Origin of the sequence: Pseudomonas sp. NFACC25 (assembly GCF_900100935.1) — a bacterium.
GTDB lineage: Bacteria > Pseudomonadota > Gammaproteobacteria > Pseudomonadales > Pseudomonadaceae > Aquipseudomonas > Aquipseudomonas marginalis.
This window is the reverse complement of the sequence record NZ_FMUC01000006.1, coordinates 115,344-171,158: the sequence shown is the minus strand read 5'-3', so window position 1 is coordinate 171,158 and position 55,815 is coordinate 115,344. Positions and strand designations below refer to the sequence as shown.

Genomic DNA, 55,815 nt, shown 5'->3' with positions numbered 1-55,815 from the left:
TCGATCCGCGTATCGACTTCGCCAGCCGGGAGCATTGAGATGAAACTGTCCCCCCTCAATCGCCGCCGGTTCGAGCGGTTCAAGGCCAACAAGCGTGGCTGGTGGTCGCTGTGGCTGTTCCTGATCCTGTTCGGGCTGAGCCTGGGCGCGGAGCTGATCGCCAACGATAAGCCCCTGGCGGTGCACTACGACGGCGACTGGTATTTCCCGGCGCTCAAGCGCTACCCGGAAACCACCTTCGGCGGCGAATTCCCCCTGGAAGCCAACTACAAGAGCCCGTATATCCAGGAACTGCTCAAGGCCAAGGACGCCTGGACCCTGTGGGCGCCGATCCCATTCAGCTACCAGAGCATCAACTACGACCTGAAGGTACCGGCCCCCGCGCCGCCTTCGCGCGTCAACCTGCTGGGTACCGATGACCAGGGCCGCGATGTGCTCGCGCGGGTGATCTATGGCTTCCGTGTGTCGGTGCTGTTTGCCCTCACCCTGACCGTGCTCAGTTCGATCATCGGCGTGATCGCCGGCGCCTTGCAGGGTTTCTATGGCGGCTGGGTCGACCTGGCCGGGCAGCGTTTCCTGGAAATCTGGTCCGGCTTGCCGGTGCTCTACCTGCTGATCATCCTCGCCAGCTTCGTGCAGCCGAACTTCTGGTGGCTGCTGGGGATCATGCTGCTGTTTTCCTGGATGAGCCTGGTGGACGTGGTGCGCGCCGAGTTCCTGCGCGGGCGTAACCTCGAATACGTGCGTGCGGCGCGGGCACTGGGGATGCAGAACGGCGCGATCATGTTCCGCCATATCCTGCCCAATGCCATGGTCTCGACCATGACCTTCATGCCATTTATCCTCACCGGCGCCATCGGCACCCTGACCGCCCTGGACTTCCTCGGCTTTGGCCTCCCGGCCGGTTCGCCGTCCCTGGGCGAACTGGTGGCCCAGGGCAAATCCAACCTGCAGGCACCGTGGCTGGGCATGAGCGCGTTTGCCGTGCTGGCGATCATGTTGAGTTTGCTGGTGTTTATCGGCGAGTCCGCTCGCGATGCCTTCGACCCGAGGAAATGAGATGAATCAGGACAATCTGATCGAAATCCGCGACCTCTCCGTCGAGTTCGTCACGGGCGCGCATCACCACCGTGTGGTCAACAACGTCAGCTTCGATATCAAGCGCGGCGAAACCCTGGCCCTGGTTGGCGAAAGCGGCTCAGGCAAATCGGTGACCGCCCACTCGATCCTGCGCCTGCTGCCCTACCCGCTGGCCCGGCATCCGTCCGGCACCATCACCTATTCCGGCCAGGACCTGCTGACCCTGAAGGAAAAGACCCTGCGGCATATTCGCGGCAACCGCATCGCGATGATCTTCCAGGAGCCAATGACGTCGTTGAATCCGCTGCACTGCATCGAGAAGCAGATCAACGAAGTGCTCGGCCTGCACAAGGGCCTGACCGGCAAGGTCGCGACCCGGCGCACCCTGGAACTGCTGGAACTGGTGGGTATCCCCGAGCCGCACAAACGGCTCAAGGCCCTGCCCCATGAACTGTCGGGCGGCCAGCGCCAGCGGGTGATGATCGCCATGGCCCTGGCCAATGAGCCGGAGTTGTTGATCGCGGATGAACCGACCACGGCCCTCGACGTCACCGTGCAGTTGAAGATCCTGGAGTTGCTCAAGGAATTGCAGGCGCGTTTGGGCATGGCCTTGCTGTTGATCAGCCATGACTTGAACCTGGTGCGGCGCATTGCTCACCGCGTCTGCGTGATGCAGCAAGGCTGCATCGTCGAGCAGGCCGAGTGCGAGACGCTGTTCCAGTCGCCCCGACACCCTTACACCCAGGAACTGCTGGCGGCCGAGCCCAGCGGTGGCCCGGCCAGCAACGACGTCGGCCCGCCGTTGCTGGAAGTCGATGACCTGAAAGTCTGGTTCCCGATCAAGAAGGGCTTCTTGCGCAACACCGTCGATTACGTCAAGGCGGTGGACGGGATCAACTTCAGCCTGCCCCAGGGCCAGACCCTGGGCATCGTCGGCGAAAGCGGCTCGGGCAAATCCACCCTGGGCCTGGCGATCCTGCGCTTGATTGCCAGCAAGGGCGGGATTCGTTTCGAAGGCCAGCAGCTGGACACACTGACCCAGCAACAGGTACGCCCGTTGCGCCGGGAAATGCAGGTGGTGTTCCAGGACCCGTTCGGCAGCCTGAGCCCTCGCATGTGCGTCAGCGAGATCGTCGGCGAAGGCCTGCGCATCCACAGGATGGGCACGCCGGCCGAGCAGGAAGCGGCGATTATCGCGGCGCTCAAGGAGGTGGGCCTGGACCCTGAGTCCCGTCATCGCTACCCCCATGAGTTCTCCGGCGGCCAACGCCAACGCATCGCCATCGCCCGCGCACTGGTGCTCAAGCCGCGCCTGATCCTGCTGGACGAACCGACCTCGGCGCTGGATCGCACCGTGCAACGGCAAGTGGTGGAATTGCTGCGCAGCCTGCAGGCCAAGTACAACCTGACCTACCTGTTTATCAGCCATGACCTGGCGGTGGTGAAGGCGCTGAGTCACCAACTGATGGTGGTCAAGCAGGGGCAGGTGGTGGAGCAAGGCGATGCGCGAGCGATTTTCGCTGATCCGCAGCATGGGTATACGCGTCAACTGCTGGAAGCGGCCTTTCTGGTGCCCTGCCCGGAGCGCCTCTGAGCGATGAACACGCCCACCTCCTGCGTGGGCGTGCCTCGCCATTGGATCACCGTGGCCGCCTACTCGACCTACAGCAACTCGGGATGACGCAGGCTATCAAGCTCAGGTAAAAACCCCCGACCATGAAGTTCCGCTCAAGAGCGTTTTCTTGGGCAACCTTGAAACGGAACTTCATTCATGTACGAATTTGCCCCGCTGATTGCCGCTGCGGCGACCGAGCCACTGCCTGCCAGCCCCGTCTTGTTTGCCACCCAGGATGATCTGAAGCTGATCAACAGCCTGGTTGCACTGCTGTCACCCGCCGTACCGCACAATTGGACGCTGCTGGGGCCTCCCGCGTTGATCGCGGTCGACCGCAATTCCAGGCTTGGCCAATGGATGGTGCTGTTCGGCAAAGCTATCAACCAGAGCGTGTTCCTGGCATGGGCCGACGCGCAGCACCTGGAGTATCGAAGCATCAAGGTCATGGGAAGCTCCCTGCACGCCAATGTCATTCACGAGGACCAAATGACACCCAGGGCCTTTCATCTTCATGACGACCCAGGCTGGCTGGAAGTGTCCGCGCCGATCCTGGGCATCTCCGAGATCATTGATCCCAACCAGCTGGGCGTGCCCTATATCGACTTGCCAAACGGGCACAGTACGTTTGAATTGCCACTCGAGTTGACGCTGGCGTTCTACGGCTACACGTTGCCCAAAAACCAGATCCAGGCGCGGATGATTGTCGATGAGCTGCAGGCCTACCATGCCTTTCCAACGATGGGTGACAATGGCCGCGCGCAGTCGGCGACACGCCATGAAATGCACGCCCAGCACCTGGATTTGCTGCAACTGGCCGATAACCTCGAGCAATGCATGGCCAGCGCGGCAGCCACGGATGAACCCCATGACAGCTACCTCGCTTACCGCCAGCGCCTCACGCTGAGGTCTGACTCTTTCGTAGCGCACACCTTGAAAGAAGCCGCGCAATTACTGCAGAGCGTGATCAATTCGATCGAGTTCACGCAGACGTTCCCGACTGCGCTGGGTCCCGATGAATACTTTATTTATTCCGGCGAGGATCATTCCCTGCGGGCCTCATCCGCGCAGATCCAGGGGACCAGTATCAGCCTGCGTACACACCTGGGCGGTGCGCCAGTGGCGGGTCGGCTGATTCGCCTGGCGCAATATGCGTCGTTGCTGGGAGAACAGGTGGCCTCCAATAACAGCCTGAGCCTGGCGCAGCTCATGCACTTCTACGCCATCGAGGTCCCCCTCCAGGCCAGCGAGGTGCACGCCCTGATCGCGCGCCTGCGCCAGTCATCCGTGCCTGGGCAGCCGTACTGCAGTGAAGCGGCCCAGGATGCGCAATGGCTCAAGCGCAAACAAAACAGCCTGAGCGCCCTGAATAACTTCAATCGGCTGCAGACAGAGCTGGAGCGAGTCAGCGCTGGCAAACAACCCGATGAAAAGGTCGAGCTCGACGATACGGTCGAGCTGGACACTGACTCGATGTTCTACCAGTTGCTGGAGGAGAGCGCCGAAAAACTGCTGATGATGATCAAGCACAGATCATTTGTCGCCATTTGCGTGAAACGCGGTATCGACGACGAAAAGGCGCTGGTACTGCTGACTGAAGAGGGGTACGTGGGCGCGGACGACAGGGACGGCAGGCGCAGAAACCTCACGGACGATATCGTCTCCAGTCCAGCGCTCAAGCGCTGTCTCACGCCCTTGCAGGAGCTGGCCAAACAATTGGGTGGCGAGCTGCGCAGTGATATGAAGGCCACCCTCAAGCAGTTGATGAAGTTCCTGCGCATGCCCGAAGTGAAGACAGCGGAGCAGGCCCGGCAGGCGGCGCACTACCTGAGGGCCGTCAGGGCTGCGACACCACGGCTGGGCAACTACTGGCAGGGCCTGGGCCAGCCGCAGCCGTCATTGCTGACCTTATCCAGCACACAACGCCGACAGGTATACGAAGCGCAGCAGGCATTTGCACAGGCGCAGGGAGCGCCCCTGTTCAAGTGGCTCGGCGAACCTTGTTGGGCGGGCAAGAGTGCCCCCAGGATCCGTGCCGAAGCGGACATGCTGCTGAACCAGATGGTGCAGAGCCCGCGCAGCCAGCTATTGGTCGAGCGCCTGGACACCCTCGTCATCTGGTCCGATGCAGCACTGCATGGCACAACGCCGCAACAGCGCCGGCAGACGCTGCTGCTCAGCGCGCTGATCCTGAGCCTGGACGAACAGGCCGGCACACAACGCAACCTGGTCGGCGGGCTGGCCATCGACACCGATTACTACTGGGGTGACAACTGCGCACTGGTGCGCAGCAATCTGGAAGCCCTCCTGCGCCAGACCCTTCTGGAGGGTGCACCATTGGCCGCGCATTTGCTGCTCAGTGGCAGCGCGCCACAATTGCTCGTGCGCAACATCCCCGAAACCTTGCCTTACCTGTGTAACCAGAACTGGGTCGTGTTCAAGCAGTTCGTCGATTTCATCGAGCTGAAAACCCCTGGCGCCAGCCGGTACATGACACTTGAGAACATCATGACCCTGGTCCATAACCCTGCCACGACGCTCAACCGGGAATTCTGGGCGCTGCCTCCTACGGTCGATCCCGTCCTCGACTGGGCGCGTGCCAATGGCGTGGTGGATGCGACGGACACGGACCTGCCCTTTAAAGGCGAGCTCGCCGTGCGCACCTATGAGAAACAGAAGCGCACACTCAACGATGCCTTCGGATCGCTGCACACCCCCTATCCGGATCAGAAGGAGGCGGCATTGAGGTACCTGCGTGAGGTCTATCCGGATAACGCTCACCTGGACAAAACCGTGTTCATGCCGGCGCCCTTCCTTCCGCCCGGTATTCGCTATCCGCAAGTCAGCACCCAGGATATTTCCTTTTCCCTGGCCGAACTGTATCTGGCCGGTGAGTTAAAGCACATGGAACGCTGGAGGGCGATTCAGCCACAGGTACGTGTCAACAGGTTTTCGCCGCCCTTGAGAACGCTCAAGGACCACAACGCTGATGAAAACTTCCACGCCGCGCTCGAATCCATCCGTGAGAGTTATATCGTGTACATTGCCTACCTGCTGGCCTGCCTGCCGCTGCCCAGGCGTGTCAGCCTGGAGCAGGGAAACATCGCACTGTACCTGCTGCGCAAACCGTCCCCCGCTGCCCGGGACACGATGATCACCGCACATTTTGGATGCCTGTTGCGTGTTCGCTACCAGCGGGATCGCTACCTGCTGCAACTGCTGCCCAGGCAGATGCTGGTCACGCAGCTGGCCAACCCGCCATCCGGCTTGCTGAATGACCCGGTCGCCCCAGGCCCTGTTCAGTTGCAGATCGATTGGAGTGCTTATCTCACCGGTTCCGAACCCGTGGCGGGCGCCAGTTCGCAGGTCCTGCTCAATCCCCTGGACACCACCCTCATAACGGATACCCAGGGTGACCCCGCCCCCATACCGAAGTCCTGGCAATCGGCACGACTCGAAGCGATTGCCAGGATGGTCGTTGACCAGTGCCTGCTCAGTAACCACCGGGATCTGAGTGAGTCCACGCAGAACCTCAACAATGTGGAAAAGGTCCTGCTGATCAACAAACGCCGAAACGAGCGTTTGCACAATCTGAAACCCTATTAAGTCATCGGCTACCCAAACGCCAGGGTCTGTGCAACGATCCGTTTCTGATCTTGACTGCCCTGGAGTCGCGCCCATGACACCGTCCGCCCCTTTCCCCGCCGCACCGCGCTTCTGGCGCGACGAGCGCCTGCCGTTCATCGAAGCGCGCACCATCGCCGACGGGCGCAAGGTCACTTACACCCGTCACGCCCATGAGCATTTCTCCATCGGCGCGATCACCACCGGGCGCAGCTATTACCATTACGGCGCCGATACATTCCAGATCAGCGCCGGCACCGTGGTGTTGATGAACCCCGGCGATGTGCATGCCTGCAACCCTATCCACGACCAGCCCTGGTCCTATCACATGCTCTACCTCGATACGCCCTGGCTGACCGAATTACAGTACCAACTGGGCTTCAGCACCGACCAGGGTTATCGCGCTTTCAATACGCCGTATACCCGTGACCCGCTGCTGTACAGCGGCTTGCTGGCGTTGTACCGGATGCTGGTGAACGAGCAGGCCGAATTGCTGCAAAAGCAGAGCGCACTGGTGAGCTACTTCACTGAAGTCCAGCAGCGCCTGAACCCTTCACCCACACCGGTGCGCGAGGTCAACCACAAGCTGGAGCGAGCCGCCGAGTACATCCGTGCGCACTGCACCGAGGCGTTGAAACTCGAAGACATCTGCCAGGCGGCCGAACTGTCGCCGTCCTACCTGATCCGCGCCTTCAAGCAGTACTACGGGCTGACGCCCCACGCGTTCCTGGTCAACCAGCGCATCCAGTTTGCCCGCACCCAGCTGCGCAAGGGCGAGTTGATCGCCGACGTAGCACTTGCTGCGGGCTTTGCCGACCAGGCGCACTTCCAGCGCACCTTCAAGCAACATTTCGCCGCCACCCCCGGGCAATACCGCGAGGTGCTCAAGCCATCAGCAAATAACCCACACTGGCCACCAGCAACGCGGCCATCGAGCGGTTGAACAGGCGCACGCCGTGGGGATTGTCCAGGTAACGGCGTAGAAAGGTCCCGGCATAGGCCCAGCACGCCACCGACAGGTAGCAGATCACCAGGTAGAGACTGGCAAACAGCCAGACTTGCCGCCCATCGCCGTCGGCCACAAACAGGCCCATACCCGCCACACAGGCCAGCCAGGCCTTGGGGTTGAGCCATTGCATGATCGCGCCGTAGAGCATGGATGGCGCTGTCGCGCTGCCCTCTGCGTCGAGCTGGCCGTCATCCACCGCCAGTTTCCAGGCCATGTACAGCAGGAACGCCACCCCGCCCCACTGGATCAACTGGGTCAGGATGGGCCAGCGCACCAGCACCTCGTGCAGCCCCAGGCCGATCAGCACCAACAGCAAGGTAAAGCCAACGGCAGCGCCGAACACATGCTTCTGGCTGGCGACAAAACCGAAGCGCGCGCCTGAACTCAGGGCGACCACGTTGACCGGTCCCGGCGTGATGGACGTGGCCAGGGCGAAGGCGGCCATGGAAATGATCAAGCTCATTGCGGTTCCCTTTTTATGATGAGGCGTAAACAGGGTTCCACGGTATAAGGCCGGGTCAAATCGGTATTGAACAAAATCACCCTGGGGCGTGGACCACACAGTCTTCGACGCCACACACCCGCCCATCCTCAGCCAGGATCTGGACCTAGTGCAGTGGCTTGGGCAAAGGTGTGTGGATGCCGGCGTTCAACGCTGCGTTGGGATGCGAATTTCGCCATCCCGGCATTGGGTTTTCACACTGCGCGGGCAACCGGCGAAGGCCAGGTCCTTGGTCAGGCACACACGCACCTCCGACAGCACCTTGCCTTTGCAGATCACCGCCAGCCCATGGTTGCCCATGCGCGGGTTGCTTTCGCGAAACAGCGCCTCGATCTCGCGGGCCGGCAACGACGGCGGCGTGTTGAACGGTTGCAGTTGCGCAGGGATGGCAACCACGCCCAGCGCCGCATCGGTTTTCTCCAGGTATGCCAAGGGATCCAGCCCGCTGCAGGTGCCGTGCTTGGCCCATTCGTGGGTGAGCAGCGAGCGCGTCGGGAACAGCGCCGCGCCTTTGTCCATCTCTTCGCGGCTCAAGCGCGATTGCGGCGCGCAGGTCGCCGGCCACCCTCCCCGCGCGTATTGCGGCCACAAGCCGTGCAGCACAAAGCCGTAGCCCTTACCCGAACACTGCTCGTTGTCCGGGTGCGTCAGGCAGAAGGTCGGCGACCATGACAGCGACAACACATAAAAATCAAATTCCCCAGGCGTCCCTTGGCTACGCGGGGCCGCCATCGCCGTTGTGGCAAGTGCCAGCCACAGGATCATCCAGTATTTCATTGAGCTATTCCTTGGAAAATCATCCCGGCAGATTGGGATTTCGTTGCAGGACCTTGTCCAGGATCCGATCGGTCTTCAACGCCTCGATGGCCAGCGACGGATGCTCGGCTTCGCCGCGAATATGCGCGTTCATGGCCACTACGTGGTGCCATTGGATATGCGGGTGGCATGGCACTTCCAGCACCTCGTTGGTCTCGCCCTCCAGGTGCAGCGGCTGGTCTTCGAAGACCGAGAACTGGATGCGCCCACGGCTGCCGATCAACTCGACCCGGTCCTCACGGCGGTCGGCGACGAAGTTCCAGCAGCCCATGCCCAGCGCGCCCGAACTGAAGGTCCAGCAGGCCGTCACGGCGTCCTCGGCGGCATAGTGCCCGGCCTGTCGTGCCGTAAAGCCCGCGACCTCGACAATATCCCCGGCCAGGTACTGGAACAGGTCGAAACCGTGGCTGGCCAGATCGGCAAAGTAGCCACCACCGGCAATGCTCGGGTCGGTGCGCCAGTTGGCGGCGCTGGCGTCCTCGGCGGCCGGCGGTTTGCACAGGGTCCAGGTCAGCTGGCGTAACGTGCCGATGCGCCCGTCCTGCAGCCACGCGCGCACTTGCTGGAAGCGTGGCAGCGAGCGCCGGTAGTAGGAAACAAACAGGTGCAGCCCGGCGCGCTCGAAAGTGCGCTGCATCAGCGCGCTCTGTTCGGCGTTCAGCGCCATCGGCTTCTCGACGCAGCAATGCTTGCCGGCCGCCGCCACCATCAGGCTGTATTCCAGATGGCTGTCGGGCGGCGTGGCGATGTACACCGCGTCCACTTCGGGGTCGTTGATCAGTGCCTGGGCGTCGGTGTAGTAACGGGCAATCCCATGGCGCGATGCATAATCGCGCACCGCCTCCTCGCGCCGCCCCATCACGGCCACCAGCGCCGAACCTGGCGCTTTGTAGAAAGCGGGTCCACTCTTCAATTCAGTGACACTGCCACACCCGATCATGCCCCAACGTACGCTGCTCATCTGTTTTCCTCGTCCGTTTTCATCAATCGGGCAGTATCCACATCCCCACCGCGGCGCGCCATAACCACTTAGCATGACAATTGCATTACACTTTTATGACACTCATCCCGCTGCGGGGGCACAGACGATGAAAATACGCGCAACGGTCATTTGCGAACACGAGGGGCATATCCTCTTCGTGCGCAAGGCCAGGTCAAAATGGGCCTTGCCGGGCGGCAAGGTGGAACGGGACGAGCGCCCGGTCGGTGCGGCCGAACGGGAGCTGGAAGAAGAAACCGGATTGAACGTGGACGGGCTGCTGTACTTGCAGGAGCTGAAGGCCCGCGACACCGTGCACCATGTATTTGAAGCCTCGGTGGTGAATATCGCGGATGCGCGGCCGCTGAACGAGATCGTCGACTGCCAGTGGCACGCCTATGGCGCAGTGGACCAACTGGACACCACCGACGCCACGCGGCACATCGTCAAAGCCTTTCTCCGGCGTCTGTAATACAGCGCCCAACCTGCTATCCAGCCCCCTTCGTTAGACCAGGCCATTTGCTCTCTGCCGTTCGACAAAGGATCTGTCGAGCGGCAGCCGCTGTGTATGTCAAAGGCACCCACATGGCCTGGTGAAGGGCGGCAGGCGGAGGTATCAGTGGCGAGGGCGCTTCCCCTCACCGCTGGGGGCTAAGACTCAAAAACCGATCTGGGACGGGCCACTTCCTGCCGCCGGTTCTTCTCCCGGGCGTTTCACCCGCGTTTGCTCTGCCATGTCCTCCGGTTGTACGCCGCCGAAATTGGTGATCGCATCCAAAGAGTTGGGTTGAGCAGCAGTCTGCGCGGGACCTACGATGTTAGAGCTATCGATCATCGTTCTTTACCTTCTTGCTCTACCCAACGGAATGTCGGGTTTCTCTGAGCTCTACCTTCGTGGCACTTTGAGATTTCCAGTTCCATCAGCCTGCTCACGACCGAGGTTCTTTGCCTGCCAACTTTGCTTGGGCCTTTGCCTGCCCGCGCCTGTACAAGGCCTCCACCAGCTGCTGCCGTTCATCCTGGGGCAAGGTATTGGCGAACTGCGCCAGGGTACCGTCCACCAACGCCCGCAGCGCCATATCGGCCTCCCGTGCCTTGGCCAGTTCCGCTAGCAACGCCTCACGATCCAGGCTCGGCGCTTCCAATTGCTTGATCACCCCCAGCCGCGCCTCACGCCCGGCCATGATCAGCGGCTGGCTGTCGTCACGATTGCGGCGCAGCAGTTGGCGCAGTTCCCTGCGCCGCTCCGGCGGCAACTTGACCATCGCCTGGCGCAGGCCATGCTGGTTGACCACCGCTTCGGCGGGCCGGGCGTTGGCCATCCAATGGTAGAGACCGCCGCCCACCCCACCGATCAAAAATACGTTGAGCAGGATCGAGACAAACAACCACGGCTTCAGGGATCTGGTGGTCATTGTTCGGTTTCCTCGGCATTGACGCTGAAGACGACTTCCGCGTCGCCCTGATCAAAGACACTGGGCAGCACGTCGGAGGACAACATCGGCAGCGGCACGCTCATGGACGCCACCAGCATCCCGGTGACGATGCCGGCAATGCCCGCACCGACAAGGCCGGCGGGCGATAACCAGTTGGCATGGCGTGACCAGAATGAGCGTGGGGCGGATTGGCGTATCTGCCGGACCAACGCCGGGTCGGGGAAGGCCAGTTGATGGCTGTCCAACTGGCTGTCAAGCCAACGCGCCTGCTGCAAGGCTACACGGGCATGTACGTTGCCGTTGTCGAGCAACGCCTGGGCCGTTGCCCGTTCTGCCGCGGGCCAGCGACGCAGGTCCGCCCCATAGACGTCGGCCAGGTACACAAAGCGTTCGGGTGTCATGATTTTCCCCTTCCTGGGCGGGCAAGCCCGGGTGTATCGGCAAGTTGGCTGCGCAACTGGCGTCGGGCCCGCGACAGCAGGCTCTCCAGTGCCTCGACGCTGATATTCATCAGGGCCGCGGCGTCGATGTTCGACAGCTCCTGGTAGTACTGCAACACGATGGCTTCGCGCTGGCGTTCGGGCAAGGCCGCCAACGCGGCGGCCATGCGTGTACTGCGGTCCTGGGTCTCCAGCTGCTCTTCAGGCGATGGCGAGCTGTCTGCCACCTCCACCGCCGCCTCATCGCTCAGCGGGCGCTCCTTGCGTCGCCGCAAGCGGTCGTGGCACAGGTTCAGCGCGACCCGATGCAACCAGGTGTCGAAACGCGCCTCGCCACTGCGCCAGTGGGCGGCCTGGCGCCAGATGCGCAGGAAACTTTCCTGGGCCACGTCCTTGGCCTCGTCGGCGTCCCCCAGGATCCGACTGGCGAGCGCCAGCAAACGCGGGAGCTTGCGCATCACCATCTCGTTGACGGCGGCAGGTTCGTTATTGCCGATACGCGCCAGCAGCTCAACGTCCGGATCAGTGTCTTTCAATCGGGCAGTTCTCAGGGCCAAGGGTCAGGGTTCAGCGGATCCAATGCCCTTCGCGCCAGTACCAGTTCGGGCCATGGGCTTCCCAATGGCCAGGCTCCCAGCGCCCATGACGCATCACGGGCTGCCAGTGGCCCGGCACCCAGCCGTAACCGCGCCCTTCCCAACGCCAGTGGCCAGGGTCCCAGGCATAGCCGGGGCGCTCGGCCGGGATCATTTCCACGCGCTGCGGCGGCGGCGCCTGCTGGAGGATGATGTCGGTCTGGGCAAACGTCGGGGTGCTGACAAACGCGGCGAGGGCCAGCGGAGCAAGCAAGGCAAAACGCAATGTGGCCTGGGGTCTCATGGCAACTCCTCCATGCAACCCGCGAAAGTGCAGGTTGCTGATGGGTTGAACGGCGCGTGCGCAAAAATCCGTCGCGGGCTGCGCAGATTTTTCAGCAGGGGGCGAGACCAGTATTGCTCGGGGGCTGGCGGGGCTTGATGAAATGTTTGAAAGGAATGCGACGGATTTTCGCCAGTCGCCGCGTTGAAGGATCAACCCCGGTCAACCCAAGAGGAAACACCATGTACCGTCGACTTACCCTGCTGGTTGCCGCTGTGCTGATCGTCAGCCTCAGCGGCTGCGTGATCGTGCCGGAACACCGTCATTGCTGCTGGCGTTACTACGGCGCAGTGGATGCGCCCAGCCATGCTGTCATCGGCTAGCTGGCCGCCGCCATGCCCGTCACACGACCTCTCGTCTGCTGCCTCGGCAAGCGCTTGACTCCCACCGTCGATCACACGACGCTCTGGGCACTTAGCCATCACTCGAGCCGTCCACCATGAGCATTGCCCCTCCGAGCCAGCCCGACAGCGACGTATACCGGACACTGCTGGAGTCGACCAAGGCCATCCCGTGGCGTATCGACTGGCAGAGCATGACCTTCAGCTATATCGGCCCGCAGATCGAAACGCTGCTGGGCTGGACCCCGCAAAGCTGGGTCAGCGTCGACGACTGGGTCTCGCGCATGCACCCCGATGACCGCGAATACGTGGTGAATTTCTGCGTGTCGCAATCCCGTGCCGGGGTGGACCATGAAGCGGATTACCGGGCACTGACGGTGAACGGCGACTATGTATGGATCCGCGACGTGGTGCATGTGGTGCGCAAGGACGGTGAAGTCGAGGCGCTGATCGGCTTTATGTTCGATATCAGCGAACGCAAAAAAACCGAAGAACACCTGGTGCGCCTGCAAAAGCAACTCGAGGAATATTCCTACCAGGATGGCCTGACCGGCATCGCCAACCGACGCATGTTCGACACCGTGCTCGAGCGCGAATGGGCCAGCGCCCAGCGCAGCCAGTTGCCGCTGTCGTTGATCATCCTGGATATCGATTTTTTCAAGCAGTACAACGACCACTATGGCCACATCAAGGGCGACGAGTGCCTGCGCCAGGTCGCGCATACCCTGTCACTGGCCGCCAACCGGCCCCGGGACTTCATCGCCCGTATCGGCGGTGAGGAGTTTGTGTGGTTGCTGCCGGAAACCGACGCGGCATCGGCGAAACAGGTGGCACAGCGCTGCCTGCACCTGATCTGCCAGCAACAGATCGAACATGGCTTTTCAGCGGTGTCGAACCTGCTGACCCTGAGCCTGGGCGTAGGTACGCGCATCGTCAAACCCGACAGCCCGATGCTGGGTTTTGTCGAAGATGTCGACAAGTTGCTCTACCAGGCCAAACGCAATGGACGGATGCGTGCGGAGTTTGCAGAAGGTGAAGTTTGACGCCGGGGGTTAAATTCCAGGCAAAAAAAATCCCAAGTAGCTGATGGAAACTTGGGATTTAAAAATGCATAAACCGTGGGAGGTGAACGCCCGGCTATAATAACCAGTGTAAAAAGCTGTAACAAGAAAATTTTATATCCTTTCGTCGGATTAAAAGCATTGTAAGTCCTTCAATAACCACATGTTTTTTAAGGTGGCGAAGCATATAAGTGCCACTTTTTGGTGCAACTACTGTCGATATTTCCACTTATAAAAAAGGGTTATTAGTTAAGGCGGCGTAACACTCTTCGACCCGCTCTCCTCCAATTGCTGGCAGGTATCGCGAAGTTCGAGACCCGCGGAGGTGGCCACATTGGCGACCCGCTCAACCTGCCGGCAAAGTGCCAAACGCTCGGCCGCTTGTTCGCGCTGGCGATCCTCCTTGGCGTTGAGTTGCATGAAATAGCCCCCGAGCAACATCGCGACACACAGCACGCCAAGCGCAAAATAGCGCAGGCTGTTGGCTGAAGGGGGGGTTGCCGGGGTCACGGGCTTACCCTGCCCGGCTCTGTTTTGACAGCAAACCTGGAGCGCCTCGGGCAGCCCCGTCCCGGGACCGGCATCGCGGCGCGAATAAGCGTGTGCATACCTGTCTCCTCTACCAAGGGAGCAATTGTATGCAAATACAAACATCGGTTTGTCGTGGTTTTGTAAAGCCTGCACTCGATTACTTGCGTGCCACTTTGTAACGCACGCAATCCTGGTAGAAACTCTGGCGAATCGCTTCGGGCTTGAGCCGTGAACGACTGTCATAGGTCTGTTCGGTGATGCCCATGGCCATCATGCGCATCCAGGATTTACTGAACTTGATGGTCTGGATCTTCTGCCGCGCGGCGTACAGCGACACCCCCGACAGCTTGAGCTCCTGGGCCCTGGCGGCCGTGCCGGCGCCCCAACTGCACATGTACTTGTCACCCTCGCGCAGCTCCCGTGCCTGCACGGCAGCCGCGCCGCCGGCCAGGGAGCAGGCGATCAGCATGATTCCAACAGTGCGCATTTGCTTCCTCACCTAACCACCTGAAAATAAAAGCGATTCTGGCGAGAATTTTGTTACAAAGGGGCCATTAAATTGCCTTATCGTCGTGCCATCACCATTGGTAGGTCGCACTCGCCTGGACCGTGCGCTGCGAGCCGTACCAGCACCACGAGTAGGAATAGCACGACGCGACGTACTCTTTGTTCGCCAGGTTGGTGGCGTTCAGGGCCAGGCGCAGGTTGTCCTTGAGGTTGGCGATGTTCGGAATGTCGTAGTGCACCGCCGCATCGAACAGGGTGTAGCCCGGCACCTTCAGGGTGTTGGCGGTATCGCCCCAGGACGAACCGACATACCGCGCACCCGCGCCGGCGCCGAAGCCCTTGAGGTTGCCATCATGGAAGGTGTAGTCGGCCCACGCCGACGCCGTGTGGCGCGGTACCGCATAGGTGGTGGTGCCCTCGGCGTTGATGGCCGGGCCTACGCCGATATCGCTGATGGGGGCGTAACGCACGGTGTTATTGGACTTGCTGATGCGGTTATCCAGGTAGGCATAGGCCGCCGTGATGTCCAGGTTGTCATTAAGGCTGGCCTTGCCTTCCAGTTCAAAACCACGGGATTGCACTTCGCCGTCCTGGCTCTGGCAGCGACCGCTGCCGCACAGGTGGGTGGGGTCCGGGTCGGTGGTGAGGACGTTGGTCTGGCGCAGGTCGAAGATCGCCGCTGTGATAAAGCTGTTGCTGCCCGGCGGCTGGTACTTGATACCGATTTCATACTGCTTGCCTTCGGTCGGTTTGAATACCGATCCGCCGTAACCGGTGCCCGACTGCGGGTTGAACGACTCCGCATAGCTGGCATAGGGCGCCAGGCCGTTATCGAAGAGATAGACCAGGCCAATACGCCCGGTAAAGGCCTTGCTGTCCAGGGAGGACTGGCTCTTGGCCCCGGTGCGCAAGGTCTTGGTGGTGCTGTCGGTGCTGGCCCAGTCATAACGACCGCCGAGCAACAACACCCATTTGTCCCACTTCATCTGCTCTTGCAGATAGACGCCGGTCTGTTCGCTGCGCGACGTACCGTCGGTGGTGTACGCCGGTACCGGCACGGCCGCGCCATAGACCGGGTTGAAAATATCCAGGGTCGGCCCGGCGGTATACGTCCCTGAGCCCAACAGGGTGTCGGTGCTGGTGTTCTGGTAGTCGAGCCCCATCAGCAGGGTGTGTTGCAGTGGGCCCGTGTCGAATTTGGCCTGCACCTGGTTATCGAGGGTGTAGGCATCCATGTCGACGTCACTGGCAATGGTGGAACGTCGAATGGTGCGGTAATCCGCCATCAGGTAGTTGCTGTAGAGGCTGCGATAACGCCCTTCGCTGCGCAGGTAACGCGCGTTCTGGCGCACCGTCCACACATCGTTGACGTGATGCTCGAAGGCCCAGCCAATGGAGTAGTACTCGCGATCGCTTTTCTCGAAGTTCTTTTCGCCGTCGTAGAAGTCCACGTCGATGCTGCGCCCGGTCGGGCTGTGCAATACCGAGCCCCAGGCCGGCACCGAACCGTAGGACGCGCCCTTGGGGTCCTTCTGGAAATGCCCGAGCAAGGTCAGCGAGGTGTCTTCGTCCGGCCGCCAGGTAAACGCGCTGGACAACGATTGGCGACGGGTTTCGGTGTGTTCGACCTGGCCATCGGCATCGTCGAACAGCCCCGCCACGCGGTAGGAATACACGCCTTGATCGTCAATCGGCCCGCTCAAATCGAAGGTGGTGCGCTTTTTGTTAAAGGTGCCGTATTCGACGCCCACTTCATGGAACGGCGTATCCAGCGGGCGCTTGCTGACCATATTGATCACCCCGCTCGGCGTGCCCTGCCCGTACAGCACCGACGCCGGGCCGCGCAGCACTTCGACGCGCTCCAGGTCGAAGGCATCCTTTTGCGGCAAGGCATCACGGCTCGACGGCATGCGCAGGCCGTCGAGGTAAGTGGCCGGGGCAAACCCACGGATGGTCAATTGGTCGAGACGCGACGCCGTGGCACCGCGGGTTTCCGGGATGACCGCGGCGCTGTAGCGCAGGATCTGGTTGAGGCTCTCGGCGTTCTGCGCACGCATCTGGTCTTTGGTGACGATGGAAATCGACTGCGGGGTTTCGATCAGCGCGGTATCGGTCTTGGTGCCCGACAAACTGCGCGTAGCCACATAACCGGACACCGGCCCGGTAGGGCTTTCGGCCTGGTACGCGCCGCTGATGGTGGTGGCCTGCAGCTGCATGGCACCGCCGTTATCCGGGATGGCTTCCAGGCGGTAGCGGTCGGCCGAGAGCTTCAGCGCCTGCAGGCCGCTGCCGGCGAGCAACTGGGTCAGCGCCACGTCGGTGGCGTACTGCCCGCTCAAGCCGTTGCTGCGTTTGCCGCGTGCCAGGCTCGCATCAAACGCCAATACCAGGCCCGCCTGCTCGGCCAGGCTGTTGAGCGCCTGGCTCAAGTCACCGGCCGGAATCTGGAAGCTGCGTACAGCGCTGCGGCTTTCTTCGGCGAAGGCGGATTGGACGTTCAGCAACGGCACGGCGGCGAAAGCCAACGCCACTGACAGGGCCAGTGGGTGCAAGGGGCGAGCAAGGCGCGACATGGGAAATCCTGGGTAATAGAGGTTCTATTAACCATGACGGCCAGGTCGGGAAATCGGGCAAGGATGAGAGCAGTTTTTATTTGAGCGGCGTAGATCGGTGTGTTGTGTTTCCCTCATTAACCCCACGCCACCACCAACAACCCCACCCCCAACGCCAGGCACAACGGCGAATAGAACCACGTATCCCACCGCGCAAACCGTGACCCGCCGACTTTCTTGAAAAAACCCACCAACTCCGAATCCCCAATCGCGCGGGCAAACATCAGCAGGGCAATCGCGCTGATTCCCCATTGCAGCGCCGCATGGGAGACCGCCGAAAAGTACAGCCCGGCCCGCAGGCACACCAGCAGCGCAATGCCGACCAAGCCCATCGCCACCAGAAAGGTACCCAGCGCCGAGGGCCTGAATGCAAGGCGAGGCCCGCTGGCGAATTCGCCGGGCAGTTGGGGGATGGCGGCGAGGCTGCCGAGTTTGCCGCCGGCAGCCCAGTACAGGTGCACCATGCTGATGCAGGTAAAAATGCCGACGATCCATCGTGCGATGACAAAGCTCATGGCGGGCGCTCCCAGAAAAGGTGCGAGACAGGATAGTCGCCCTGGGATTTTTTGCAGGCATTTCGTCGGCGGCTGATGGTAAAGTGCCGCCCCATGAAACTCGCCCGCGCCGACCGCTCGCTCATTGCCTGGATGCTCTATTGCTGCGTCCTGTTCAATGTGTTCGCCTGCAGTATCGGTCACGGGCAGATGGTGGGGATGCAGCTCAATGGCATCGGCGGGCAGTTCTGTACCGTCGACCCGCGTACCCAGGCGCCCAAGCCGTCCAACTCCAGCGATGAGAACCTGCCGACGCTGGCCAAGGCGTTCGGTTGCCCGCTGTGCTCAACCGGCGGCATGGGCCCGGCGCTCAGTTCGAGCCTGAATGTGGCGGTGTTGCCACAACCCCATGCGCCACCGCCGGCCGTCGTACTGGCCGCTGATATCCCTGCCCGCTTCACCTGGCCCACGGCTAACCCGCGCGCGCCGCCCGCCTTCGCCTGATCCCTTTGCTTTCCCATCTGCACTGACCACCGGTTCCACACGGAATGACGGACGGCCGTGCGTTGTTTTCAAGCCAAGTTTTTCAGGATTCAACCATGAAACATCTACCCCTGTTGGCGGGCCTGTTCGGCTGCCTGCCTGTCTGCGCCTGGGCCCTCGAACTGGCTCCGACCACCATTGATGGCGAATCAACTGCCGAACCCGGCCTCACCCTGGATCAATCCAGCGGCGTGGCGTCGCGGCTGGGACTGAGCGTGCGGGAAACCCCAGCGTCGGTTGCCATCGCCAATCGCAACGACATCGAACGCCATGGCGCCAAGACGTTCCGCGATGCCGCCAACACCCTGCCCGGCGTCAACGCCAGCGCGCCGCCGGGTTTTGGCGGGTTTGTCTCTTACCGTGGGTTTACCAGCAGCCAGATCACCCAGATGTTTAACGGTATCAATGTCGCCACCGGCCTGGCCCGCCCCGTGGATGCCTGGATCTATGACCGCGTGGAACTGGTGGGCGGCCCCTCCTCCCTGATCAACGGCGCCGGCTCCGTCGGCGGCTCGCTCAACTATGTGACGAAGCTGGCCACCCCTGAGGAGCAGGCCGCCGAAGGTCAGCTCACCTATGGCAGCTACGACACCACCGGCATGGCATTCGGCGTCAATCACGCGCTGACCGAGCCCGGCGCCGAAGTGCAGCATTACGCGCGCCTGGATGTGAGCCGCAACACCAACCACAGCTACATCGACCGCGACCAGCGTGAGGCCTGGAGCCTGGCGTTTTCCCTGCTCAGCGACCTCACCCCCGACCTGTCCCATACCCTGGCCCTGGAATACCAGGATGAACAGGAAGACAGCCCTTACTGGGGCACGCCGGTGCTCAATCCCAAGGCCGGCGAGCTGAAGATCGACAAACACAACCGTTTCAACAACTACAACGTCGCCGACGGCCGCTACGAGCAGCGCACGATCTGGGCGCGCTCGATCATCGACTACCGGATCAACGACAGCACGACGCTGAAAAATACGCTCTACCACCTCGACAGCCAGCGTGATTACCGCAACCTCGAAACCTACCAATACAACGCCGGCAACAGTGCGGTAAACCGCTCGACCGCCTACCAGGTGCGCCACCAGGGCGAACAGCACGGCAGCCAGTTCGAACTGCGCCATGATGACCGTCTGTTCGGCCTGTCGACCACCTGGTCCGGCGGTTTTGAGTACAAGGTCAACAGCACCACCAACACGCCGCTGAATGTGCCGGGTAACAGCACCGTGGACCCGAACGGCTTCAACCCCGGGCACTTCTACGACATCCCGCGTACCCGGGAGAATTTTGGCAAGGACAAGACCAATGAGGTCACCACCAAGGCGCTGTTCGTGGAGAACCGCCTGGGCCTTACCGAAAAACTCTCGCTGCTGAGCGGCCTGCGTTACGACGCCATCGACCTGGATGTGACCAACCACCGCGCGATCACGGCCACCAACCCACGGCACTTCAAGCGCCATTGGGAACCGGTGACCGGTCGCGTCGGCCTGACTTACCAGTTCATCCCATCGGCCAATGTCTACCTGCAATACAGCACCGCCGCCGAACAACCGAGTACAACCACCCAGGTGTTCGATGTGTCGACCGGCAAACAATGGGAGGTGGGCAGCAAGTTCGACTACCTGGACGGCCGTGGCTCGGCCACCGTTGCTGTCTATAAGATCGAACGCAAGGACTTTGCCGTAACCGACCCGCAGGACCCGACCACGAGCATCCCGGTCGGCGCGCAGTCATCGAAGGGCATCGAGCTGGCCAGTTCATTGCGCATCACGCCCAGGCTGCTGGCGGAAGGCAACGTCGCCTGGGTGGATGCCGAATACGATGAGTTCAACGAGAAAATCGCCAGTGGCGCAGTGGTTTCGCGCAAGGGTAATACACCGACCAACGTGCCCAGGCGCGTCGGCAACCTGTGGTTGACCTATGACTTTGCCGAGGACTGGCAAGGCGGCGTGGATGCGCGCTACGTCGCCGAGGTGTATGCGGACAATGCCAACACCCAGACGGTACCGGCCTACACGCTGTTCGGGACGTTCCTGCGCTACCAGGTGGATTCACACACCTCGGTGACCGGCCGGGTGCGCAACCTGACCAATGAGGTGTATGCCGAGTTTGCCCATGTGTCCCCGGCGTATTACCTGGGAGCGCCACGGACATTCGAGCTGGCGGTGCAAACCAGATTCTGAAGCGACACTGCAAACAACATGTGGGAGGGGGCAAGCCCTCTCCCACATTATTTTTGATCTCCGCTCGGCAATAAGCGCCGTGCTTACTTCAAGCTGGCTTCGACCTTCTGCGCCACATCCTCGGTCAACCAGGCCTTCCACACCTCCGGATGCTCCTTGAGGAATGCCTGAGCCACCTCCCGAGGCGCGGTGTGATTCTCGCTCATGGTCGCGAGGGCTTGGTTCAGCGGCCCAATCGGCAACTCGACCTTCTCGAAAAACCCGGCAATCTGCGGATGCTCCTTCTGGAACGGCGTGGACACGCCAATACTCAGCTTGGATGCCAACGACCGAGTGGGCTTCGGGTCGGGGTTATCCGCATCCGTCAGGGTCTTCCAGGCCTCGGCATCGAACGGTGGCTCCTCCAGCTGGATCAGCTTGTAGCGCCCCATCAACGGCGTCGGTGACCAGTAGTAGAACAACACCGGTTTGCCGCGACGGATGGACGAGGCAATTTCGGCATCCAGGGCAGCTCCCGAACCGCTGCGAAAGTTCACGTAGCTGTCATCCAGGCCATAGGCCTTGAGCTTCTGTTTGTTGACCACTTCCGAGGTCCAGCCGATGGGACTGTTGAGGAAGCGCCCCTTGCCGGGAGACTCCGGGTCCTTGAACACGTCCTTGTAGCGCGCAAGGTCTTTCACGCTCTTGAGGTCCGGTGCCAGGGGCTTGATACCTTTGGACGGATCACCCTTGACCACGTATTCCGGCACCCACCACCCCTCGGTGGCCCCCTTGACCGTATCCCCCAGGCCCACCACTTTGCCTTCGGCCTCGGCCTTGACCCATACCGGGCTGCGGCCGGCCCACTCTTCACCGATGACCTGGATGTCGTTCTTGGCCAAGGCGGTTTCCAGGGTGATGGTGGTACCGGGCAAGGTGTCGGTGGGCAAGTCGTAGCCCTTCTCGACGATGACCCGCAGTATTTCGGTGATCAGGCTGCCGCTTTCCCAGTTCAGGTCGGCAAAGTGCACCGGCGCTGGCGCGGCCGAAACGGGCAGCGAAGCCACTGCCAGACCCAGGGTCGTCAGCGATGCAGCCAACAGCGTTCTCAATCCTTTCATGCCCTTGCACCTCGCGATGTCGCAGCAAACAACGAACGGCTTTGCTGTCTATGCGCGAAGCCTCTGAATAGTTAAGTCAACTCAACTGTAGTAGAGGTTCCGGGAGATAGGAGATGTTCGCAGTATTTACCGATTATTCACTGGCCTTGAACGTCACCAGCTCACCCTTGCGCCATTTGGCGGCCTTGCCGGTCACGGCCTTGAGGGTCTTGGTCAGGCCTTCCTGCAGTTGTTCATGGGCCGCAAACACCAGCATCACACTGTGGCCTTCCTTGAAGACGATGCCCTGGCCTTCGGGCGAGGACACAAAGGCATAGTCGCCCAAGCCATACACCGTCAACTTGATGTCGCGGAACTTGAGTTCGAACTTGCCACCTTCGCGACTGGGCAATACCGCAGCACGGAAGTGGTCGCCCACCTTGAGTTCCAGACGGGGTTTGTCATCCACAACCATTGCCGCTTCGGTATCGATTTCGGCGATGTAGATGCCTTCCGGCGTCTGCTCAGTGATGTAAACAAAACGGGATTGAAACTGCTTGACCAACTTTGCGCGCAAATCACCCAGCACGAACAACGCGTGCATATCCAGATTACTGACTGCCAAGGAAACGCCCCCACATCGAAAAGAGCACTGTCCGCCGGAGCGGGCAGCAAAAAGAAACGGCCATCTCGGCACGATCACACAACACATTCATGGAAAACTGAAGAAGACCCCGTTGCTGCGCCCAAAGCCCCGGACAGGCATGCACGATGGGCCTTGCGCAGGGACATCAGGCATCGCAGGAGATCACAGGTTCAATAACCAGAGAATACCGGTCGACCCGCTTCAGAGAATAACACTATTAAAAACGCAGTTTCCGACAGCTCATACAAACAAAAACACCTCGGCGTGGAACCAGACGCCGACTGCCGACGACAATACTAAAACAGCAACACGGGTCAAAACCACCTGTAACGCCGCTGGTGGGTCAACAAGATCGATCGACAGGAGCTGACCATGCAACGACGCCAATACGACGCTATGTCTTCCCGCACTCGTTCATCATGTCAGGACGAACAGCAATACTACTGCTTACGCAGTCCCAACGGGTACCCCGATTCCGTTCTTTACCAGGTTGTACCGGCCGGAAGAAACTTCTTCCATATCCGCGAAGTCACCAGTGGCAGGATCAGAGGCTTTCGCAGCGACCACATCGAGGCCTGTGAACTGGCCAAGCGGCTGGAAGCCTCACTGCACGGCGGAATCGTTTCGTCACCCGGATGACTTTACTGCGCCGCCGCCCTTCAACAACTGCCATACTGGCCTGTCCATTGGAATTTGCTCCCTCACGGGCCAGGTTTCATCAGTGCTGTTGGTTACCTCGAAGGGAAGGCGATACGTGACGGAATTTGATATTGGCGAATTTTTCATCCATGGCGACGCAAGGGAAGTCGACGGGGAGTTTCAAGCAGTGATCGTGATGCGCGCCAAGCCGCCGTTGACCACCGTCACCACGCATCAGGTCGAAAAAGACCGGTGGTTCAAGACCTTCGATACCGCCGCCAGCGCCGGAAAAGAATCCGCCCAGGCACTCAAGGCTGCAGTGGATTCAGGGGCACTGACCTCCTGACAATCCGATCGAACTCTACCGCGCCACAAGCCTCCCATGCATAACGATCCCGAAACCCGCACGGAGACTGACATGGACGCGCCAATACCGACACTCGAAACCTTATTTGAACAACTGGGCCTGGACTCAACCCCCGAAGCCATCGACGCCTTCATTGTCGCGCACCCGTTGAGTGACGACGTCAAGTTGATCGACGCGCCGTTCTGGACGCCGCAACAGGCACAGTTCCTCAAGGAAGAACTGCGTGAAGACGCCGATTGGGCCATGGCGGTGGATGAGCTGAACCAGCGCCTGCATCAACCGCAGTAACCCACTCAATCCCGGCTGCCTGAGCGCAATAGCGCCTGCCAGGCAGCTGGTATTTCCCCGCCTCACAGACAACAACAATCCCTAGCGCGCAGCCTTCGCCCCCTCCGGCTTATACCCCAGGCGCAAGCCACCCCAGTGCCGCCCCCGGACCATGATCGGCACCGACAAGTCGTGCATCAACTCGCCGGTATCGCGGGTGTAGGTCTGCAATAGCACCGCTTGCTGGTGGCTGCCGCAGCGGATCCCGGTGCGGTCTTCGAACTTGCGCTTGGTGCGGTTCTGCACCGCGTCGACCTGGGCATCGCCGGTCAGTGCCTGGGAGAACGCCTTGTTGTGCGTCGGTACATAGCCCTGGGGCGTGCAGGCAATGGCAAATACCAAGCCTTCATGGCGTGGCAGCAGTGCCTCCTGGATGGCCGGCAGCACCTGGTCGGTGTAGCCATCGAACCGGCTGTGGTACTTGCTCGGGCTGGTGTTGGGGATCAAGGTGTAGCTGCGGTCGAACAAGTCATCCAGGCTGATGCGGTTCTGCTGTACATCGGCTTCGAATTGCGCGGCAATCCGGCTCGCGCCTTCGCGCGCCAGGTCGTAGATGCGTTGGTGATAGTCATCGAGCCCGACTTCCGCCAGGCGCTCGCTGATCGTTTCGGCCTGCCCTTCCATCTGCACAGCGGCATCGGCCAACTGGCGGGTCTGCTGGTCGCTCACGATAAGATCGCTGCGCATTTGCTCCACGGCGTGGAACAGGCTGTCAAGTTGGGCGCGGTTGGTGTCGGTGCCCTGGGCGATTTCATTGACCTGGCCTTCCACGCCCGCCGCCAGGCCGGCAATGTTCTCCAGGTGCTCGCCGGCGTGCTCCACCTGCTCGACACCGGTGTGCAAGTCTGCCGAGAGCTGGCGAATCTGCTCAACCACCTGGGCAGTGCGTTGCTGGATATCCGCCACCATCACCCCGACTTCATCGGTGGCCGTGGCTGTGCGGCCCGCCAGCCCACGTACTTCATCCGCCACCACGGCGAACCCGCGACCGTGCTCACCAGCCCGCGCCGCTTCAATCGCGGCGTTGAGCGCCAACAGGTTGGTCTGGCTGGCGATGGACTGAATCACCAGGGTCACCCGCTGGATTTCTTCACTGCGTTGGCTCAGGGCTTCAATCAACTCCCGACTGGCATTGGCGCGCTGGCTGAGCTGGTGCATACGAATGATCGACTGGGCCAGCACTTCACGGCCTTCAGTGCTGCGCTGATGGGCCTGGCTGGCCGCCTGCAGGGCCTCGCGACTGAGTTGGGAGGTGACCTTTTCGGTGCTGATCATCACTTCGGCACTGCTGACGATCTGCTTGGCCGCGCCCAATTGCGATTGCACTCGAGCCGCCAGTTGCTTGACCGAGTAGGCAACGCCGGCAGCGGACAGTGCGTTGTGGCTGGTGGTATAGGACAGATCGCGGGTCAGCTCGCCAATGGCATCGGCAGTGGCGGGCGGTGCCGTGCGGGAGGTGCGGTTCATAAGGCCTGGCAGCCAGATCACCAGCAAGGCAATGGGCAGGCAGAGGTATATCGGCAGGCTGGCAAACGCCAGGCCCAGCAGTACCAGCACCAGGGCGGCGCTCTGCAGGAGCGGCATCAACCAGCCGGGCAACCCGCGCACCACCGGTTGCGGTGGCACTGCTGTGCCCATCAGAGCTCCGTCTCCAGCCATTGTCGTTACCCCACTGTTTGTCATTTTTGTCCCTGCATTAAACGCCACTATCCAGCCATTATCCATGGGCCTTTAGTGGGGTAGCCTGCAGCAGATCAATAGACGGGGCGTAACGGGTCTTTCTCCGGGGAACCGCCCAGGCGATCCCCCAGCTTCAGCGCATCAGGCCTGGCGCTGGTGCTTGTCGATCTGCTCGTGGCGCTCTTGCGCTTCGATGCAGTACTTGGTGGTCGGGCTGATCAGCAGGCGCTTGAGGCCGATAGGCTCGCCGCTGTCATCGCACCAGCCGAAGGAATCTTCCTTGATGCGTTCCAGTGCACGCTCAAGCTGCGGCAGCATGCGCTGGTCGCGGTCGATGGCGTTGACCAGCCAGGTGCGCTCTTCTTCAACGGAAGCGGCGTCGGCCGGGTCGGCCGGGGTGTCCAGGCTTTCAATGGCGATGCGGTTCTGCTCAATGCGCTCGTGGTGTTCCACCTTCATGTCCTGCAGCAACTTCTCGAAAAAAGCGTGCTGTTCGGCATTCATGTAGTCATCCGCCGGCATGGCCAGCAACTTTTCCTTTGTCATTGATTTCTCTATAAAAAATACGTGCATTAAGGCGAATAAGGGAGCGTTCCGGTCGACCTCTGCAGGTCTCGGAAAGGCGCCATCCATTCCAAGCGCCACCCGGCACTCAATTTACGAGGGGCGGCAGTCTAAGGCCGACTTGAGGGCACAGCAACTGAAATGACAGGCATTTTTTCCGATATAACCCCCAAAGGCACCAGGACGGGCTTGGCGAATGGTTATCGGAGTGCGTTTATAGCAGGAAAGTTCGTACAGCAGCTATAAGCCGCAGGCTGCAAGCGACAAGCTGTAGAGCTCATCGGACTTGCAGCTTGCAGCTTGAAGCTCAGCGCTTGAGCTTGCGCTTGTTGCGGTACTGGTCGATCACCACCGCCACCACAATGATCAGGCCCTTGATGATGTCCTGGATATACGCATCCACCCCGACAAAGGTAAACCCGCTGGCCATCACCCCAAGGATCAGTGCGCCGATCACGGTACCGGTGATACGCCCTACCCCGCCCGCCAGGCTGGTGCCGCCGATCACCGCGGCGGCAATCGCATCCAGCTCATAGGACATGCCCATGCCCGCCTGGCCGGTGGCGGCGCGTGCCGAAGCCACCACACCCGCCAGGCCTGCCAGGAGACCGGCAATGCTGTAGACGATGATCAGGTGGCGCTTGACGTTGATCCCCGACGTCCGCGCCGCCTGCATATTGCCGCCGATGGCGTAGGTGTACTTGCCGTACTTGGTGTAGCGCAGGGCGATATGGAAGATCACCGCCACCACCAGGAAGATGATCACCGGCATCGCGCCATGGCCGATGGCCGTGTACGAATCCGAGAGCATGCTCACCGGCTGGCCTTCGGTGTAGTAACGCGCCAGGCCACGGGCCGAGACCATCATGCCCAGGGTCGCGATAAACGGCGGGATACCGGTGACGGCGATGATGCTGCCGTTGATCGCCCCCGCCAGCAGCCCCACACCCAACCCCATCGCCACCGGAATCCACACCGGCAAGTCCGTCAGCGAAGGGAACACCGCCCGGGAAAAGTCGGAGGTTTGCGCCAAACTGGCGGCAATCATCGCCGACAGCGCCAGTACCGACCCCGAAGACAGGTCGATCCCCGTGGTGATGATCACCTGGGTCACCCCGATCGCCAGCAAGCCGATGATGGACACTTGCAGGATCATCAGCACCAGGCGCTGGGAGTTCATCAGGAAGCTCTGGTCCCGCACGATCCAGCCAAACAGCTCAAACACCAGGCCGATGCCGATCAGCACCAGGAAGATGCTCAGCTCGGTGGGCAAGCGCCGACGGTGCTTGACCGGGGCCGTGGCAGGCTTGTTGTCCGTTATTGCGTTCATAGCCAATCACCTTCTTATTCTATGGCGCGGGCCAACCGCAGGCCCGCGCGGCTGTTCGTCAGTGGACCGCGGTCATACCGGAGGCCAGCTGCATGACTTTTTCCTGGGTCGCATCGGCGCGGTCCAAGGTACCCATCAGTTCGCCTTCGTGCATCACCATCACCCGGTCGCTCATGCCCAGCACTTCAGGCAGCTCGGAGGAAATCATGATCACCGCCATGCCTTCGCTGGCGAGGAAGGCGATCAGGCGATAGATCTCGGCCTTGGCCCCCACGTCGATGCCCCGGGTCGGTTCATCGAGGATCAGCAAGCGTGGGTTGGTCATCAACCAGCGCGCCAGCAAGGCTTTCTGCTGGTTGCCGCCGGACAGGGTGTCGATGCACTGCTCCAGGGACGGCGTCTTCACCCGCAGTTTCTTGCACATGTCCTCGCACAGGGCGCGCAGGGCTTTCTGCTGGATAAACCCGTTGCCCGAATAATGCGGCAGCACGGCCATTTCCATGTTTTCCAGCACCGACAGGCAGGGGAACAGGCCACTGAGCTTGCGGTCCTCGGTCAACAGCGCAAAGCCTTTTTCGATGGCCATGTGCGGGTCGCTGATGCGCACCGCCTCGCCATCCAGGGTGATCTGCCCACCGCTGCTGGGGGTGATGCCGAAAATGGTTTCCGCCACGTTGGTGCGCCCCGAGCCCATCAGCCCGGCGATGCCGAGGATCTCACCGGCATGCAGGTCGAACGACACGCCCTGGAACACCCCGTCCAGGCGCAGGTCGCGCACCGACAGCAGCAGCTCGCCAATGGGCGTCTCGCGCACCGGGAACAACTGGCTCAGCTCGCGACCTACCATCATCGAGATCAGGCTGTCGCTGTTCATGCTGTCGGCGCGTTGCAGGCCGATGTACTGGCCGTCGCGGAACACCGCCACTTCATCGGCAATGGCGAACACTTCGTTCATTTTGTGCGTGATGTAGACGATGCCTTTGCCCTGGGCCTTGAGGTCGGCAATGATCGAAAACAGGTGGGCCACTTCCTTCTCGGTAATGGCCGATGTCGGTTCATCCATGATCAGGATGTCGGAGTCGTAGGACACAGCCTTGGCAATCTCGACCATCTGCCGCTCGGCGATGCTCAGGTTGCCCACGTGCTCCTCGGGGTCCAGGTTGATGCGCAGGCGCGCCAGCAACTCGGCGGTGCAGCGGTGCATTTCGCGGTGGTTGACCATGTGCAGGCTGTTGAGCTGCTCGCGGCCAATCCAGATATTCTCGGCGATGCTCATGTGCGGCATCAGGTTGAGCTCCTGGTGGATCATCGCGATCCCGGCCTTCTGCGCCGCCAGCGGCGTGTCAAACACGATGGGCTTGCCGCGCAGGCGGATTTCACCGGCGTCGGGCTGGTAGATGCCGGCGATGATCTTCATCAAGGTCGACTTGCCCGCACCGTTCTCGCCCATCAGCGCCAGCACCGTGCCGGGGCGCACACGCAGTTGTACGTCGGCCAGGGCCACGACGCCGGGAAAGCCTTTGCTGATGTTGACGATTTCCAACAGGTAGGGTTCGTCCAGCGGCAACGGCTGGATCCCGGGAGGCTGCGAGACAGTGGCTTGAGCGAGCATAAGACGGTACTCCATCAGCAGGGCGGGCACGACCGCCCTGCCGGTTCATTGTTGTTATGTCAGGGCTACTTGAACGTGGCGACGTTTTCCGGGGTGATCAGCTGGAACGGGATGATCACGTTCTGCTCGACCGGTTCCTTCCTGGCCATCTTGCGCGCCGCTTCCACCGAACCCACTGCCTGACCCTTGGCGTCCTGGAACGCGGAGGCGGCCATGTCACCCTTGGTGATCGCATTCAAGCCATCCGGCGTACCGTCGACCCCCGCGATCAGCACACTGCCCTTTTCCTTGCCGGCCGATTTCAGCGCCATGGACGCGCCGATGGCCATCTCATCGTTGTTGGCCAGCACCGCATTGAACTCGCGGCCCTGGGTCAGCCAATCGTTGACCAGGGTCATGCCCTTGTCCCGCAGCCAGATACCGGTCTGTTCCTGTTCGATCTTGATGTCCGGGTACTTGGCCAACACTTCCTTCACGCCCTTGGTGCGGTTGGTGGTGGAGTTGTTCGCCAGGTCGCCCAGCAGGATCACGATCTTGCCCTTGCCGCCGAGCTTCTCAGCGATGTATTGCATTTGCAGCTTGCCGGCCTCGACGTCATCGGAGGTCACGGCCACCACGTCCTTGGGCAAGTCCTTCTGGTCGGGACGGCGGTTGACGAACACCAGCGGGATGCCGGCCTTGGTCGCGGCATTGATGATGTTCTTGGTAGAGGCCGTGTCGACCGGGTTGACGATAATGGCGTCGACTTTCTGGCTGATGAAGTTCTCCACCTGGCTCAGTTGCTTGACCACATCGGCGCGGGCGTCTTCGAACTGCAGCTGCACGCCGTCACCCTTGGGATAGGACTTGGCCTGCTTGTCCATGTCTTCGCGCAGGTAAGTGAGGAAGGTGTCATCGAAGGCGGACATGCTCACGCCGACCTTGATGTCGGCGGCACTGGCAACACCGCTGGCCAGCAGCATGGATAAAGCCAGCGCGGTAAAACGGATCGGGGTCTTCATGAACGGTCTGTCTCCACTTTCTTGTTGGTTTTTTGGACGTTGCGTTTATCAGAGCTCGGCAGGCACGCGTACGACCGGTGCGCCTGGAATGCAGCAGACCAGCGCGCCCTGGTTTTCGACGCACAGCACATTAAGGAAGGAGAAGTAGAACGGCCGGGCGCGGGGCAGGCCGCGGGGCGTGTGGGCAGGGCGTAAAACTCGCAGTACAGCGTTGAAGATTTTCATCTGACGGTACCTGGTTGTTTTTGATCTTGTTTTTGTTGAGTCGTGCGAATCGAGTCCGAACGTACTTTATGCAACCTGGAAAAGACTTTATTGGAAAATAATTTCCATATCAACCTGTTTTAGAATTTTATTCTATTTTTGTTGAAACCACCTGCTGGCGCTCGGCGCTGAGGCGTGCGGCGTCCAATATACGCGTGGTTTCCAGCGCATCATAAGCGTCCACGGGCAACGGGCCCTGCCCGTTTACCGCCGCTTGCAACTGGCGATAGAACTGGGTCCAGCAGCCCTTCTCCGACGGCACTCGCTCACGTTCCGGCCCCTGTTCGAACCAGCCCCAGCGGCGATGTTCTTCCGCGCCCCAGTGTTCGCCTTCGGTTTTCGGCGACTTGCCGGCCATCAGCGCCTCTTCCTGGCCATCCAGCCCGTCCACGGTGTAGCAACCCAAGGTGCCACTGACGCGAAAACGCGGGGCCTGGCTGTTCTGCAGGGCGTTGCCCCACAAATGGGAAACCACCCCGTTAGCGTGGGTCAGGGAGACGAAGAAGCCGTGGTCGACAGTGGGGTATTCAGGGGTGAACTGTAACTGCGCAAACACCCGGTCCACCGGGCCGAACAGTTGCAGCGCCTGGTCCACCAGGTGGCTGCCCAGGTCGCGCAACCAGCCGCCGCCGCTGGCATTGCCCACGGCCTGCGGGCTGTAGCGCTCGACGCGGGATTCAAAGCGGGTGATCTCGCCCAGGGCACCGGCGTCGATCAATTTGCGCAGGGTCAGGTAGTCCGAGTCCCAGCGCCGGTTCTGGTAGACGCTGAGCAACACCTCATGGCGCTCGGCAGCCGTGATCAGCGCCTGGGCCTGTTCGGCGTTGGCGGCAAAGGGTTTGTCACTGACCACCGCCACGCCGTGCTCGATGGCTTCCAGCACCAGCGCCGGACGGCCCTTGAGGGTGGTGGAAATCACCAGGGCATCGACGCCGGCTTCGACGATCTGGCCGATGCTGTCAAAGGCCTGGACGCCGGGGTGGTCGGTTGCCAGTTGCTGGCGACGTTCGGGTGAGCGGGTGACGACACCGACAAACGTTGCGCCGGGCAAGGTCGCAATCAGCGGCGCATGAAAGAAGCGCCCTCCGTGGCCATAGCCGACAAGTCCGATTCTCATGATCAACTCCTGAATTGAATTGGAAACCAATCAACTGTGGGAGGGGGCAAGCCCCCTCCCACATTTTTGACAGAGTTCCTTCAGTGATTTAGCCGTAGAAGTGTGGGCGATCCGGCAGGCTGACCTTGACGATCTGCTCACTGCCCTGGGCCTCGATGCACGCATCCGCCGCCACCGCCGCCGCAAAGCCATCCCACGCCGACGGCCCGCCGACCTGACCGGCGCGTACGCTGTCAATAAAGGCCTGCAATTCCACGTCATAGGCCCCGATAAAACGGTCCTTCCAATCCATCAGGATCGCGTTCGACAGCTTGGCCCCACTGCGCAACTGCACCTGGGACGGCTCCGGCAGTTTGGCGATGCCGGTCTCCCCCACCACTTCGCACTGGATGTCGTAGCCGTACTGGCAGTTCACAAACACTTCCACATCGATACGGGTGCCCTTGGCGGTTTCCAGCAGCACGATCTGCGGGTCGCGCAGATGGGCCAGGGCCTTGCTGGTCTTGCGCGGGAACACCACCTGCACCGACACGTAGTCGTCGTTGAGCAGCCAGCGCAGGACATCCAGCTCGTGAATCAGGGTGTCGGTAATCGCCATGTCGGTCTTGTAGTTCTCGCCCACCGTCGGGTTGCGGTGCGCGCAGTGCAGCATCAACGGCTCGCCGATCTGGCCGCTGTCGATCACCGCCTTGAGGGCGCGATAACCTTCGTCATAGGGGCGCATAAAGCCCACTTGCACCAGGCGCTTGCCGTAGGCCACTTCGGCGTCGACGATCCTGCGGCAGCCTTCAGCCGTCACCGCCAGGGGCTTCTCACAGAACACTGGTTTGCCGGCGGCGATGGCGGCGAGCACGAATTCCTCGTGGCTCGGGCCCCAGGACGTGACCAGGATCGCCTCGACCTGCGGCGAGTTGATCAGCCCATGGCCATCCGCGTACACCTCGGCGTCCAGCTTCAACTCCGCGACCACCTTGGCGGCCTGCTCAAGGTTGATGTCGGTCACCGCCACCACCTGGCTGTTGAGCAGGGTCTGGCTGCAACGACGAATATGATCGCGGCCGATGGCGCCGGTACCGATTACACCAAGCTTCAAAGACATACAAACGCTCCTCTTGTTATTAGTACTGCCGGGCCTTGGCCAGGTGTTCATTGAGTTTTTTCGCCGCCGCGTTGGTGCGCTCGCTGGTGGACACCTGCGCCACCCCCACCCGCCACCACGACAGGTAGCCGTGGACCATGGTCTTGGGCAACACCTTGATGTCGATCAGGGTCGAGATGCTTTGCGTGCGCGCATCGGCCAGGGCCGCTTCCAGCTGCTCCACCGTGCTGACCTTGTAGGTCTTGCAGCCATAGGCCGCCGCACTCATGGCGAAATCCACCGGCACCAGGCCGCCGTCGAGCTTGCCGCTCTCGGGGTTGCGGTAGCGGAACTCGGTGCCGAAGCTGTCCATGCCGTTGCCGATCTGCAGGTTGTTGATGCAACCGAAGGCCATGTTGTCGAGCAGCACCACGTTGATCTTGCGGCGTTCCTGGATCGAGGTGGCCAGCTCCGAGTGCAGCATCATGTAGGAGCCATCGCCGACCAGGGCATAGACCTCCTTGGTCGGTTCGGCGAGCTTCACGCCGAGGGCGGCGTTGATCTCATAGCCCATGCACGAATAACCGTACTCGACGTGGTAGGTGTTGACGCCCTTGCTGCGCCAGGCACGCTGCAGGTCGCCGGGCAGGCTGCCGGCCGCGGCGACAATGATCGCGTCGTCGGCCAGGGTCTGGTTGAGGACGCCGAGCACCCGGCTCTGGGTCAGGCACGAGCCGGTCAGTTCGATAAATTCACGCAGCACGGCGCGGTCCAGGTGGTCGTCGACTTCCGGTACGAAATCATCGCCGTGGTACTCGACCTGATGCACACGGTCCACTTCGGCGTCCAGCTGCGCCTTGGCGTCGGCGATCTGCTCGCCCCAGCCGGAACGGTAATCACCAAGGGCATCGGCCAGCGCTTCGAGGGCGACCTTGGCGTCGGCCAGCACCTGCACGCCGTCGAGTTTCAAGGCGTCGCAGGGGCTGATATTGAGGTTGAGAAACTTCACCTCGGCATGCTTGAACAGCGACTTCGACGAGGTGGTGAAGTCGGTGTAACGGGTGCCGATGCCGATGATCAGGTCGGCCTCGGGCGCCAACAGGTTGGCGGCCAGGCAGCCGGTTTCGCCGATGCCGCCCACGTTCAGTGGATGGCTGGAGACCACCGCGCTCTTGCCCGCCTGGGTTTCGGCGAAAGGAATATCAAAGCGCTCGGCAAAGGCTTGCAAGGCAGCATTCGCACCAGAGTACTTCACGCCGCCACCGCAGATGATCAGCGGCTTGCGCTTGCCCCGGAAAGCCGCCACCCCATCGCTGGTCATCGCGGCGGTGGCCGGGCGGCGGTCGATACGGTGCACGCGTTTTTGCAGGAAGTAATCGGGGTAGTCCCAGGCCTCGGCCTGCACGTCCTGGGGCAGCGCCAGGGTCACCGCGCCGGTTTCGGCGGGGTCGGTGAGCACGCGCATGGCATGAATCGCCGCCGTCATCAGTTGCTCGGGGCGGTTGATGCGGTCCCAGTATTTGCTCACGGAGCGGAAGGCATCGTTGGTGCTGATGCTGAGGTCGTGGAACTGCTCGATCTGTTGCAGCACCGGGTCAGGCTGGCGGCTGGCGTAGACATCGCCGGGCAGCAACAGCAACGGGATACGGTTGGCGGTGGCGGTCGCCGCAGCGGTGAGCATATTCGCCGCACCTGGGCCAACGGAGGCGGTGCAGGCGTAGATCTTGCGACGCAGGTGCTGCTTGGCAAAACCGATGGCGGCATGGGCCATGCCCTGCTCGTTACGACCCTGATGCACCACCAGGTCGCCGCTGTCCTGCTCCAGGGCCTGGCCCAGGCCCAGCACGTTGCCGTGGCCGAAAATGGTGAACACGCCGGCGACGAACTTGCTCTGCACGCCATCGACTTCGATGTACTGGTTGTCCAAAAACTTTACCAGGGCCTGGGCCATGGTCAGTCGGGTGGTGGTCATGTCGCGCCCCTTATCGTTTCTGCAGGTGGGCGATGCTTGCCCCCAAGGCCTGCTGGATATCCGCCAGCTCGTGCACGCTTGTCGCAAACGGTTCGAACGACAGGTAGCCGCTGTAACCGCTGCTGAGCAAGGTGTCGATCTGCGCGGTATTGCCGAGGATATCGCCCTCGCCCACCAGCACGCGGTGGCCGTCGCGGATCGAATTGAGCGGCGCCTGGGCGTCTTCCACGCCGGAGATATGCACCAGCCCGGTCAGCTCCGGGAAGAACTCATGCTCGCTGGCCAGGTGGTGGTGGAAGGTGTCGTGCACCAGGCGGAATACATCCAGGCCGCCGATGGACTGGATCGCATCCACCGCCACGCGCTTGCGGCGCATGGCACATTCTTCAAAGCCCAGGGGCTCGATAAACCCGAGAATCCCGTACTCGCGCAGGATCGGCGCCAGTTGGCTCAACGCGGTGCGCAAACCGGCGGCGCGCTGGGCTTCGTTGCGGGTGTCGCCGGGTTCGTTGAACGGGCACATCACCAAGCCTTGCGCACCACATTCGCGGGCATAGGTGGCGAGCGCTATCGCCTGGGCGCGGCGCTCGTCATTCCACACGTCAAAGGGGTACAGCGCGTTGATCGACAGCACCGTGATGCCCTGGGCCAAGCACAATTCGCGCACGCGGCCGGCCGGGGCGCCGTATTCGATCTGGCGATCCTTGAGGTCGTTGCGAATCTCGATGGCATCGCATTTCAAGGCCACGGCCAGCTGGATGAAATCCGGCAGGGACAGGTTGGGCGCGACCATACGGTTGAGGGCAAAGCGTAGAGGCGACTTCATTGTTGTTCTCCGTCCAACACCGTTCAAAGGTCCAGCAGCCAACTGTGCTGCGGGTCGTTGTGGAAATGCCAGGCGCGTTTGGGGCCGGCCATCACGTTCAGGTAGTAAGACTCGTAGCCATACGGCACGCTGACCGGGTGATAGCCCTTGGGCACCACCACCAGGTCGCTGTTTTCCACGGCCATGGCCTGGTCGATGCTGCGGTCGTCGGTGTACACCCGCTGGAACACAAAGCCCTGGGGCGGGTTGATCTGGTGATAGTAGGTCTCTTCGAGAAAGCTCTGGTGCGGCAGGTCGTCGGTGTCGTGCTTGTGCGGCGGGTAGCTCGACGAATGCCCGGACGGCGTGCGCACCTCCACCACCAGCAGCGAATGGGCCGGGTCGGTATCCGGCAGGATGTCGCACACGTAACGGGTATTGGCGCCTTTGCCGCGGACGCTGCGCTTGCACTGTTCGGGGCGGATCAGGCGTGGCTCGAAACCCGGCGCACCCGGTGCGGCGCACACGGCAATCTGCACGTCGCTTAACGCGGTGACCTGGGCATCGGTACCCGGCGGCAGATAGGCGGCGAACGGCGATTTGTCCTCGAACACCGACTGGCGATCACCGAGGTTCTGCCAGTTGAAGCCCTCGCCTTCGATAGTCACCCGGCCGCTGAGCAGCACCAGGCACAGCTCTTTATCGCCGGCGGTGACCGGCAGGGTTTCACCCAGGCTCAAACGGTAGGCGGCAAAGCCTACGTATTCCAGGCGGCCCTCTTCCAGGGCGACCATGGTCTGCCCACGTTTATTGCTTTTTACCAGCAAGCTCATGGTTGGGTCCTCTCATCGAGAAGCGCACGCAATGTGTCATAGCCCTTTTTCGCATAGACGTAGCTGGGCGCCACGGCCGGGTCCTGCTCGGCTTCCACCACCAGCCAGCCCGCGTATTTCGCGGCCAGCAGCACATCGAGCAACTCGGCAAAATCGATATCGCCGTCACCGGGCACGGTGAAGGTGCCGTTGACGATGCAATCGGGGAAGCTCCACATCTGGTTGCGCGCCAGTTGCACCACGGCTTTGCGCACGTCCTTGAAATGCACGTGGCAGACGCGGTCGATATGCTTGCGCAACACCTCGATGGGTTCGCCGCCGCCCATGTAGCAGTGGCCCGAATCGAACAGCAGGCCGACTTCCGGCCCGGTACGGCCCATCAACTGATCGATGTCTTCAGGCGATTCGACGTACGCACCCATATGGTGGTGGTAGGCAAGGCGCACGCCCTGGGACAGGGTGAAACGCGCCAGCTCGGTGAGCTTGTCGGCGTAGTCCTGCCAAGCCTGTTCGCTGTGGAAACGTGGGCGCTCGATCAGGCGAATGCGCGAACCCTGGATCGAATCGGCCACCTCGCCGTACACCAGCACCTTGGCGCCGTTTTGTTTCAGCAGTTCGACATGGCCGGCGATGGCCTCGATTTCTTCAGCCACCGAGCCACGGGCCAGGCGACTGGAGTACCAGCCAGAGACCAGCGCCAGGTCATAGGGGCGCAAGACGTCGCCGACGCCCTTGGCGTCCTTGGGGAATTTGCCGTTGAGCTCGAAACCTTCGTAGCCGATTTCCTTGCCTTCGCTCAGGGCGGTGCTCAGCGGGGTTTCACCGCCGAGGGCCGGAAGGTCGTCGTTGCTCCAGGAGATCGGGTTGATGCCAATTCGGATTGCGGGCATGGCTGCACCTTTATTATTTTCAGGTATCACTGAGATCTGCTTTCTGCTTTCTGTGGGAGGGGGCTTGCCCCCGATAGCGAAGTGTCAGGCAACACTGTTGTAACTGCACCACCGCCATCGGGGGCAAGTCGAATCGTCGCACTGCCCCTCCCACATTGGATTGCATTTCAAATTAAGAACTGGGTTCAGCCTCGGGCACTGCGCCAGGCGTTGATCAACTGCTCAAAGGTCGCCTGGACCTGCTGGATCAACGTCTCGTCATCGATCTCCCCCGCCATCCACAAACGGCTCGGTTCCTGGAAGATCGTGCGGCCCACGGCAAACCCACGGCAGGTGCTGCTCTGGCTGGCTTGCTGGAAGCCGGCGGCCAGGCATTCGGCCGAGGCATTCAGGCCCAGCAACACCACGCCACGGCAGTACGGGTCGCGTTCCTGGATCAGTTCGTCGAGCTTTTTCCAGTCCTCGGCCGACTGTGCCTCGATCTTCCACCACGCCGGGTAGATGCCCAGGTTGTACAGGCGCTTGAGGCTGCGGTAGAGCACGTCCGGGTATGTGGACGGATGATCCTTGGGCGGGATGACCTCCAGCAGCAGTTCATGGCCGCTGGTCACCGACGCCTCGTACACCGCCTTGAGCTGCGCTTCCTGTTCCAGGCGCAACAGGGGCTCGTCGTCGGGGTGGTATTGCACCAGGCACTTGATGATCTGTTCCTGGGGCCAGGCAATCAGGTTGCTGCCGATCGAGCGGCCATGTTCGAACGCCAGGGGCCGCGAGTTCTGCACTTCCACCGGACGCGCGATCCACCAGCCGCGCCCGCTGGCGGCATTGAGCGCGTCCTGGCCGAAGCGCTGGTCGGCCAACAGGCCCACATCGGCCTCGACGCCCTGCTCGGCGAGCTTTTTCTCCACGCGTTCGATGGCCTGGATAAACAGCTGCTTGATCTCGCTGATCCGGGTCAGGTCCTGGCCGCCGCGTTGCGCCAGGTCCACCAGTTGCCAGCGGTGATCGAAGGCAAAGATGAACAGCTGCTTCCAGGCCTTGCGCGGCACGGTGACGCGGTGCAGGCGTTGCAGGGTCGCGTCCTGGTCAGGCCGGGTGATCGGCACCGGGCTGTTGAACAGGTAATCCAGTTCGGCCGGGGTCGGCATGGCCGGCGCACAGGCGTGGCGCGAGACCACGAGACCGCCACAGGCATTGGCCAACTGGCTGCAACGCTCATCGCTGGCGTCATTGATCCAGCCGCTGAGAAAACCCGACATAAAGGCATCGCCGGCGCCCAGCACGTTAAGCACTTCAACCCGCACGCCAGGGTAGATGGCGCCCTCTTCCAGGCGCGCCGGAATCGCGCCGTGGATCACCGTGCAGCCTTGCGGGCCGAGCTTGACCACCAGGGTCGCCGGGGTCAGGTCACGCACGGTGCGCAGGGCGGTGAGCAGATCTTCGCTGCCGCCGGCGATCAGGAATTCTTCTTCGGTGCCGACGATCAGGTCGAAACGCGGCAGGATTTTCTGCACATGCTGGCTGACGTTCTGGTCGGCGACAAACCGGGTTTCGCCGTCGGCCTTGCCCGCCAGGCCCCACAACACGGGGCGGTAGTCGATATCCAGCACGCGCTTGACGTTGTGCTTGGCCGCATAGTCCAGGGCCTGGAGGCTGGCCTTGTACACGCCGTCGGTGGAGAAATGCGTGCCGGTGATCAGCAAGGCCTTGCTCGAGGCAATAAAGGCTTCGTTGACGTCTTCGGCGCGCAGGGCCATGTCGGCGCAGTTTTCGCGGTAGAACACCAGCGGGAAGGTTTCGCGGTCCTTGAGGCCCAGCAGCACCATGGCGGTGAGGCGTTCCGGGTCGACCTTGATGCCGCTGACATCGCAGCCTTCGCGGGCCAGGGATTCCACCAGGAAACGGCCCATATGGTCGTCCCCCACCCGGCTCAACATCGCCGACTTGAGCCCCAGCCGGGCAGTGCCGAACGCGATATTGGCGGACGAACCGCCGAGGTATTTGGCGAAGCTGGACACGTCCTCAAGCCGCGCACCTACTTGCTGTGCGTAGAGGTCGACGCCCAGGCGCCCGAGGCAAATCAGATCCAATTGACGCCCACTGGCAAAACGAGTCTGGCCCATGCTGGCTCCTGTTATTTTTATCAGCCTGCGTTGTGCCGCCGTGGCGACGGCAAACGCTCTTGGTGGGAGCAGACTAGAACGTCCGGCGGCAGCAATCAATATTTATTCCATAATTATTTTTAGTGGAATATTTTTTCCAATACGTCAGCATAGGCGCACGCCAGCCGCCGTGCATCGTTTCAGCAGGCCACGCGGGCCGTGATGCCGGGGTATTTTTTTGCGCCTACCCTGTAGACTTGCGCCACCCATCAGCGCATCAGAAGAACACGCCAGAAGGATTGCCCATGTCCCGCACCGATCCCGAGACCACCCTGGAAGACACCATCGCCAGCCCTCCGATCAACGCCGAACGCCTGTTGCAGCTGATCACCGACGAATACGAAAGCCTGCCGCGCCAGCTCAAGCGCATCGCCAGCTACATGAGCCAGCAGAGCGACCGGATCATGGTCGACCGCATCAGCGACATCGCCCGCGAATGCGAAGTGCACCCTTCGGCGATCGTGCGGTTTTCCCAGCGTTTCGGCTTCAGTGGGTTCAGTGAGATGCAGGCGCTGTTTCGCGAGGCCTACACCCACAAGACCACACCGGTGCAGAACTACCAGCAGCGCATCCGCAGCATGATCGCCAACAAGTCGCAGAAAGCCAGCGGCGGCGACCTGGCCCGCGAGTGCGTCAATGCAACCCTGTCGGGTATCGAGCGCCTGGGGCTGGAGCTCGATGACGTGGCTTTCGACAAGGCCGTGGACCTGGTGGTCAACGCCGACAACATCTACGTGGTCGGCGTGCGCCGTTCATTCGCGGTGGCCGATTACCTGGTCTACAACCTGCAGCACACCAACAAGCGTATTCACCTGATCTCCGGCCTGGGCGGCAGCTATCGCGAGCAGATGCGCAGCGTGCGTGCCAATGACCTGGTGATCGCCATCAGCTTCACGCCCTACGGCAAAGAGACCCAGCACTGCCTGCGGATCGCCCAGCACCATCAGGCCAAGACCCTGATCATCACCGACAGCAACCTATCGCCCCTGGCCAAGCGGGCCAACGCGGTGCTGCTGGTGAATGAAGGCTCGTCGTTTGCCTTCCGTTCGTTGAGCGCCACCTTGTGCCTGTGCCAGGCGTTGTTTATTGCCGTGGCGTACCGGCTGGAGTTGAAGGTGGATGAGATTCACGAGCAGGTCGGGTTTGATGACTGACCGGCAGTAATTGGGCTAACGCGCGCCCATGAAAGCGGATCTGCGCCAGGGTCAACGCGGTGTAGCCGATGATGACCGCCGGCGGCAGGATCGCCTCGACGCAGAACGTGCCCAGGGGCTGTAACGTCAACCCGACGGCAGCAGCACGGGAACAGAACTCGCCCTCCTCGACACCGCTCGGCAACCACAATACAAAGTGCAGGCCAGCCTGTTGCCCACTGATCGTACAGTGCGCTCCAAGGCAGTCGAGCAACACATCGCGCCGCGCCTGATAGGCCTGGCGCGAAGCCCGCAAGTGGCGCACGAAAGCGCCGCTGCCGAGAAACTCCAGCAACCCCGACTGATCGCTGGCGCCCACCGACTGCCCGGTGAGTTGCAGGGTGCGCAGCAAGGCCGCGCGCAGTGCCTTGGGCACCACCATGAAGCCGACGCGCAAACCGGGGAACAGGTTTTTGTTGAAGCTGCCGCAGTAGATCACCCGGTCATGGGCGTCCAGGGATTTGAGCGCCGCCAGCGGTGCGCTGTGGTAGTTGTATTCGCTGTCGTAGTCGTCTTCCACCACCCAGGCCTCGGCACGGGCAGCCCAGTCCAGCAGCGCCAGGCGGCGCGACACCGACAGGGTCATGCCCAGCGGTGCCTGGTGGGCCGGGGTGACGTAGGCCAGGCGCGCCGTGTCAGGGAGTTGCGCGGTATCCAGCCCTTCGGCCGTGACCGCAATCGCCTGGACCTGCGCCCCCGCCAGCCCGAACAGGCGGCGCGCGGGTGGATAGCCTGGATCTTCGACGCAGGCGGTGTCACCGGGCTTGAGCAGCGTGCGCGCGATCAGGTCAAGGGCGTGACGAATGCCGCTGGTGACGATCACTTCATCCGCCTCGCAGTGCATGCCGCGATAGCTGCGCAGGTAGTCGGCGATGTGCGCGCGCAGTTCCGGCAGCCCGGCGGGATGGCCCGCTTCCAGCGCCCCCGGCCCTGCCGATAGCAGTCCCCGGGAAATACAGCGGGCCCAGGCCTTCAGATCAAACAGGCTGGCGTCCGGGCGCCGCGCGACAAAAGGCACATGGCTCTGCACGCCGGACTCGGGGCGATCAACCGCCACTTCGCGACGAGGCATCGCGCGTGGTGCAGGTGCGGCAATGAATTGCTCGGGGATCACCGCACACACCCGCGTACCGGAGCCGGCCACGCGCTGCACATAGCCCTCGCCGTGCAGGCGGTCGAATGCCGCCTCCAGGGTGCCACGGGATAATTGCCAGCGTTCGGCGAGGCTGCGGGTGGACGGCAAGCGACTGCCCGCCGGCAGCTGTCGGTTCAGGATCGCTGCACGCAGGGCCTCGTAGGCACCCTGCTGCTTTCCCATGTCCAAGCTGTCGGGGCGCGGCAGGTCCAGGGCGGAAGGAGTTTTTCCTCGGCTCATAGTGGTCCAATCATTTTTGCCACAAGCGGCCCTGAGGATTAAACCACAAAGCCGCTAGAGTCCGGGCTCTACTCCTTGCACAGAAGCCTCCCATGACGCAACGCGCCCTCTCCCCGTGGTTCTGGCTGATACTGCTGACCGTGCTGATCGGCCTGCCACGTATCACCCTGGACATGCACCTGCCTGCCCTGCCCGCCATGGCCGACTACTTCCAGACCAGCGACAGCCAGTTGCAACTGACCCTCACGCTGTACACCTTCGGTTCAGCGATCTCCCTGCTGATCAGCGGCCCGTTGACCGACCGTTTCGGCCGCCGTCCCGTATTGCTGGCGGGACTGTTTCTGTACGTGCTGGCTACCGTGGCCTGCGCCCTGGCCGACAGCATCGGTGTGCTGATCATCGCCCGCCTGTTCCAGGCCCTGGGCGGATGCTGCACCACGGTGATCGGTCGGGTGATCGTGCGCGACTATTTCGACCGCGATGAACAGGCGCGCCTGCTCGGCCTGATTTCCATGGCCATGGCCGTGTCCCCGATGGCCGCGCCGGTGCTGGGCAGCCTGATGTTGCCCTTCATCGACTGGCGCGGCCTGTTTGTACTGCTCGGCGTGATCGGTGCAGTGCTCTACCTGGTGGTGTACCGCCGCCTGCCCGAAACCCGCCCGGCCGATGTCGCCGCCGCGCCGCCGGGCAACCTGCTGCGCCTCTACGGCCAGTTACTGCGCGACCGCTATTTCCTGCGCTATTCCCTGGCGATCGGCTGTGTGTACAGCACCTATTTCCCGTTTATCAGTGAGTCGTCGGCGCTGCTGCAGCGGGGTTTTCACCTGTCGGCCACGGCCTATGCACTGGTGTTCGCGGCCACCATCAGCGGCTACATGCTCGGCGCAAACCTGTTCCGCAGGCTGGTGCGGCGCTTCGAGCCGGACCGTTTGATCCATGCCGCTATCGGCTTGAACGTGCTGGGCAGTGTGATACTTGCAGCGGCCACCACCGCCATGCCGGGGCAATGGCTGGCGATCGTGCTGCCGATGGTGGTGATCATGGTATCGGTGGGGATGGTGATTCCGGCGTGCCAACTGTCGGTGTTGCAGCCGTACGGTGCGATTGCGGGAACCGCATCGGGGTTGTTCTTCTTTACCCAGATGTTCCTCACTGCCGTGAGCAGTTGGGCCACCGGGCTGCTGTCCGACGGTACGTCGCAGCCGCTGGTGATCATGACCGCCGTTGCCAGCGCACTGTTGGCAGCAACCTGGCTGACACTCCACAAACCCAAATGTGGGAAGGAACTTGTCCCCTCCCACATCAGGCCGAGCTGAGCTCGGGATCAGTGCATGAAAATTGCGATCAGGATGATCACCGGGATCGGCACGCCGAGGAACCACAGAAGTAATGAGCGCATGGTGTTCTCCTTGAATTAACGAACGTAGGTTTCGGTTTCGACGTACACCACGGCATCGCGGCGACGGCCACCAAAGGTTGCAGCGAAACTGGCAAAGAAAGCGCCGATCAACAGGGCGACAAAGGTCCACAGCGAGGTATAGGCGGCGACTTTCGCGGCCGTTTCTGCAGCTTGCTTGGCCTTGAGCTTGGCGTCTTCCACCGCTTTACGCGCATCGCCGTAGACTTTGTCGATACGCGCTTCGGCATCGGCCTGGCTGAGGTTGGTGCGCTGGCTGATCAACTGGGCCAGGTAGGCACGGTCTTCAGCGGCGAGTTGGCCGTCATTGCTCAGGGTGCGGGTGAAAATGCGCGCAACCACGCCATGGGCAGCGTCATCACTGACGGCAACCGGGCGATCATCACGAAACAGGCTGTCGACGTAGTAGTCAAAATCGCCACCGTTGGCGCCTTTGGCTGCGCCGCCTGCGGCCTGGGTGATACCGCTGGCCGCACCGGCTGCCACGCTGGCACCGGCTTTCACGCCGCCGGTGACGACACTGCTGACCGAACCGACCACCAGCACGGCAGTGATCAGCGTGGCGACGGCCCAGGCCAGGAAACCATGGGCGGTGTCGCGAAAGTACACCTCATCGCCATGCATATTGGCCCACTTCACCCGCAGCCGGCCGGCGATATAACCACCCAATCCGGACGCGACGATCTGGGTAAAGGCCAGCCAGACAATCGTGGAAATGCCAAGCCCCTTGGCGCTGATGCCGCTGTCGGCCCACGGCGATACCGCCGAGAAACCCAGGCCGAAGCCCAGCAATACCAGAATCAGGGATAACGCAGCCGCCGCAGCGGCCCCGGCAAAGATAGCCCCCCAGGAAACCCCGGAGCGCGCGCTCGACTCTTGCAGCGTGGATGACGATGTGATCATTGTTATGGTGCTCCCGGCAGGAAAAATAGTGTTACAAGTCTCAAAAGGGACAGTGCAGGCAGCATGCCAGTCGCGCTAAAAATTAAATCCTTTGAATTTCAACAGGTTAAGTAAATTGAACTTGCCTGAACCATGCAACTTGCAAGAAATGGCTGGTGCAGGCGGGCGTAATGCATTCCCTGGGGGAGGAGATTGCTCCCCGGCCGGTACTCGCCATGAAAGTTGTGTCAGTTTTGCCAACATGAAGTTTTATTTAGGAAGCGTTCAGCCATTTCTTGGCAAAATGCCCTCACTTCTAGTGTGAATCGCTCACCAGGTAATCCTATGACCCGCATTTTGACCATCGAGGATGACGCCGTAACGGCCCGCGAGATCGTCGCCGAGCTGAGTAGCCATGGACTGGACGTAGATTGGGTGGACAACGGCCGCGAAGGCCTGGTCCGTGCCGTGAGTGGTGATTACGATCTGATCACCCTCGACCGCATGCTGCCGGAACTCGATGGCCTGGCCATCGTCACCACCCTGCGCACCATCGGCGTATCGACGCCGATCCTGATGATCAGTGCCCTCTCCGACGTCGACGAGCGCGTGCGTGGCCTGCGCGCCGGCGGTGATGACTACCTGACCAAGCCTTTCGCCTCGGACGAAATGGCCGCTCGTGTCGAAGTGCTGCTGCGCCGCAAAAGCACGGTCAAGGAGTTCGAAACCGCCCTGCGCGTGGCCGACCTGGAACTGAACCTGATCAGCCGCGAAGCCAGCCGCGCCGACCAGCCCCTGAGCCTGCTGCCCACCGAATACAAACTGCTGGAATTCCTGATGCGCAACACCGGCCAGATCCTGTCGCGGATGATGATCTTCGAGGAAGTCTGGGGTTATCACTTCGACCCGGGCACCAACCTGATCGACGTGCACATCGGCCGCCTGCGCAAGAAAATCGATCCACCGGGCCTCCCGCCGCTGATCCGCACGGTACGAGGTTCCGGTTATGTCATTGCTGAACCCCTCTAAGGGCTGGCGTTCATCCAGCAGCCGCTTGCTGGCGCTCTACAGTTCGTTGTTCGTGGCCTGGAGCTGCATCCTCATGGGGGTGCTGTATTACGAGGTCTCGGGTTACCTGAGTGACCTGTCGCGCCATTCGCTGATGCAACGCCAGCACCTGTTCCAGCGCTTCGACGGCGAAGAACTGGTGGAAGCGTTGACCACCAGCATGACCTTCGACATGAAGGGCGTGGACGCCTACGGCCTGTTCGATGAGCAGTTCCGCCCCTTGAGCGGGCCGATCCGCGCGATTCCCTCCGACCTGCCGCTGGACGGCAAGATCCACACCCTGGCCAATTGCGTCGACTCCGACGACCCCAAACTGCCCAAGGACAGCTGCGACGCCGTCGCCAGCCATACCGACGACGGCCGCTGGCTGGTACTGGTGCGCGCCAATGGCTCGCTGTTCGGTGTGACACGGATCATCTGGCATGCCCTGCTGTGGGCGCTGTCCCTGACCATTATCCCCGGCGCCGCCGGCTGGCATCTGTTGCGCCGCCGCCCGCTGCGCCGGATCCGCGGGATCCAGGCCAGCGCCGAAGCCATCGTCGCCGGCGACCTCACCCACCGCTTGCCGCTGTCCAACCGGCGTGACGAACTGGACATGCTCGCGGCCATCGTCAACGCCATGCTCGACCGCATCGAGAAACTGATGAACGAGGTCAAGGGCGTGTGCGACAACATCGCCCACGACCTGCGCACCCCATTGACCCGCCTGCGCGCGCAGCTCTACCGCATCCGCCAGGAGGCCGAGCAGGACTCCGGCTACGCGGTGAAACTGGACGATGCCATCGCCGAGACCGACACCCTGATGGCGCGCTTTCGCGGGCTGCTGCGTATCTCTGAGCTGGAAGACCACCAGCGCCGTTCCGGTTTCCTGGTGATGGACCCGCTGCCGCTGCTGCGCGAGTTGCATGACTTCTACCTGCCCCTGGCCGAGGAAGGCGAATTGCAGTTGCGACTCGAAGTCCCCGAGTCCCTGCCATGGATCACCGGCGACCGCGCCCTGTTGTTCGAAGCCCTGGCCAACCTGCTGAGCAACTCCATCAAGTTCTCTCCAGCGGGCGGCGCAGTGATCCTGCGGGGACTCAACGATGCCGGCAGCACGCGCATCGAAGTGCACGACTCCGGGCCCGGCATACCGGCGGCGGAACGCGATGCGGTGTTCCAGCGCTTTTATCGGGTGGATGAAGGCGACCAGCAAGGCGGGTTTGGGTTGGGCCTGTCGATTGTGGCCGCGATCATCAACTTGCATGGGTTCAAGCTGGAAGTGGGCACCAGCGAGCAAGGCGGCGCGCGCCTGGTGCTGGAGTGTCGCCAGCAACTGATGCCCGAAGCCTGAGTTCACCTCGGTCAATCTGGGAGGGGCTTGCCCCCTCCCACATGAGTCTTGCATTGCCGGGTAGATCGTCTCAGAAGTTGGCGCGCAACGCCTCGACCCCGCCTTTGTAAACCCCGGCAAACAGCTCTTCCACCGCCGCCTCCGTGGTACCCGCCGCCGGGGTAAACACACCGGACCACGTCACCTTCGCCGACGACTCCGTCAGCGCCTCAACCTGCAACGTCGCCAGGTAAGCACTCACCGGAAACGGCGACTCTTCAATGGTGTAGCTGTAAGTACGCCCGACGTTATCGAAGGTCTGCAAACGCTCGACGATCACACCGCCGTCGGCGGTCGTCAGATGGCGCACGCGGCCACCTTCACCAGGCTCGCTCTTGGCGATAAACGGAAGCCAGTCCGGCAGGCTGTTGAAGCCACCCACCAAGTGCCAGACCGTCTCGGCCGATACCGGGATTTCAATCACTGCAGATGCTGTTGGCACGCTAAATCTCCAAAAGTCGTAGGAAAACGTCGTGCACAGCCTGCCACGCCCCGGACTTCAATGCATCAATTCCCGCAAGCGATGCCACGCCATTCCCAACGCCAGCAGCGGCGAGCGCAACGCCTTGCCGCCGGGAAAGGTCATGTGCGGCACCTGGCTGAACACATCCAGGCCCTGGCTGTGGCCCGCGTGTATGCCTTCGGCCAGCAGCCGCGCGCACCAGTGGGTCACGTTGAGCCCATGCCCGGAATAGCCCTGGGCGTAGAACACATTCGGGTATTGCTTGAGCCGCCCGACCTGGGGGAAGCGATTGGCGGTGATGCCGATCCTGCCGCCCCACTGGAACGCGATGGCGGTGTCGGCCAATTGCGGGAACACCTTGAGCATCTTGGGCTGCATATAGGCCGCGATGTCTTTGGGATCGCGCCCCGAGTAATGGCAGGCGCCGCCGAACAACAGGCGACAGTCAGCGGACAACCGGTAGTAATCCAGGCCGACTTTCTGGTCGCACAGCGCCAGGTTCTGCGGGATCAACTGATTGGCCTGTGCAACCGACAGCGGCTCGGTGGCGATGATGTAGCTGCCAGCCGGCAGCACCTTGCCGCTCAGGCGCGGTTCCAGTTCTTCCAGATGGGCATTGCAGGCCAGTACCAGGCTGGCGGCCCGTACCGTGCCGCCAGCGCAACGCACCTGCACCGTGTCGCCGTGGATCAGTTCCAGCACTTCGGTGTGCTCAAAGATCCGCACCCCAAGGGACTCGGCCACCTGCGCCTCGCCGAGCACCAGGTTCAGCGGGTGCAGGTGCCCGGAGCCCATGTCCACCAAGGCGCCGGCATACTGCGTCGAATCCACCACGTCGCGGATGTCCTGCGGGCCCACCAGGCGGGTTTCATGCACATAACCCAGGCGCGCCAGGCTGTCCTGCTCGCCCTTGAACGCAGCGAACTGTGCAGGGGTGTTGGCCAGCTCGGCAAACCCCCAGCGCAAGTCGCAGTCGATCCCGTGCTCGCGAATGCGCTCGCCCACCAGGGCCACCGACTCGATCCCGGCCCGTTCCAGGTAACGCACGCCCTCCTCGCCCACGTACTTGGCGAACCCCGACACATCGTGGCCGATCCCGCGAATCAACTGCCCGCCGTTGCGCCCGCTGGCGCCCCAGCCGATACGCCGGGCCTCCAGCAGGATCACCGAGAGCCCGCGTTGGGCCAGTTCGATAGCGGTGTTGACCCCGGTAAAACCAGCGCCGATCACACACACATCGGCGCTCAGGTCGGCGCCCAGTGCCGGGCGCTCCGGCATGGCATTCGCCGAGGCAAGGTAGTAGGAACGGGCGTGGTCGCTGGATGGGGTCATTTGTTGGTCTTCACTTTGCTCCAGGCGCGCGTCATCAGGCGCATGGTCGCCGGGGTCGGCGTGGTGGAAATATAGAGTTTGTCGAGCACGGCCTGGGACGGGTACACCTCGGGGTTGTTCACCAGTTCAGGGGCCATGAACGCCTTCGCCGCCGGGTTGGCATTGGCGTAGCCGACCGAGGCGCTGACCTTGGCGATCACTTCAGGGTCGAGCAGGTAGTTAATGAAGGCATGGGCCTCTTTCGGGTGACTCGCATCGGCCGGGATCGCCAGCAGGTCGAACCACAGGTTGGAGCCTTCCTTGGGAATCGAGTAGGCGATATTCACGCCGTTCCTGGCTTCCTTGGCGCGGTTGGCCGCCTGGAATACATCGCCGGAATAGCCGAACGCCACGCAGATATCGCCGTTGGCCAGGTCCGAAATGTACTTGGAGGAATGGAAGTAGGTGATGTACGGCCGCAGCGTCAACAGCTTGGCCTCGGCCTGCTGGTAGTCCTCGGGGTTCTCGCTGCGCGGGTCCTTGCCCATGTAGTTGAGGATCGCCGGGAACAGCTCATCCGCCGAGTCGAGGAAGGCCACGCCGCACTGGTTGAGCTTCTTGAGATTTTCCGGCTCGAACAGCACCGCCCATGAATCGATATGGTCGATGCCCAACACCTGCTTGACCTTGTCGACGTTGTAGCCGATGCCGTTGGTACCCCACAGGTACGGCACCGAGTGCGCATTGCCCGGGTCGTTTTTCTCCAGCAGCTTGAGCAGCTTGGGGTCGAGGTTCTTGAAGTTGGGTAACTGCGAACGGTCGAGCTTGAGGAACGCGCCGGCCTTTACCTGGCGCGCCAGGAAGTGGTTGGACGGCACCACCACGTCATAGCCGGTGCGACCGGCGAGCAACTTGCCCTCCAGGGTTTCGTTGGAATCGAACACGTCGTAGATCACCTTGATGCCGGTTTTGGCCTGGAAATCCGCCAGGGTGGTCTCGCCGATGTAGTCGGTCCAGTTGTAGACGCTCACCGTCGGCGCGGCTTGGCCGGCACCGCTGAACGCGGCCACCAGGGCCAGCGGAAGAAGCTTGTTCACAAGACGCATATCGACACCCCTTTTGTGTTTTTTAGACGCTCAACAGCAGGAACTCGCGCTCCCAGGAACTGATCACCCGCTTGAAATTCTCGTGCTCGGCGCGCTTGACCGCGACGTAGCCGCGCACGAACTTGTCGCCCAGGTACTGCTTGACCGTGTCGCAGTCCTCCATCCGCGCCAGGGCGTCTTCGAGGGTGAACGGCAGGCGCAGGTTGCGGCGCTCATAGGCGCGGCCTTCTACCGGGGCGCTGGGTTCGATCTGTTCGATCATCCCCAGGTAGCCACACAGCAGGCTGGCGGCAATGGCCAGGTAGGGATTGGCATCGGCGCCCGGCAGGCGGTTTTCCACGCGCGTCGCATCCGGGCTCGAGGTGGGCACGCGCAGGCCGACGGTACGGTTTTCTTCGCCCCACTCCACATTGACCGGCGCCGAGGTATCCGGCAGGAAGCGGCGGAACGAATTCACGTTGGGCGCGAACATCGGCAACAGCTTGGGGATGTACTTCTGCAGGCCGCCGATATGGTGCAGGAACAGCGGGCTCATGTTGCCGTCGGCGTCGACGAACACCGGCTTGCCTGTGGCGATATCCACCACGCTCTGGTGCAGGTGCATGGCGCTGCCCGGCTCGTCGGCCACCGGCTTGGCCATGAAGGTGGCGGCCACATTGTGCTTGAGCGCGGCTTCGCGCAGGGTGCGCTTGAACACGGTGATCTGGTCGGCCAGGTCGAGGGCATCGCCGTGGCGGAAGTTGATTTCCATCTGCGCCGGGCCGTCTTCATGGATCAGCGTATCGAGGTCCAGGCCCTGGGCTTCGCACCAGTCGTAGACGTCTTCGAACAGCGGGTCGAACTCGTTGGCCGCATCGATGGAGAACGACTGGCGCCCGGTTTCCGCACGGCCGGAGCGGCCAATCGGGGTTTTCAGCGGCAGGTCCGGGTCTTCGCAGCGCTGGGTCAGGTAGAACTCCATTTCCGGCGCGACAATCGGCTGCCAGCCCCGGTCGGTGTAGAGCTGCAGGACTTTCTTCAGCACGTTGCGCGGCGACAGTTCGATGGGGTTGCCATGCTTGTCGAAGGTGTCGTGGATCACAATCGCGGTAGGCTCGATGGCCCACGGCACCACGTAGGTCGCGTTGGCCACCGGGCGGCAGACCATATCGATATCGGCCGGGTCCAGCAGGTCGTAGTAGATCTCGTCGTCGACAAAGTCCCCGGTTACCGTTTGCAGCAATACACTTTCCGGCAGGCGCATGCCTCGCTCATGCAGGAACTTGTTGGTGGGCGCAATCTTGCCGCGTGCGATGCCAGTCAAATCACTGATCACGCATTCGACTTCGGTAATCTTGTGTTCTTTCAGCCAGGTGTACAGCTGATCGAAGGGGGCGTTCATAAGGACCTCGTCATGGGGTGGGTGCTGCGCCGCCTTGTACTCGCGGCGCATTGAGGTCTATCTTGGGCCAGCCTTCACAGGCCATCTATCCACTTTGCACGCCCCACAGCGCACCAATAGAGTGCGCACGGATCCCCCATGACCCAGGCAACCGCTTTGCGCGTACAGGCCTTCACCACCGCTGATGTGGCCACCCAATGCCGTGCGACACCCGGCTGGGTGCAGCAATACCAGCAGATGTCCCCGGGGCATTTCGCCGGGCGCGTCCGCTACCTCGACCTGCACGGTGTGCAGGTGTACGAAGAGAGCATGAACACCCGTGTGGAGCAGCACTTCAACGCACCGCCGGGCGCGCTGGCGTTCTGTTTCGATGGCAGCGACAACGCGCTGTATCTGCTCAATGGCGAAAGCCGCAACACCTGGATCACCCCGGAAAACTACCGCGAAGTGGCGGTGGTGTTCGGCCCGCAGTTCGTGCAGCACCATGGCCTTGACGTGGCCACACTGGAAGGCCTGTTCATGGCGCCGCTGGCCTGCCAGCAGAACGCGCTGTTCAGCCGTTGGCTCAGTGGCACCCTGACGCGCTTGTCCACGGACATCGACCCGGTGTCCCTCACCCGGCAGTTGCTCGACGACTGCCTGTTCATCCTCGACAACGCCTGCGTGTGCCTGGACCGAAGCTCATTGCAAAAGCGCAGTGAAGAACGCCGCTTGATGGCGCGCATAGGCGAGTGGGCGGCGGATGCGCCGGACGAAACCGTCAACCTGTTGGAACTGGCGCGGATTGCCGGCGTACCGCTGCGCCAGTTGCAGCAAGGGTTCAAGACCTACACCGGGATGAGCCCGGCGCAGTGGTTGCGCCTGCGCCGGTTGAACGGGGCAAGGCGGGAATTGTTGAGCGGTGCCGGAACGACCGTGGCCGAGGTGGCCATGAACTGGTCGTTCTGGCATTTGGGGCGGTTCTCCAACAGCTATCGAGCGTTGTTCAAGGAACTGCCCAGCGAAACCCTGAAGCGCTCAATCTGAAATGCATCTGAAAATGTGGGAGGGGCTTGCCCCCGATGGCGATGGCTCAGTCAACATCTCTGTATCTGAACTACCGCAATCGGGGGCAAGCCCCCTCCCACATGGAATTGCATTTCAAGACTGGGATTTCAGGAAGGTTGAGATTAGTTGGTTAACCCGTTCCGCCGCCTCCAACTGCACCATATGCCCCTGCCCCGGCAGAATCTCCACCTGGGCCTCCAACCCCTGGGCATGGTCGGCCGGGATGATTGCATCGTCACTGCCCCAGATCACCAGGCTCGGTTGCTCCCCCACTACGTTGCGCAAATCCAGGCGCTGGCGCCCACCCTCGAACAACTGGGCATTGAGCTGACGAAGCGCCTGGTCCACCCCTTCCAACCGCTTGAACTTGAGCATGTCCTCCAGCATCTGCCGCGTCACCAGCGCCGGGTCGCTGAACAGTTGCACCAGTTGCGGCTTGAGCGCGTTGCGGTTGTTGGCTTCGGTGAAACCTTGCAGATAATCGCCGTTGATATCCGCCCCCAGCCCGGCGCTGGCGATCAGGGTCAGCGAGGCAACGCGCGCCGGAGCCTGACGGGCGACCGTCAGGCTGACCAAGCCGCCCATGGAGTGCCCGGCCAGGTGCACGCGGTCGAGCTTGAGGTGATCGAGCAAGGCCAGCACGGCCTGGCTCAGCTCTTCGGCGTCACCGGTTTGCAGATGCTTGCCCGACTCGCCATGCCCCGGCAGGTCCAGGGCGATCACCCGGCGCTCGGCGGCCAGGGCCGGTTGGTTGAACAGCCAGTTGTTCAAGTCGCCGCCAAAGCCATGCACCAGCATCAGCGGCGTGCCGCCCTCGCCCAGGTCGAGATAGCGCAGCAAACGCCCGCCCACCTCGACCTTCTGCGCACTCGGCCCGGTGGCTTCGGCTTCGGCGCTGCTTGAGACGAACCCGGCGTTGAAGCTTTCGATCACCGCATCGATCTCCGCCTCGCTGGCCTCGCCTTCCACCACGACCCCCAGCAGCGCGCCCACCGGCAAGGTCTCGTCGCTCAGCGCCAGCACGCGGCGCAACACACCGCTGAACGGCGCCTCGACGCTGCTGGAGATCTTGTCGGTCTCGACGTCCAGCACTTCCTCGCCCTTCTCCACCCGGTCGCCGGGCTGCTTGAGCCAGACGTCGATGCGGCCTTCGGTCATCGACAGCCCCCACTTGGGCATGGTCAAGGTATGGATCATGCGGCGTTCCTCTTGTCGGCGATCTTCAGCACGGCGGCCTCGATCTTCGCGGCGTTGGGGATGTACAGGTCTTCCAGCGCATCGGAAAACGGCACCGGCGTGTGCGGCGCGGTGACCATCTCGATCGGCGCACGCAGGAACGAGAAGCCCTGCTGGGCTACCAACGCACTGATGTCGGTGGCGATGGAACAGCGCGGGTTGGACTCATCGATCACCACCAGGCGCCCGGTTTTCTCCACGCTCTCGAGGATGCTGTCTTCGTCCAGCGGGCTGGTGGTGCGCAGGTCCAGCACTTCGCAGTCGATGCCCTGGCGTGCCAGGTTGGCCGCGGCTTCCAGGGCGATATGCACCATGCGGCCGTAGGTCACCAGGGTCACGTCGCGGCCTTCGCGCACAAAGTTGGCTTCGCCGAAGGGCACGGTGTACAGCTCTTCCGGCACCTCACCTTGGAGGCTGTAGAGCATCTTGTGTTCGAGGAAGATCACCGGGTCGTTGTCGCGGATCGCCTGGATCAGCATGCCCTTGGCGTCATAGGGCGTGGCCGGGCACACCACCTTGAGCCCGGGAATGTGCGTCCACATCGAGGTGAGCATCTGCGAATGCTGGGCGGCGGCGCGCAGGCCGGCACCGTACATGGCGCGCACCACCAGCGGCGTGGTGGTCTTGCCGCCGAACATGTAGCGAAACTTGGCGGCCTGGTTGAGCAACTGGTCGAGGCAGCAGCCGATAAAGTCGACGAACATCAATTCGCACACCGGGCGCATGCCACGGGTGGCGGCGCCGACGGCCATGCCGACGTAGCCGACTTCGGACAACGGCGCATCGAGTACCCGGTCCGGAAACTCCGGGTACAGGCCCTTGGTCACCCCCAGCACACCGCCCCAGGCGTCCTGCTCGCCGGGGGAACCGGTGCCGCCGGAGACATCCTGGCCGATAATGAACACGCTCTGGTCCCGGCGCATTTCCTGGGCCAGGGCTTCGTTGATTGCCTGCTGATAGCTGATTTTGCGAGCCATGAAATTCTCTCCGAGTCTTGTAGTTATTAGCGGTAGGCGACGTAGACATCACTGAGCAGGTCGGCGGCCTGGGGCTTGGGATCGGACTTGGCCAGGCGCACGGCGTCGTCGATCAACTGCGCGACCTCACCGTCGATACGTTCGAACTGCGCGGCATCGAGCCAGCCTTCGGCATTGCAGCGCTGGCGGAACAGTGCGAGGCAGTCGTGGGATTCGCGCAGGTTCTTCACCTCGTCCGGGCCACGATAGGTTTGTGCATCGCCTTCGAAGTGGCCGTAGAAGCGGCTCAGCTTGACTTCCACCAAGGTCGGCCCGTCGCCCTGGCGCGCACGCTCCACCGCCACGCCCAACGCCGCGTGTACGGCAAAGAAGTCATTGCCATCGACAATCACCCCCGGCATGCCGAAGCCCACCGCCCGCTCGGCAATGTCCTTGCACGCCACCGACCAGCCGGAACCGGTGGCCTCGGCATAGCCGTTGTTCTCGGCGACGAACAGGCACGGCAGTTTCATGATCGACGCCAGGTTCATCGCCTCGAACACCGCGCCCTCGTTGGAGCCGCCGTCGCCGAAAAATGCGACCGCCACGCCCTGGCTGCCCTTGAGCTTGGAGGCCAGCGCGGCGCCCGCCGCCAACGGCGCACCGGCCCCGACAATGCCGTTGGCACCGAGCATGCCCTTCTCCTGGTCGGCGATGTGCATGGAGCCGCCCTTGCCGCCGCACACCCCGGTTTTCTTGCCGTAGATCTCGGCCATCATGCCGAACACATCCACGCCCTTGGCGATGCAATGGCCATGGCCACGGTGGTTGGAGGCGATGCAATCTTCATCGTTGAGGTGGGCCATGACCCCGGCTGCGCTGGCTTCCTGGCCGGCATACAGGTGCACGAAACCGGGGATCTCGCCGGTGGCGAATTCCACATGCAGGCGTTCTTCGAAATCACGGATGGTGCGCATCACGGTGTAGGCATGCAGCAATTGATCGGTGGACAGGTGGGTGGACATCTTATTGTTCTCCAGGTTGTCTCGACACACAAAAGGCTGGCTGCGGCCAGTTGCAAGTGGTTCAGCACAGCCTGTGCCAAGGTGCGATGAAACCTGGCAAAGCCTTGATCCAGAGCAGTGCCGTGCGGTTGTGCCGGGACGGTATGCCTGTGCAGAATGAGACGGTGCATTGCACTGTGCAGGCGGCGTCTCGGCCGGAATGAGACGCCGCGTCTCACGCGGGGCTGTTGGTCAGGTCGCCCTTGTCCCCTCGCGCCCACGGGCGCTTAATGGCGGGCATAACAACAAAGATCGAGAACCGGAGGCCTTATGCTCGCCGCGAACTCCAGGGAACACGTCGACTGCGTCAGTCGCGTGGTCCGCAATGCCGATCGCCTGCCCCAGGCGCCGGTGCCGTCGCTGATTTTCGATTCCTGGCGGCGCTCCATGGAACAACACCACCTCGACCCCGGCTCGCTGCAGGGGCCCCGTATCCTTACCGAACCCTTGCTCAAGGAATGCCGCGAACGCGCCGAGCTGTTCATGCGCATCGCCGGCGAAGAAGTCGGGCAACTGCACCACCGGGTGCGCCACGCCGACTACTGCGTGATGCTCACCGACGCCCAGGGCCAGACCATCGACCACCGCGTCGACAGCACCATTCGCAGCGACTGCCGCAAAGCCGGCCTGTACCTCGGCACCTGCTGGTCGGAAGCCGAGGAAGGCACCTGCGGCGTGGCCACGGTGCTGACCAGCAAAGCCGCAGTGACCGTGCACAAGCGCGACCACTTCCGCGCCGCCTTCATCAGTTTGACCTGCTCCGCCGCACCGATCTTCGACCCCCAGGGCAACCTGCTGGGGGTGATGGATGCCTCGGCGCTCAAATCCCCGGATGACCGGCGCAGCCAGCACCTGGTGCGGCAGATGGTGGCCCAGAGTGCCCAGGCCAT

55 protein-coding genes (2 of these 55 running past the window's edge) are annotated in these 55,815 nt (G+C 62.1%); 19 read left to right on the top strand and 36 right to left on the bottom strand.

Features of this window, described 5'->3' with window-relative positions; genetic code table 11:
- From BLQ09_RS16075 to BLQ09_RS16055, 5 genes are all read left to right on the top strand, one after another.
- Positions 1-38, top strand: partial view of a microcin C ABC transporter permease YejB gene (locus BLQ09_RS16075; protein ID WP_027606500.1) — the 3' end only. The gene continues 1,039 nt to the left of window position 1, outside the view; the window shows 38 of its 1,077 coding nt (coding positions 1,040-1,077); its start codon lies beyond the left edge, outside the window; it ends in the stop codon at positions 36-38.
- Position 39: 1 nt separating this feature from the next.
- Entirely contained in the window at positions 40-1,059 is a 1,020-nt protein-coding gene (locus BLQ09_RS16070; protein ID WP_092357786.1) for an ABC transporter permease, read from the top strand.
- 1 nt (position 1,060) lies between these two features.
- Positions 1,061-2,674, top strand: coding sequence for an ABC transporter ATP-binding protein (locus BLQ09_RS16065; RefSeq protein WP_027606502.1), 1,614 nt, complete (start codon positions 1,061-1,063; stop codon positions 2,672-2,674).
- Between the two features lie 177 nt (positions 2,675-2,851).
- On the top strand, positions 2,852-6,298 hold the full coding sequence (locus BLQ09_RS16060; protein WP_092357784.1) for a hypothetical protein: 3,447 nt from the start codon (positions 2,852-2,854) through the stop codon (positions 6,296-6,298).
- A 73-nt stretch (positions 6,299-6,371) separates the two neighbouring features.
- A complete protein-coding gene (locus tag BLQ09_RS16055) occupies positions 6,372-7,259 on the top strand; it encodes an AraC family transcriptional regulator (RefSeq protein ID WP_027606504.1) in 888 nt (295 codons plus the stop codon).
- On the opposite strand, the gene BLQ09_RS16050 is transcribed toward BLQ09_RS16055, so the two are convergent.
- From BLQ09_RS16050 to BLQ09_RS16040, 3 genes are all read right to left on the bottom strand, one after another.
- Entirely contained in the window at positions 7,201-7,788 is a 588-nt protein-coding gene (locus BLQ09_RS16050) for a LysE family translocator (RefSeq protein ID WP_027606505.1), read from the bottom strand. The genes BLQ09_RS16055 and BLQ09_RS16050 overlap by 59 nt on opposite strands.
- A 186-nt stretch (positions 7,789-7,974) precedes the next feature.
- Positions 7,975-8,604: a ribonuclease T2 family protein gene (locus BLQ09_RS16045; RefSeq protein ID WP_092357782.1), complete on the bottom strand. Its 630-nt coding sequence runs from the start codon at positions 8,602-8,604 to the stop codon at positions 7,975-7,977.
- A gap of 19 nt (positions 8,605-8,623) precedes the next feature.
- Positions 8,624-9,604, bottom strand: a complete 981-nt coding sequence (locus tag BLQ09_RS16040; protein ID WP_027606507.1) for a Gfo/Idh/MocA family protein — start codon at positions 9,602-9,604, stop codon at positions 8,624-8,626.
- Positions 9,605-9,731: 127 nt separating this feature from the next.
- Here BLQ09_RS16040 and BLQ09_RS16035 point away from each other — a divergent pair, with 127 nt between their 5' ends.
- Positions 9,732-10,094, top strand: a complete 363-nt coding sequence (locus BLQ09_RS16035) for an NUDIX hydrolase (protein ID WP_027606508.1) — start codon at positions 9,732-9,734, stop codon at positions 10,092-10,094.
- 186 nt (positions 10,095-10,280) lie between these two features.
- Here BLQ09_RS16035 and BLQ09_RS31300 read toward each other — a convergent pair whose 3' ends face one another.
- From BLQ09_RS31300 to BLQ09_RS16015, 5 genes are all read right to left on the bottom strand, one after another.
- Complete coding sequence (locus BLQ09_RS31300) at positions 10,281-10,457, bottom strand: hypothetical protein (RefSeq protein WP_169898243.1); 177 nt, start codon at positions 10,455-10,457, stop codon at positions 10,281-10,283.
- Between the two features lie 94 nt (positions 10,458-10,551).
- Positions 10,552-11,037 (bottom strand): periplasmic heavy metal sensor, encoded by a 486-nt coding sequence (locus BLQ09_RS16030; protein ID WP_092357780.1) that lies wholly within the window; start codon positions 11,035-11,037, stop codon positions 10,552-10,554.
- Positions 11,034-11,459, bottom strand: coding sequence for a hypothetical protein (locus BLQ09_RS16025; RefSeq protein WP_092357778.1), 426 nt, complete (start codon positions 11,457-11,459; stop codon positions 11,034-11,036). Before BLQ09_RS16025 ends, BLQ09_RS16030 begins: the two co-directional genes overlap by 4 nt.
- A complete protein-coding gene (locus tag BLQ09_RS16020) occupies positions 11,456-12,034 on the bottom strand; it encodes an RNA polymerase sigma factor (protein ID WP_027606511.1) in 579 nt (192 codons plus the stop codon). Before BLQ09_RS16020 ends, BLQ09_RS16025 begins: the two co-directional genes overlap by 4 nt.
- A 31-nt stretch (positions 12,035-12,065) precedes the next feature.
- Positions 12,066-12,377 (bottom strand): YXWGXW repeat-containing protein, encoded by a 312-nt coding sequence (locus tag BLQ09_RS16015; RefSeq protein WP_027606512.1) that lies wholly within the window; start codon positions 12,375-12,377, stop codon positions 12,066-12,068.
- 221 nt (positions 12,378-12,598) lie between these two features.
- Here BLQ09_RS16015 and BLQ09_RS31295 point away from each other — a divergent pair, with 221 nt between their 5' ends.
- Both BLQ09_RS31295 and BLQ09_RS16010 read left to right on the top strand, forming a co-directional pair.
- Positions 12,599-12,739, top strand: coding sequence for a hypothetical protein (locus BLQ09_RS31295; RefSeq protein WP_166655323.1), 141 nt, complete (start codon positions 12,599-12,601; stop codon positions 12,737-12,739).
- Positions 12,740-12,855: 116 nt separating this feature from the next.
- The gene (locus BLQ09_RS16010; RefSeq protein ID WP_092357776.1) at positions 12,856-13,800 is read left to right on the top strand and encodes a GGDEF domain-containing protein; all 945 of its coding nucleotides are present in this window, start codon (positions 12,856-12,858) and stop codon (positions 13,798-13,800) included.
- 267 nt (positions 13,801-14,067) lie between these two features.
- Here the strand turns inward: BLQ09_RS16010 and BLQ09_RS16005 are convergent, their stop codons facing one another.
- The 4 genes from BLQ09_RS16005 to BLQ09_RS15990 form a co-directional block, all read right to left on the bottom strand.
- Positions 14,068-14,328 (bottom strand): hypothetical protein, encoded by a 261-nt coding sequence (locus tag BLQ09_RS16005; RefSeq protein WP_092357887.1) that lies wholly within the window; start codon positions 14,326-14,328, stop codon positions 14,068-14,070.
- Positions 14,329-14,506: 178 nt separating this feature from the next.
- Positions 14,507-14,836 carry a hypothetical protein gene (locus BLQ09_RS16000; protein ID WP_065941186.1) on the bottom strand — a complete coding sequence of 110 codons (330 nt, stop codon included), beginning with the start codon at positions 14,834-14,836 and terminating at the stop codon, positions 14,507-14,509.
- Between the two features lie 91 nt (positions 14,837-14,927).
- Entirely contained in the window at positions 14,928-17,429 is a 2,502-nt protein-coding gene (locus BLQ09_RS15995) for a TonB-dependent siderophore receptor (protein ID WP_092357774.1), read from the bottom strand.
- 116 nt (positions 17,430-17,545) lie between these two features.
- Positions 17,546-17,983: a DUF3995 domain-containing protein gene (locus tag BLQ09_RS15990; RefSeq protein WP_027606517.1), complete on the bottom strand. Its 438-nt coding sequence runs from the start codon at positions 17,981-17,983 to the stop codon at positions 17,546-17,548.
- 93 nt (positions 17,984-18,076) lie between these two features.
- Between BLQ09_RS15990 and BLQ09_RS15985 the strand changes: the two genes are divergently transcribed.
- Together BLQ09_RS15985 and BLQ09_RS15980 are read left to right on the top strand one after the other, a co-directional pair.
- The gene (locus tag BLQ09_RS15985) at positions 18,077-18,466 is read left to right on the top strand and encodes a DUF2946 domain-containing protein (RefSeq protein WP_027606518.1); all 390 of its coding nucleotides are present in this window, start codon (positions 18,077-18,079) and stop codon (positions 18,464-18,466) included.
- Between the two features lie 95 nt (positions 18,467-18,561).
- Positions 18,562-20,688, top strand: a complete 2,127-nt coding sequence (locus tag BLQ09_RS15980) for a TonB-dependent receptor (protein WP_092357772.1) — start codon at positions 18,562-18,564, stop codon at positions 20,686-20,688.
- A gap of 83 nt (positions 20,689-20,771) precedes the next feature.
- Here the strand turns inward: BLQ09_RS15980 and BLQ09_RS15975 are convergent, their stop codons facing one another.
- Both BLQ09_RS15975 and BLQ09_RS15970 read right to left on the bottom strand, forming a co-directional pair.
- Complete coding sequence (locus BLQ09_RS15975; RefSeq protein ID WP_027606520.1) at positions 20,772-21,788, bottom strand: ABC transporter substrate-binding protein; 1,017 nt, start codon at positions 21,786-21,788, stop codon at positions 20,772-20,774.
- A 133-nt stretch (positions 21,789-21,921) separates the two neighbouring features.
- Positions 21,922-22,371, bottom strand: a complete 450-nt coding sequence (locus tag BLQ09_RS15970) for a hypothetical protein (protein WP_051429370.1) — start codon at positions 22,369-22,371, stop codon at positions 21,922-21,924.
- A gap of 414 nt (positions 22,372-22,785) precedes the next feature.
- Here BLQ09_RS15970 and BLQ09_RS15965 point away from each other — a divergent pair, with 414 nt between their 5' ends.
- The 3 genes from BLQ09_RS15965 to BLQ09_RS15955 all read left to right on the top strand — a co-directional run bounded on the left by BLQ09_RS15965 (position 22,786) and on the right by BLQ09_RS15955 (position 23,707).
- Positions 22,786-23,052, top strand: coding sequence for a hypothetical protein (locus tag BLQ09_RS15965; protein ID WP_081744443.1), 267 nt, complete (start codon positions 22,786-22,788; stop codon positions 23,050-23,052).
- Between the two features lie 115 nt (positions 23,053-23,167).
- Positions 23,168-23,398, top strand: a complete 231-nt coding sequence (locus BLQ09_RS15960) for a hypothetical protein (RefSeq protein ID WP_027606522.1) — start codon at positions 23,168-23,170, stop codon at positions 23,396-23,398.
- A 72-nt stretch (positions 23,399-23,470) separates the two neighbouring features.
- Complete coding sequence (locus BLQ09_RS15955) at positions 23,471-23,707, top strand: DUF2789 domain-containing protein (RefSeq protein ID WP_027606523.1); 237 nt, start codon at positions 23,471-23,473, stop codon at positions 23,705-23,707.
- An 81-nt stretch (positions 23,708-23,788) separates the two neighbouring features.
- Here BLQ09_RS15955 and BLQ09_RS15950 read toward each other — a convergent pair whose 3' ends face one another.
- The 13 genes from BLQ09_RS15950 to iolC form a co-directional block, all read right to left on the bottom strand.
- Positions 23,789-25,021, bottom strand: coding sequence for a methyl-accepting chemotaxis protein (locus BLQ09_RS15950; protein WP_370737668.1), 1,233 nt, complete (start codon positions 25,019-25,021; stop codon positions 23,789-23,791).
- 546 nt (positions 25,022-25,567) lie between these two features.
- Positions 25,568-25,972 carry a TraR/DksA family transcriptional regulator gene (locus BLQ09_RS15945; protein ID WP_003191666.1) on the bottom strand — a complete coding sequence of 135 codons (405 nt, stop codon included), beginning with the start codon at positions 25,970-25,972 and terminating at the stop codon, positions 25,568-25,570.
- A gap of 325 nt (positions 25,973-26,297) precedes the next feature.
- Complete coding sequence (locus BLQ09_RS15940; protein WP_024076018.1) at positions 26,298-27,320, bottom strand: ABC transporter permease; 1,023 nt, start codon at positions 27,318-27,320, stop codon at positions 26,298-26,300.
- 58 nt (positions 27,321-27,378) lie between these two features.
- On the bottom strand, positions 27,379-28,932 hold the full coding sequence (locus BLQ09_RS15935; protein ID WP_065941178.1) for a sugar ABC transporter ATP-binding protein: 1,554 nt from the start codon (positions 28,930-28,932) through the stop codon (positions 27,379-27,381).
- Between the two features lie 65 nt (positions 28,933-28,997).
- Complete coding sequence (locus BLQ09_RS15930) at positions 28,998-29,933, bottom strand: sugar ABC transporter substrate-binding protein (protein ID WP_027606526.1); 936 nt, start codon at positions 29,931-29,933, stop codon at positions 28,998-29,000.
- 48 nt (positions 29,934-29,981) lie between these two features.
- Positions 29,982-30,158 carry a hypothetical protein gene (locus tag BLQ09_RS31290; RefSeq protein WP_162844258.1) on the bottom strand — a complete coding sequence of 59 codons (177 nt, stop codon included), beginning with the start codon at positions 30,156-30,158 and terminating at the stop codon, positions 29,982-29,984.
- A 127-nt stretch (positions 30,159-30,285) separates the two neighbouring features.
- A complete protein-coding gene (locus BLQ09_RS15925) occupies positions 30,286-31,314 on the bottom strand; it encodes a Gfo/Idh/MocA family protein (RefSeq protein WP_092357768.1) in 1,029 nt (342 codons plus the stop codon).
- 88 nt (positions 31,315-31,402) lie between these two features.
- Positions 31,403-32,413: a bifunctional inositol 2-dehydrogenase/D-chiro-inositol 1-dehydrogenase gene (locus BLQ09_RS15920; RefSeq protein ID WP_027606528.1), complete on the bottom strand. Its 1,011-nt coding sequence runs from the start codon at positions 32,411-32,413 to the stop codon at positions 31,403-31,405.
- 19 nt (positions 32,414-32,432) lie between these two features.
- Positions 32,433-34,364 carry a 3D-(3,5/4)-trihydroxycyclohexane-1,2-dione acylhydrolase (decyclizing) gene (iolD, locus tag BLQ09_RS15915; protein ID WP_027606529.1) on the bottom strand — a complete coding sequence of 644 codons (1,932 nt, stop codon included), beginning with the start codon at positions 34,362-34,364 and terminating at the stop codon, positions 32,433-32,435.
- Between the two features lie 10 nt (positions 34,365-34,374).
- Positions 34,375-35,190 (bottom strand): TIM barrel protein, encoded by an 816-nt coding sequence (locus BLQ09_RS15910; RefSeq protein WP_027606530.1) that lies wholly within the window; start codon positions 35,188-35,190, stop codon positions 34,375-34,377.
- Positions 35,191-35,213: 23 nt separating this feature from the next.
- Positions 35,214-36,002: a 5-deoxy-glucuronate isomerase gene (iolB, locus tag BLQ09_RS15905; RefSeq protein WP_027606531.1), complete on the bottom strand. Its 789-nt coding sequence runs from the start codon at positions 36,000-36,002 to the stop codon at positions 35,214-35,216.
- The gene (iolE, locus tag BLQ09_RS15900; RefSeq protein WP_027606532.1) at positions 35,999-36,892 is read right to left on the bottom strand and encodes a myo-inosose-2 dehydratase; all 894 of its coding nucleotides are present in this window, start codon (positions 36,890-36,892) and stop codon (positions 35,999-36,001) included. Before iolE ends, iolB begins: the two co-directional genes overlap by 4 nt.
- Positions 36,893-37,077: 185 nt before the next feature.
- A complete protein-coding gene (gene iolC, locus BLQ09_RS15895; RefSeq protein WP_027606533.1) occupies positions 37,078-39,015 on the bottom strand; it encodes a bifunctional 5-dehydro-2-deoxygluconokinase/5-dehydro-2-deoxyphosphogluconate aldolase in 1,938 nt (645 codons plus the stop codon).
- Positions 39,016-39,299: 284 nt separating this feature from the next.
- On the opposite strand from iolC, the gene BLQ09_RS15890 reads away from it, so the two are divergent.
- Positions 39,300-40,208, top strand: coding sequence for a MurR/RpiR family transcriptional regulator (locus tag BLQ09_RS15890; protein ID WP_010211026.1), 909 nt, complete (start codon positions 39,300-39,302; stop codon positions 40,206-40,208).
- Here BLQ09_RS15890 and BLQ09_RS15885 read toward each other — a convergent pair.
- Positions 40,138-41,622: a MocR-like pyridoxine biosynthesis transcription factor PdxR gene (locus BLQ09_RS15885; RefSeq protein ID WP_027606534.1), complete on the bottom strand. Its 1,485-nt coding sequence runs from the start codon at positions 41,620-41,622 to the stop codon at positions 40,138-40,140. The two genes, BLQ09_RS15890 and BLQ09_RS15885, sit on opposite strands and share 71 nt — an antisense overlap.
- Before the next feature lie 92 nt (positions 41,623-41,714).
- Here BLQ09_RS15885 and BLQ09_RS15880 point away from each other — a divergent pair, with 92 nt between their 5' ends.
- The gene (locus tag BLQ09_RS15880) at positions 41,715-42,938 is read left to right on the top strand and encodes a multidrug effflux MFS transporter (RefSeq protein ID WP_043293615.1); all 1,224 of its coding nucleotides are present in this window, start codon (positions 41,715-41,717) and stop codon (positions 42,936-42,938) included.
- Positions 42,939-43,036: 98 nt separating this feature from the next.
- Here BLQ09_RS15880 and BLQ09_RS15875 read toward each other — a convergent pair whose 3' ends face one another.
- Positions 43,037-43,942, bottom strand: a complete 906-nt coding sequence (locus tag BLQ09_RS15875; protein ID WP_027606535.1) for a hypothetical protein — start codon at positions 43,940-43,942, stop codon at positions 43,037-43,039.
- A 324-nt stretch (positions 43,943-44,266) separates the two neighbouring features.
- Between BLQ09_RS15875 and BLQ09_RS15870 the strand changes: the two genes are divergently transcribed.
- Both BLQ09_RS15870 and BLQ09_RS15865 read left to right on the top strand, forming a co-directional pair.
- The gene (locus tag BLQ09_RS15870) at positions 44,267-44,950 is read left to right on the top strand and encodes a response regulator transcription factor (RefSeq protein WP_027606536.1); all 684 of its coding nucleotides are present in this window, start codon (positions 44,267-44,269) and stop codon (positions 44,948-44,950) included.
- Positions 44,928-46,322, top strand: a complete 1,395-nt coding sequence (locus BLQ09_RS15865) for a sensor histidine kinase (protein ID WP_027606537.1) — start codon at positions 44,928-44,930, stop codon at positions 46,320-46,322. The genes BLQ09_RS15870 and BLQ09_RS15865 overlap by 23 nt, the downstream gene beginning before the upstream one ends.
- A 70-nt stretch (positions 46,323-46,392) precedes the next feature.
- Here the strand turns inward: BLQ09_RS15865 and BLQ09_RS15860 are convergent, their stop codons facing one another.
- From BLQ09_RS15860 to BLQ09_RS15845, 4 genes are read right to left on the bottom strand one after another with little or no spacing between them, the layout of a single operon-like run.
- Positions 46,393-46,803, bottom strand: a complete 411-nt coding sequence (locus BLQ09_RS15860; RefSeq protein WP_027606538.1) for an SRPBCC family protein — start codon at positions 46,801-46,803, stop codon at positions 46,393-46,395.
- Positions 46,804-46,860: 57 nt separating this feature from the next.
- Positions 46,861-48,156, bottom strand: a complete 1,296-nt coding sequence (locus BLQ09_RS15855; RefSeq protein ID WP_027606539.1) for an NAD(P)/FAD-dependent oxidoreductase — start codon at positions 48,154-48,156, stop codon at positions 46,861-46,863.
- Entirely contained in the window at positions 48,153-49,241 is a 1,089-nt protein-coding gene (locus tag BLQ09_RS15850; protein ID WP_027606540.1) for a polyamine ABC transporter substrate-binding protein, read from the bottom strand. Before BLQ09_RS15850 ends, BLQ09_RS15855 begins: the two co-directional genes overlap by 4 nt.
- A gap of 22 nt (positions 49,242-49,263) precedes the next feature.
- Positions 49,264-50,622, bottom strand: coding sequence for a glutamine synthetase family protein (locus tag BLQ09_RS15845; protein ID WP_027606541.1), 1,359 nt, complete (start codon positions 50,620-50,622; stop codon positions 49,264-49,266).
- Positions 50,623-50,760: 138 nt separating this feature from the next.
- On the opposite strand from BLQ09_RS15845, the gene BLQ09_RS15840 reads away from it, so the two are divergent.
- Positions 50,761-51,648 carry a helix-turn-helix domain-containing protein gene (locus BLQ09_RS15840; RefSeq protein WP_027606542.1) on the top strand — a complete coding sequence of 296 codons (888 nt, stop codon included), beginning with the start codon at positions 50,761-50,763 and terminating at the stop codon, positions 51,646-51,648.
- Positions 51,649-51,762: 114 nt separating this feature from the next.
- On the opposite strand, the gene BLQ09_RS15835 is transcribed toward BLQ09_RS15840, so the two are convergent.
- Genes BLQ09_RS15835 through BLQ09_RS15825 form a run of 3 tightly spaced genes read right to left on the bottom strand, consistent with a single transcriptional unit; the run spans position 51,763 to position 54,886 of the window.
- Positions 51,763-52,866: an acetoin dehydrogenase dihydrolipoyllysine-residue acetyltransferase subunit gene (locus tag BLQ09_RS15835; protein WP_027606543.1), complete on the bottom strand. Its 1,104-nt coding sequence runs from the start codon at positions 52,864-52,866 to the stop codon at positions 51,763-51,765.
- Positions 52,863-53,882, bottom strand: coding sequence for an alpha-ketoacid dehydrogenase subunit beta (locus BLQ09_RS15830; RefSeq protein WP_027606544.1), 1,020 nt, complete (start codon positions 53,880-53,882; stop codon positions 52,863-52,865). The genes BLQ09_RS15835 and BLQ09_RS15830 overlap by 4 nt, the downstream gene beginning before the upstream one ends.
- A gap of 26 nt (positions 53,883-53,908) precedes the next feature.
- On the bottom strand, positions 53,909-54,886 hold the full coding sequence (locus tag BLQ09_RS15825; protein WP_027606545.1) for a thiamine pyrophosphate-dependent dehydrogenase E1 component subunit alpha: 978 nt from the start codon (positions 54,884-54,886) through the stop codon (positions 53,909-53,911).
- Positions 54,887-55,195: 309 nt separating this feature from the next.
- Between BLQ09_RS15825 and BLQ09_RS15820 the strand changes: the two genes are divergently transcribed.
- On the top strand, positions 55,196-55,815 hold the 5' end (the start) of the coding sequence (locus tag BLQ09_RS15820) for a sigma-54-dependent Fis family transcriptional regulator (protein ID WP_092357766.1). Its footprint extends 1,240 nt past the window's final position; only the first 620 of its 1,860 coding nucleotides appear in the window; it begins with the start codon at positions 55,196-55,198; the stop codon falls past the right edge of the window.

Bases quoted from the DNA above. Each gene is read 5' to 3' on its own strand.
- BLQ09_RS15865 (WP_027606537.1), top strand. From the start codon at position 44,928: ATGTCATTGCTGAACCCCTCTAAGGGCTGGCGTTCATCCAGCAGCCGC.
- BLQ09_RS15990 (WP_027606517.1), bottom strand. From the start codon at position 17,983: ATGAGCTTTGTCATCGCACGATGGATCGTCGGCATTTTTACCTGCATC.
- BLQ09_RS16060 (WP_092357784.1), top strand. From the start codon at position 2,852: ATGTACGAATTTGCCCCGCTGATTGCCGCTGCGGCGACCGAGCCACTG.
- BLQ09_RS15985 (WP_027606518.1), top strand. From the start codon at position 18,077: ATGAAACTCGCCCGCGCCGACCGCTCGCTCATTGCCTGGATGCTCTAT.
- BLQ09_RS15955 (WP_027606523.1), top strand. From the start codon at position 23,471: ATGGACGCGCCAATACCGACACTCGAAACCTTATTTGAACAACTGGGC.
- BLQ09_RS16025 (WP_092357778.1), bottom strand. From the start codon at position 11,459: ATGACACCCGAACGCTTTGTGTACCTGGCCGACGTCTATGGGGCGGAC.
- BLQ09_RS31295 (WP_166655323.1), top strand. From the start codon at position 12,599: ATGTACCGTCGACTTACCCTGCTGGTTGCCGCTGTGCTGATCGTCAGC.
- iolD (WP_027606529.1), bottom strand. From the start codon at position 34,364: ATGACCACCACCCGACTGACCATGGCCCAGGCCCTGGTAAAGTTTTTG.
- BLQ09_RS15875 (WP_027606535.1), bottom strand. From the start codon at position 43,942: ATGATCACATCGTCATCCACGCTGCAAGAGTCGAGCGCGCGCTCCGGG.
- BLQ09_RS16040 (WP_027606507.1), bottom strand. From the start codon at position 9,604: ATGAGCAGCGTACGTTGGGGCATGATCGGGTGTGGCAGTGTCACTGAA.
- BLQ09_RS16030 (WP_092357780.1), bottom strand. From the start codon at position 11,037: ATGACCACCAGATCCCTGAAGCCGTGGTTGTTTGTCTCGATCCTGCTC.
- BLQ09_RS31290 (WP_162844258.1), bottom strand. From the start codon at position 30,158: ATGAAAATCTTCAACGCTGTACTGCGAGTTTTACGCCCTGCCCACACG.
- iolC (WP_027606533.1), bottom strand. From the start codon at position 39,015: ATGGGCCAGACTCGTTTTGCCAGTGGGCGTCAATTGGATCTGATTTGC.
- BLQ09_RS15830 (WP_027606544.1), bottom strand. From the start codon at position 53,882: ATGGCTCGCAAAATCAGCTATCAGCAGGCAATCAACGAAGCCCTGGCC.
- BLQ09_RS15950 (WP_370737668.1), bottom strand. From the start codon at position 25,021: ATGATCAGCACCGAAAAGGTCACCTCCCAACTCAGTCGCGAGGCCCTG.
- BLQ09_RS15880 (WP_043293615.1), top strand. From the start codon at position 41,715: ATGACGCAACGCGCCCTCTCCCCGTGGTTCTGGCTGATACTGCTGACC.
- BLQ09_RS16070 (WP_092357786.1), top strand. From the start codon at position 40: ATGAAACTGTCCCCCCTCAATCGCCGCCGGTTCGAGCGGTTCAAGGCC.
- BLQ09_RS15855 (WP_027606539.1), bottom strand. From the start codon at position 48,156: ATGACCCCATCCAGCGACCACGCCCGTTCCTACTACCTTGCCTCGGCG.
- BLQ09_RS15970 (WP_051429370.1), bottom strand. From the start codon at position 22,371: ATGCACGCGTTGTTCGTGCTGGGTGATTTGCGCGCAAAGTTGGTCAAG.
- BLQ09_RS15850 (WP_027606540.1), bottom strand. From the start codon at position 49,241: ATGCGTCTTGTGAACAAGCTTCTTCCGCTGGCCCTGGTGGCCGCGTTC.
- BLQ09_RS16050 (WP_027606505.1), bottom strand. From the start codon at position 7,788: ATGAGCTTGATCATTTCCATGGCCGCCTTCGCCCTGGCCACGTCCATC.
- BLQ09_RS15975 (WP_027606520.1), bottom strand. From the start codon at position 21,788: ATGAAAGGATTGAGAACGCTGTTGGCTGCATCGCTGACGACCCTGGGT.
- BLQ09_RS31300 (WP_169898243.1), bottom strand. From the start codon at position 10,457: ATGATCGATAGCTCTAACATCGTAGGTCCCGCGCAGACTGCTGCTCAA.
- BLQ09_RS16000 (WP_065941186.1), bottom strand. From the start codon at position 14,836: ATGCGCACTGTTGGAATCATGCTGATCGCCTGCTCCCTGGCCGGCGGC.
- BLQ09_RS15965 (WP_081744443.1), top strand. From the start codon at position 22,786: ATGCAACGACGCCAATACGACGCTATGTCTTCCCGCACTCGTTCATCA.
- BLQ09_RS16010 (WP_092357776.1), top strand. From the start codon at position 12,856: ATGAGCATTGCCCCTCCGAGCCAGCCCGACAGCGACGTATACCGGACA.
- BLQ09_RS15840 (WP_027606542.1), top strand. From the start codon at position 50,761: ATGACCCAGGCAACCGCTTTGCGCGTACAGGCCTTCACCACCGCTGAT.
- BLQ09_RS15945 (WP_003191666.1), bottom strand. From the start codon at position 25,972: ATGACAAAGGAAAAGTTGCTGGCCATGCCGGCGGATGACTACATGAAT.
- BLQ09_RS15930 (WP_027606526.1), bottom strand. From the start codon at position 29,933: ATGAAGACCCCGATCCGTTTTACCGCGCTGGCTTTATCCATGCTGCTG.
- BLQ09_RS15920 (WP_027606528.1), bottom strand. From the start codon at position 32,413: ATGTCTTTGAAGCTTGGTGTAATCGGTACCGGCGCCATCGGCCGCGAT.
- BLQ09_RS15835 (WP_027606543.1), bottom strand. From the start codon at position 52,866: ATGATCCATACCTTGACCATGCCCAAGTGGGGGCTGTCGATGACCGAA.
- BLQ09_RS15940 (WP_024076018.1), bottom strand. From the start codon at position 27,320: ATGAACGCAATAACGGACAACAAGCCTGCCACGGCCCCGGTCAAGCAC.
- BLQ09_RS16015 (WP_027606512.1), bottom strand. From the start codon at position 12,377: ATGAGACCCCAGGCCACATTGCGTTTTGCCTTGCTTGCTCCGCTGGCC.
- BLQ09_RS15890 (WP_010211026.1), top strand. From the start codon at position 39,300: ATGTCCCGCACCGATCCCGAGACCACCCTGGAAGACACCATCGCCAGC.
- BLQ09_RS16065 (WP_027606502.1), top strand. From the start codon at position 1,061: ATGAATCAGGACAATCTGATCGAAATCCGCGACCTCTCCGTCGAGTTC.
- BLQ09_RS16045 (WP_092357782.1), bottom strand. From the start codon at position 8,604: ATGAAATACTGGATGATCCTGTGGCTGGCACTTGCCACAACGGCGATG.
- BLQ09_RS15885 (WP_027606534.1), bottom strand. From the start codon at position 41,622: ATGAGCCGAGGAAAAACTCCTTCCGCCCTGGACCTGCCGCGCCCCGAC.
- BLQ09_RS15870 (WP_027606536.1), top strand. From the start codon at position 44,267: ATGACCCGCATTTTGACCATCGAGGATGACGCCGTAACGGCCCGCGAG.
- BLQ09_RS15845 (WP_027606541.1), bottom strand. From the start codon at position 50,622: ATGAACGCCCCCTTCGATCAGCTGTACACCTGGCTGAAAGAACACAAG.
- BLQ09_RS15925 (WP_092357768.1), bottom strand. From the start codon at position 31,314: ATGAGAATCGGACTTGTCGGCTATGGCCACGGAGGGCGCTTCTTTCAT.
- BLQ09_RS15935 (WP_065941178.1), bottom strand. From the start codon at position 28,932: ATGCTCGCTCAAGCCACTGTCTCGCAGCCTCCCGGGATCCAGCCGTTG.
- BLQ09_RS15825 (WP_027606545.1), bottom strand. From the start codon at position 54,886: ATGTCCACCCACCTGTCCACCGATCAATTGCTGCATGCCTACACCGTG.
- BLQ09_RS16035 (WP_027606508.1), top strand. From the start codon at position 9,732: ATGAAAATACGCGCAACGGTCATTTGCGAACACGAGGGGCATATCCTC.
- BLQ09_RS15980 (WP_092357772.1), top strand. From the start codon at position 18,562: ATGAAACATCTACCCCTGTTGGCGGGCCTGTTCGGCTGCCTGCCTGTC.
- BLQ09_RS15995 (WP_092357774.1), bottom strand. From the start codon at position 17,429: ATGTCGCGCCTTGCTCGCCCCTTGCACCCACTGGCCCTGTCAGTGGCG.
- BLQ09_RS15910 (WP_027606530.1), bottom strand. From the start codon at position 35,190: ATGAAGTCGCCTCTACGCTTTGCCCTCAACCGTATGGTCGCGCCCAAC.
- iolE (WP_027606532.1), bottom strand. From the start codon at position 36,892: ATGCCCGCAATCCGAATTGGCATCAACCCGATCTCCTGGAGCAACGAC.
- BLQ09_RS16055 (WP_027606504.1), top strand. From the start codon at position 6,372: ATGACACCGTCCGCCCCTTTCCCCGCCGCACCGCGCTTCTGGCGCGAC.
- iolB (WP_027606531.1), bottom strand. From the start codon at position 36,002: ATGAGCTTGCTGGTAAAAAGCAATAAACGTGGGCAGACCATGGTCGCC.